This window comes from Bacillus sp. 220_BSPC (assembly GCF_001054655.1).
In the GTDB taxonomy this organism is placed as follows: domain Bacteria; phylum Bacillota; class Bacilli; order Bacillales; family DSM-1321; genus Peribacillus; species Peribacillus frigoritolerans.
Genome location: NZ_JVPL01000086.1, coordinates 1 through 51,488, shown reverse-complemented (window position 1 = coordinate 51,488; position 51,488 = coordinate 1). Strand labels below are relative to the sequence as shown.

The 51,488-nt window shown below is 41.3% G+C and carries 57 protein-coding genes; 47 read left to right on the top strand and 10 right to left on the bottom strand.

Annotated elements, in window-relative coordinates; translation table 11 throughout:
* Window positions 1–531: 531 nt before the first annotated feature.
* From ADA55_RS05425 to ADA55_RS05415, 4 genes are all read left to right on the top strand, one after another.
* The gene (locus ADA55_RS05425; RefSeq protein ID WP_048680215.1) at window positions 532–1,500 is read left to right on the top strand and encodes an MBL fold metallo-hydrolase; all 969 of its coding nucleotides are present in this window, start codon (window positions 532–534) and stop codon (window positions 1,498–1,500) included.
* A gap of 23 nt (window positions 1,501–1,523) precedes the next feature.
* Entirely contained in the window at window positions 1,524–2,315 is a 792-nt protein-coding gene (locus ADA55_RS05420; protein ID WP_095678600.1) for an SDR family NAD(P)-dependent oxidoreductase, read from the top strand.
* 148 nt (window positions 2,316–2,463) lie between these two features.
* Window positions 2,464–2,604, top strand: coding sequence for a hypothetical protein (locus tag ADA55_RS29155; protein ID WP_153246096.1), 141 nt, complete (start codon window positions 2,464–2,466; stop codon window positions 2,602–2,604).
* A 20-nt stretch (window positions 2,605–2,624) separates the two neighbouring features.
* Complete coding sequence (locus ADA55_RS05415) at window positions 2,625–2,987, top strand: DUF3221 domain-containing protein (protein ID WP_142398457.1); 363 nt, start codon at window positions 2,625–2,627, stop codon at window positions 2,985–2,987.
* Between the two features lie 51 nt (window positions 2,988–3,038).
* Here the strand turns inward: ADA55_RS05415 and ADA55_RS05410 are convergent, their stop codons facing one another.
* Window positions 3,039–3,698, bottom strand: coding sequence for a C40 family peptidase (locus ADA55_RS05410; protein ID WP_034308187.1), 660 nt, complete (start codon window positions 3,696–3,698; stop codon window positions 3,039–3,041).
* A gap of 414 nt (window positions 3,699–4,112) precedes the next feature.
* On the opposite strand from ADA55_RS05410, the gene ADA55_RS05405 reads away from it, so the two are divergent.
* From ADA55_RS05405 to ADA55_RS05395, 3 genes are all read left to right on the top strand, one after another.
* Complete coding sequence (locus ADA55_RS05405) at window positions 4,113–5,372, top strand: DNA polymerase thumb domain-containing protein (protein WP_048680204.1); 1,260 nt, start codon at window positions 4,113–4,115, stop codon at window positions 5,370–5,372.
* Window positions 5,373–5,398: 26 nt separating this feature from the next.
* A complete protein-coding gene (locus ADA55_RS05400; protein ID WP_048680200.1) occupies window positions 5,399–5,731 on the top strand; it encodes a YolD-like family protein in 333 nt (110 codons plus the stop codon).
* Window positions 5,732–5,945: 214 nt separating this feature from the next.
* On the top strand, window positions 5,946–6,269 hold the full coding sequence (locus ADA55_RS05395; protein WP_048680197.1) for an iron-sulfur cluster biosynthesis family protein: 324 nt from the start codon (window positions 5,946–5,948) through the stop codon (window positions 6,267–6,269).
* Between the two features lie 44 nt (window positions 6,270–6,313).
* Here ADA55_RS05395 and ADA55_RS05390 read toward each other — a convergent pair whose 3' ends face one another.
* Window positions 6,314–7,213: an alpha/beta hydrolase gene (locus tag ADA55_RS05390; RefSeq protein ID WP_048680194.1), complete on the bottom strand. Its 900-nt coding sequence runs from the start codon at window positions 7,211–7,213 to the stop codon at window positions 6,314–6,316.
* 130 nt (window positions 7,214–7,343) lie between these two features.
* Here ADA55_RS05390 and ADA55_RS05385 point away from each other — a divergent pair, with 130 nt between their 5' ends.
* The gene (locus ADA55_RS05385) at window positions 7,344–7,604 is read left to right on the top strand and encodes a YqkE family protein (RefSeq protein WP_048680192.1); all 261 of its coding nucleotides are present in this window, start codon (window positions 7,344–7,346) and stop codon (window positions 7,602–7,604) included.
* Between the two features lie 163 nt (window positions 7,605–7,767).
* Window positions 7,768–8,205 carry a MarR family winged helix-turn-helix transcriptional regulator gene (locus tag ADA55_RS05380; RefSeq protein WP_034308170.1) on the top strand — a complete coding sequence of 146 codons (438 nt, stop codon included), beginning with the start codon at window positions 7,768–7,770 and terminating at the stop codon, window positions 8,203–8,205.
* A gap of 48 nt (window positions 8,206–8,253) precedes the next feature.
* Here the strand turns inward: ADA55_RS05380 and ADA55_RS05375 are convergent, their stop codons facing one another.
* The 3 genes from ADA55_RS05375 to mciZ all read right to left on the bottom strand — a co-directional run bounded on the left by ADA55_RS05375 (window position 8,254) and on the right by mciZ (window position 10,028).
* A complete protein-coding gene (locus ADA55_RS05375) occupies window positions 8,254–8,679 on the bottom strand; it encodes an Ohr family peroxiredoxin (RefSeq protein WP_048680190.1) in 426 nt (141 codons plus the stop codon).
* Window positions 8,680–8,901: 222 nt separating this feature from the next.
* Window positions 8,902–9,810, bottom strand: coding sequence for an aldo/keto reductase (locus ADA55_RS05370; RefSeq protein WP_048680187.1), 909 nt, complete (start codon window positions 9,808–9,810; stop codon window positions 8,902–8,904).
* Between the two features lie 56 nt (window positions 9,811–9,866).
* Entirely contained in the window at window positions 9,867–10,028 is a 162-nt protein-coding gene (gene mciZ / locus ADA55_RS28265; RefSeq protein ID WP_072273199.1) for a Z-ring formation inhibitor MciZ, read from the bottom strand.
* 75 nt (window positions 10,029–10,103) lie between these two features.
* Between mciZ and ADA55_RS05365 the strand changes: the two genes are divergently transcribed.
* Window positions 10,104–10,655 (top strand): NUDIX hydrolase, encoded by a 552-nt coding sequence (locus ADA55_RS05365; protein ID WP_048680183.1) that lies wholly within the window; start codon window positions 10,104–10,106, stop codon window positions 10,653–10,655.
* Window positions 10,656–11,837, top strand: a complete 1,182-nt coding sequence (locus ADA55_RS05360) for an endonuclease Q family protein (protein WP_048680180.1) — start codon at window positions 10,656–10,658, stop codon at window positions 11,835–11,837. It begins immediately after the preceding gene.
* Window positions 11,838–11,873: 36 nt separating this feature from the next.
* On the opposite strand, the gene ADA55_RS05355 is transcribed toward ADA55_RS05360, so the two are convergent.
* Window positions 11,874–12,437 (bottom strand): GNAT family N-acetyltransferase, encoded by a 564-nt coding sequence (locus ADA55_RS05355; RefSeq protein WP_048680179.1) that lies wholly within the window; start codon window positions 12,435–12,437, stop codon window positions 11,874–11,876.
* Between the two features lie 139 nt (window positions 12,438–12,576).
* Between ADA55_RS05355 and spoIIM the strand changes: the two genes are divergently transcribed.
* From spoIIM to lysA, 17 genes are all read left to right on the top strand, one after another.
* Window positions 12,577–13,224, top strand: a complete 648-nt coding sequence (gene spoIIM / locus ADA55_RS05350; RefSeq protein ID WP_048680177.1) for a stage II sporulation protein M — start codon at window positions 12,577–12,579, stop codon at window positions 13,222–13,224.
* Between the two features lie 119 nt (window positions 13,225–13,343).
* Window positions 13,344–13,793 (top strand): Fur family transcriptional regulator, encoded by a 450-nt coding sequence (locus tag ADA55_RS05345; protein WP_034311309.1) that lies wholly within the window; start codon window positions 13,344–13,346, stop codon window positions 13,791–13,793.
* Window positions 13,794–13,959: 166 nt separating this feature from the next.
* Complete coding sequence (locus ADA55_RS05340; RefSeq protein ID WP_034308153.1) at window positions 13,960–14,187, top strand: YqzK family protein; 228 nt, start codon at window positions 13,960–13,962, stop codon at window positions 14,185–14,187.
* 5 nt (window positions 14,188–14,192) lie between these two features.
* The gene (gene xerD / locus ADA55_RS05335) at window positions 14,193–15,086 is read left to right on the top strand and encodes a site-specific tyrosine recombinase XerD (RefSeq protein ID WP_048680170.1); all 894 of its coding nucleotides are present in this window, start codon (window positions 14,193–14,195) and stop codon (window positions 15,084–15,086) included.
* 298 nt (window positions 15,087–15,384) lie between these two features.
* Complete coding sequence (deoB, locus tag ADA55_RS05330; RefSeq protein ID WP_048680166.1) at window positions 15,385–16,587, top strand: phosphopentomutase; 1,203 nt, start codon at window positions 15,385–15,387, stop codon at window positions 16,585–16,587.
* Window positions 16,588–17,400, top strand: coding sequence for a purine-nucleoside phosphorylase (locus ADA55_RS05325; RefSeq protein ID WP_048680164.1), 813 nt, complete (start codon window positions 16,588–16,590; stop codon window positions 17,398–17,400).
* Between the two features lie 66 nt (window positions 17,401–17,466).
* Window positions 17,467–18,771, top strand: a complete 1,305-nt coding sequence (locus ADA55_RS05320) for a pyrimidine-nucleoside phosphorylase (RefSeq protein ID WP_048680161.1) — start codon at window positions 17,467–17,469, stop codon at window positions 18,769–18,771.
* 207 nt (window positions 18,772–18,978) lie between these two features.
* A complete protein-coding gene (locus ADA55_RS05315; protein WP_048680159.1) occupies window positions 18,979–20,145 on the top strand; it encodes a D-alanyl-D-alanine carboxypeptidase family protein in 1,167 nt (388 codons plus the stop codon).
* A 131-nt stretch (window positions 20,146–20,276) separates the two neighbouring features.
* The gene (spoIIAA, locus tag ADA55_RS05310; RefSeq protein ID WP_034308142.1) at window positions 20,277–20,627 is read left to right on the top strand and encodes an anti-sigma F factor antagonist; all 351 of its coding nucleotides are present in this window, start codon (window positions 20,277–20,279) and stop codon (window positions 20,625–20,627) included.
* A 1-nt stretch (window position 20,628) separates the two neighbouring features.
* Complete coding sequence (spoIIAB, locus tag ADA55_RS05305) at window positions 20,629–21,069, top strand: anti-sigma F factor (RefSeq protein ID WP_034308139.1); 441 nt, start codon at window positions 20,629–20,631, stop codon at window positions 21,067–21,069.
* 13 nt (window positions 21,070–21,082) lie between these two features.
* Window positions 21,083–21,850, top strand: a complete 768-nt coding sequence (gene sigF, locus ADA55_RS05300; RefSeq protein WP_034308137.1) for an RNA polymerase sporulation sigma factor SigF — start codon at window positions 21,083–21,085, stop codon at window positions 21,848–21,850.
* A 280-nt stretch (window positions 21,851–22,130) separates the two neighbouring features.
* Entirely contained in the window at window positions 22,131–23,420 is a 1,290-nt protein-coding gene (locus ADA55_RS05295) for an NCS2 family permease (RefSeq protein ID WP_048680228.1), read from the top strand.
* Between the two features lie 158 nt (window positions 23,421–23,578).
* Window positions 23,579–24,196: a stage V sporulation protein AA gene (locus tag ADA55_RS05290; RefSeq protein ID WP_034308133.1), complete on the top strand. Its 618-nt coding sequence runs from the start codon at window positions 23,579–23,581 to the stop codon at window positions 24,194–24,196.
* Window positions 24,186–24,608, top strand: coding sequence for a stage V sporulation protein AB (locus tag ADA55_RS05285; protein ID WP_034308131.1), 423 nt, complete (start codon window positions 24,186–24,188; stop codon window positions 24,606–24,608). Before ADA55_RS05290 ends, ADA55_RS05285 begins: the two co-directional genes overlap by 11 nt.
* A gap of 43 nt (window positions 24,609–24,651) precedes the next feature.
* Window positions 24,652–25,257, top strand: coding sequence for a stage V sporulation protein AE (locus ADA55_RS05280; RefSeq protein ID WP_048680156.1), 606 nt, complete (start codon window positions 24,652–24,654; stop codon window positions 25,255–25,257).
* On the top strand, window positions 25,238–26,704 hold the full coding sequence (locus tag ADA55_RS05275) for a spore germination protein (RefSeq protein WP_373689802.1): 1,467 nt from the start codon (window positions 25,238–25,240) through the stop codon (window positions 26,702–26,704). Before ADA55_RS05280 ends, ADA55_RS05275 begins: the two co-directional genes overlap by 20 nt.
* A 275-nt stretch (window positions 26,705–26,979) precedes the next feature.
* On the top strand, window positions 26,980–28,308 hold the full coding sequence (lysA, locus tag ADA55_RS05270) for a diaminopimelate decarboxylase (protein ID WP_048680148.1): 1,329 nt from the start codon (window positions 26,980–26,982) through the stop codon (window positions 28,306–28,308).
* 382 nt (window positions 28,309–28,690) lie between these two features.
* Here lysA and ADA55_RS05265 read toward each other — a convergent pair whose 3' ends face one another.
* A complete protein-coding gene (locus ADA55_RS05265) occupies window positions 28,691–29,560 on the bottom strand; it encodes a DUF1002 domain-containing protein (RefSeq protein WP_226990415.1) in 870 nt (289 codons plus the stop codon).
* A 579-nt stretch (window positions 29,561–30,139) separates the two neighbouring features.
* Between ADA55_RS05265 and ADA55_RS05260 the strand changes: the two genes are divergently transcribed.
* Window positions 30,140–30,484, top strand: a complete 345-nt coding sequence (locus ADA55_RS05260) for a GNAT family N-acetyltransferase (protein ID WP_034308124.1) — start codon at window positions 30,140–30,142, stop codon at window positions 30,482–30,484.
* 28 nt (window positions 30,485–30,512) lie between these two features.
* On the opposite strand, the gene ADA55_RS05255 is transcribed toward ADA55_RS05260, so the two are convergent.
* Both ADA55_RS05255 and ADA55_RS28260 read right to left on the bottom strand, forming a co-directional pair.
* The gene (locus tag ADA55_RS05255; RefSeq protein WP_048680145.1) at window positions 30,513–31,049 is read right to left on the bottom strand and encodes a DUF309 domain-containing protein; all 537 of its coding nucleotides are present in this window, start codon (window positions 31,047–31,049) and stop codon (window positions 30,513–30,515) included.
* A gap of 166 nt (window positions 31,050–31,215) precedes the next feature.
* Window positions 31,216–31,308: a YjcZ family sporulation protein gene (locus ADA55_RS28260; RefSeq protein ID WP_072273196.1), complete on the bottom strand. Its 93-nt coding sequence runs from the start codon at window positions 31,306–31,308 to the stop codon at window positions 31,216–31,218.
* 215 nt (window positions 31,309–31,523) lie between these two features.
* Between ADA55_RS28260 and ADA55_RS05250 the strand changes: the two genes are divergently transcribed.
* The 18 genes from ADA55_RS05250 (at window position 31,524) to ADA55_RS05165 (ending at window position 49,504) form a co-directional block, all read left to right on the top strand.
* Window positions 31,524–32,291 carry a segregation/condensation protein A gene (locus ADA55_RS05250; RefSeq protein ID WP_048680142.1) on the top strand — a complete coding sequence of 256 codons (768 nt, stop codon included), beginning with the start codon at window positions 31,524–31,526 and terminating at the stop codon, window positions 32,289–32,291.
* Window positions 32,278–32,859, top strand: a complete 582-nt coding sequence (gene scpB, locus ADA55_RS05245; RefSeq protein ID WP_034308120.1) for an SMC-Scp complex subunit ScpB — start codon at window positions 32,278–32,280, stop codon at window positions 32,857–32,859. Before ADA55_RS05250 ends, scpB begins: the two co-directional genes overlap by 14 nt.
* A gap of 55 nt (window positions 32,860–32,914) precedes the next feature.
* Window positions 32,915–33,325 carry a hypothetical protein gene (locus tag ADA55_RS05240; protein WP_048680137.1) on the top strand — a complete coding sequence of 137 codons (411 nt, stop codon included), beginning with the start codon at window positions 32,915–32,917 and terminating at the stop codon, window positions 33,323–33,325.
* A 28-nt stretch (window positions 33,326–33,353) separates the two neighbouring features.
* The gene (locus ADA55_RS05235; RefSeq protein ID WP_034308117.1) at window positions 33,354–33,842 is read left to right on the top strand and encodes a YpuI family protein; all 489 of its coding nucleotides are present in this window, start codon (window positions 33,354–33,356) and stop codon (window positions 33,840–33,842) included.
* 120 nt (window positions 33,843–33,962) lie between these two features.
* Window positions 33,963–34,838, top strand: coding sequence for a superoxide dismutase (locus ADA55_RS05230; RefSeq protein WP_048680134.1), 876 nt, complete (start codon window positions 33,963–33,965; stop codon window positions 34,836–34,838).
* 442 nt (window positions 34,839–35,280) lie between these two features.
* Window positions 35,281–35,844 carry an alkyl hydroperoxide reductase subunit C gene (gene ahpC / locus ADA55_RS05225; RefSeq protein WP_034308115.1) on the top strand — a complete coding sequence of 188 codons (564 nt, stop codon included), beginning with the start codon at window positions 35,281–35,283 and terminating at the stop codon, window positions 35,842–35,844.
* A gap of 178 nt (window positions 35,845–36,022) precedes the next feature.
* A complete protein-coding gene (locus tag ADA55_RS05220) occupies window positions 36,023–37,669 on the top strand; it encodes an FAD-dependent oxidoreductase (protein WP_048680131.1) in 1,647 nt (548 codons plus the stop codon).
* A 157-nt stretch (window positions 37,670–37,826) separates the two neighbouring features.
* A complete protein-coding gene (locus tag ADA55_RS05215) occupies window positions 37,827–38,987 on the top strand; it encodes a D-alanyl-D-alanine carboxypeptidase family protein (RefSeq protein WP_048680128.1) in 1,161 nt (386 codons plus the stop codon).
* Complete coding sequence (locus tag ADA55_RS05210; protein ID WP_048680124.1) at window positions 38,980–39,573, top strand: nucleoside recognition domain-containing protein; 594 nt, start codon at window positions 38,980–38,982, stop codon at window positions 39,571–39,573. Before ADA55_RS05215 ends, ADA55_RS05210 begins: the two co-directional genes overlap by 8 nt.
* Window position 39,574: 1 nt before the next feature.
* Entirely contained in the window at window positions 39,575–40,114 is a 540-nt protein-coding gene (locus ADA55_RS05205) for a spore maturation protein (protein ID WP_048680121.1), read from the top strand.
* A gap of 302 nt (window positions 40,115–40,416) precedes the next feature.
* Entirely contained in the window at window positions 40,417–41,157 is a 741-nt protein-coding gene (gene rluB, locus ADA55_RS05200) for a 23S rRNA pseudouridine(2605) synthase RluB (protein ID WP_034308106.1), read from the top strand.
* Window positions 41,158–41,367: 210 nt separating this feature from the next.
* On the top strand, window positions 41,368–41,898 hold the full coding sequence (resA, locus tag ADA55_RS05195; protein WP_048680116.1) for a thiol-disulfide oxidoreductase ResA: 531 nt from the start codon (window positions 41,368–41,370) through the stop codon (window positions 41,896–41,898).
* An 18-nt stretch (window positions 41,899–41,916) separates the two neighbouring features.
* Entirely contained in the window at window positions 41,917–43,566 is a 1,650-nt protein-coding gene (resB, locus tag ADA55_RS05190; RefSeq protein WP_048680112.1) for a cytochrome c biogenesis protein ResB, read from the top strand.
* Window positions 43,559–44,737: a c-type cytochrome biogenesis protein CcsB gene (gene ccsB, locus ADA55_RS05185; protein ID WP_048680110.1), complete on the top strand. Its 1,179-nt coding sequence runs from the start codon at window positions 43,559–43,561 to the stop codon at window positions 44,735–44,737. The genes resB and ccsB overlap by 8 nt, the downstream gene beginning before the upstream one ends.
* 295 nt (window positions 44,738–45,032) lie before the next feature.
* Window positions 45,033–45,749 carry a response regulator gene (locus ADA55_RS05180; protein ID WP_034308096.1) on the top strand — a complete coding sequence of 239 codons (717 nt, stop codon included), beginning with the start codon at window positions 45,033–45,035 and terminating at the stop codon, window positions 45,747–45,749.
* Window positions 45,746–47,539 (top strand): ATP-binding protein, encoded by a 1,794-nt coding sequence (locus tag ADA55_RS05175; protein ID WP_048680105.1) that lies wholly within the window; start codon window positions 45,746–45,748, stop codon window positions 47,537–47,539. Before ADA55_RS05180 ends, ADA55_RS05175 begins: the two co-directional genes overlap by 4 nt.
* Window positions 47,540–47,754: 215 nt before the next feature.
* A complete protein-coding gene (gene sigX / locus ADA55_RS05170) occupies window positions 47,755–48,315 on the top strand; it encodes an RNA polymerase sigma factor SigX (RefSeq protein ID WP_048680217.1) in 561 nt (186 codons plus the stop codon).
* The gene (locus ADA55_RS05165) at window positions 48,281–49,504 is read left to right on the top strand and encodes a GerMN domain-containing protein (RefSeq protein ID WP_048680102.1); all 1,224 of its coding nucleotides are present in this window, start codon (window positions 48,281–48,283) and stop codon (window positions 49,502–49,504) included. The genes sigX and ADA55_RS05165 overlap by 35 nt, the downstream gene beginning before the upstream one ends.
* 48 nt (window positions 49,505–49,552) lie before the next feature.
* Here ADA55_RS05165 and serA read toward each other — a convergent pair whose 3' ends face one another.
* Window positions 49,553–51,127 (bottom strand): phosphoglycerate dehydrogenase, encoded by a 1,575-nt coding sequence (serA, locus tag ADA55_RS05160; RefSeq protein WP_048680099.1) that lies wholly within the window; start codon window positions 51,125–51,127, stop codon window positions 49,553–49,555.
* Window positions 51,128–51,488 lie beyond the last annotated feature (361 nt).

The window sequence follows — 51,488 nt, the reverse complement described above, 5'->3', positions numbered from 1 at the left end:
CTCCAATCAACCTTAAATAGTTTCGTTTAAAAACAACAATCTTTACGAAAGAGCCTTTATGAAAAACAAAAAGACCCCTCATCCAATAAAGGACGAAAGGTCTAGCTTCCGTGGTACCACCTTTGTTCAACTTTTCCATAATAAATAAACAGAAAAGCTGCACTTGATTCCTCTAACGCGGGAATTACGTCAGGTTTTCCTGAAGGCTCATAAGGTAGGTTCAATAATGAGGGGGCGATGAAGCCTTTCAGCACATTCCGAGCTTCACTCTCTTTACGCCATCAATAATTTACTTGGCCTTAATCAAAGCCATGCCGTCTTTAATTACTTGTGATTATGAAGGATATATCAGTACTCTGTCAATGATAATATATGCATGGACGATAAAAAATAGACATGAATTATGTGAAAATAATGACAGTAATTAAAAATACATGTAAAATGGTAATTATACATGATAACTATACTTAGAATCCTGGTTAGCGTATAAAAAGATTTATATAAATATAATTTTCTAAGGTGGAAAAGATTATGGCGAATTGGAATGGAGATATTGCGAAAATTGCTTTGCCCACGCCGTTTGCAGTGGGTGATGTGAATGTTTATGTCGTTAAAGGGGATGCTTTAACATTAATCGATACCGGCGTGAAAACAAAACGTTCAAAGGAAGCCTTGACTAACGGTCTTGGGGATTTGGGTCTGAAACTGACTGATATCGAACAAATCATTTTAACCCATCATCATCCCGATCATGCTGGTGCACTCGATTTCTTTGAAAAGGATATCCCGGTTTATGGACACAAAAATAATCAGCGCTGGCTTACTATCAGTGATGAGTTTCTTGAAACCCATAATCGTTTTTTCCTTGATTACGCCAAAAAGTTCGGAGTGGCAGAAGAGCTGAAAAATAAACTGATCCATAACCGCGACGAAATCCGTTTCCTTAGTGAACGGAAGCTGCATGGATATTTGGCTGAGGGGGATGAGCTCCCTGGTCTTCCAGGCTGGAAAGTGATCGAGACTCCAGGGCATGCGCAAAGCCATTTATCTTTTTACCGGGAAAGTGACGGGATCATGATCGCTGGCGATCACTTGCTTGCCAAGATTTCACCTAACCCATTAATGGAACCACCTTTACTCCCTGGAGGCATGAGGCCTCGTCCGTTACTGCAATATAATGCATCACTTCAAAAATTATTGGATTTCCCCATATCCACTGTTTACTCAGGACATGGATCTGAAGTGGCAGGAGATGCAGTTGCAGACTTGATTCAATATAGATTCGAGCGGCAGCATAACCGTGCCATGCAGGTGAAAAGCATGCTTCAAGATAAGCCTTTATCTGTCTTTGAAGTGTGTCAGCAGCTGTTTCCGAAAGTATACCTTCAGGAAGTGGGCCTGACACTTTCGGAAACGGTCGGTCAGCTGGACTATTTAGAAGACTTGGGTGAAGTCCAAACAGAAATCCAATCAGGGGTCATTCTGTATTCAATCGCTTAATGTTCGCAAGGAGGCCGCTTTTTTTGAATAAGTTACAAGGTAAAGTTATTGTTATTACCGGTGCTTCCGGAGGGATTGGCAAGGAAGTTGCCATTCAAAGTGCAAAACAGGGAGGCCGTCTCGTCCTCTTGGCCAGAAGCATGGATAAATTACTGCTGCTGAAGAATGAACTGATCACCCAATATGGGATTGATGCATATGCCTATAAGCTTGACGTTGCAGACACGGATCAGGTGACAAATGTTTTTAATGACATCCATGAGCAAATAGGTGAAGTGGATGTGTTGGTCAACAATGCTGGTTTCGGCACGTTTAAAGAAGCGCAGGATACGGAATTAAATGAAACGAAAGCAATGTTTGCTGTCAACGTCATTGGATTGATGGCCTGCACAAAGCTGGTTCTGCCGTATATGAAGCAGAGGAAATCGGGGCATATCATCAATATCGCTTCACAGGCCGGTAAAATCGCCACTCCTAAATCAACATTGTACTCTTCTACCAAGTTCGCAGTTCTTGGCTATTCAAACGCACTTCGGCTCGAACTGATGGAAGATCATGTTTTTGTGACCACCGTCAATCCTGGCCCTATAGAAACGAATTTCTTTAACATTGCGGATGAATCAGGTACATACTTAAAGAACGTTGAAAAATTCATGCTTAAGCCTGGAGATGTCGCTGCTAAAATCGTAGCGGCGATGCTGACCAACAAGAGGGAAATCAATCTCCCTGGCTGGATGAATTTAGCTGGGAAATGGTATAACATGTTTCCGAAGATCACCGAAACATTAGGAAAAAAAGCATTTTTCAAAAAGTAGGCTAGTCTTTCGATTCCAGATGAAAAATGGTCCAATAATAGGTAAAGGGGAATGTCGATGACATTCCCCTTTTGAATTAACCGAAGTTATCATTTGAATGGGTAACTGTTTCATGGGGAATCCGTCATTTCTATTAGGAGGGATTTTCATGAAGATGATTGTAAACCTTTATATATATTTATTCGTCGCCTTTATTCTGGGCAGCTGTCAATCCCCCGATTGGAACATGGATGAATCCAATCGGGGGAAGAAGGTTTCATTACGGATCTTGACGATAAGAGGATTTTGATTAAAGGGACGTACTATAAGGTGACCAATGATACATATATTCAAGATCAACATGGTAATGACCTCGATTATTCCGAACTGGAAATCGGGATGAAAGTGAAACCGTGGCACCGGGGCGGGGTGAAGAAATCATTTCCTGGGAAAGCGGAAGCGGAATTGATTCTTGTTTTGACGGATGAAAGCAGCTTGGCCGAACAAAGGGCGGTCAGTGCTGCTCTCGATCATGTCAGCAAAGCGGAAAGTCAGCGATTCATGGTTCTCGAAGTCGCCCATTTACCCTCAGAGCATGTTTATAATATCGAAATGATGAATCGTTCCAACTTGGATTCTTCATTCATTGTGACAGTTGAGGATGTAACGGATGAAATATTATATATAAAATAAAACAACCGGACTGAATCACTTTGAATTCCGTCCGGCTGTTTGTCCTGGATTTTATAAAGTTTTCGCACCTAAATATTTTGGTTTCCAATAAGAATTATCCATATCCGTAATGGTTATTCCTTTGGAAGACGTAGCACTAATGAATTGACCATTTCCGATATAGATCCCAACATGGGATACTCCTGTTCTTCCAGAAGAAGTATCAAAGAATACAAGATCACCCTTAGCTGGTGAAGATACTTTTAACCCTGTATTGGAATAGAGCAAGGATGTTGTACGCGGTAAGGTAATTCCTTGAGATTTCTGGAATACGTAATAGACGAAGCCTGAGCAGTCAAATCCAGTTGGTGTTGTTCCGCCCCATTTGTAGGGTTTGCCTATTAAGGTTTTTGCATAGCTGATCAAGCTAGTATTATTGACATTATAAACACCAAGCGCATTAAATGTGTTACGGCCGGCAATTCCGTCAGCAGTCAACCCTTTGGCTTTTTGGAATTTTTTTACTGCAGATACAGAATAGGTGCCGTAATATGTAGTCAGTGAACCTGAATATGTGAAATAACCTTTGGTTTTTAATAGTTGTTGTAGTTGTTTGACATCACTATGTGTCATTCCGGGTCTGAGGGTTTGGTCTCCAATATTGGCAAAGGCTTGCAGTGGGGTTAGCATCATGGCAGATGCAACAGCAGCTGAAGCGATCCATTTCTTCATAATTTTCATTTCCTCTCTATCTATCTCTCTATTATTTCTTAACAATATTATCCTACAATACCATTATGACAAATAGACATAATTTTGGTTACATTTTCATTACAAAAAATGAGCATTAAGACTGGATTCCAAGTAGACGAAAGCCTGTTGAAAAGGGTGGGGGGATTTTAAAAAACTAAGTATATGGACCTACTTAAAATTATTCAAGCTACCAATTAATCTTTTTCAAAAAAACAATCTGGATGCTAAGTTTAAATTTGGTATTTTATCCATTTTTAGTATCTATTATATTTTTCAAGGAAATTACAATAAAAAGTAGAAATTTGTATGAAAACTTCCATTGAATAAGAACGTATATTCGGTTAAAGTTATGAATATAATAAAGCGAACGTATATTCTTGTTAGGGTGAAGAAATGATGGATTATGGGACGATGCCGAAACAATCAATTATGTGTATCGATATGAAAAGTTTTTATGCAAGCTGTTCAGCGGTCATGCTTGGTCTGGACCCGCTTGATTGTTATCTGGCGGTGGTTGGTGATTTGAAGAGGACAGGGAGCATTGTGCTCGCGGCTTCTCCAAAGATGAAGAAGGAATTTGGCATCAAGACAGGTTCGCGGATGTTTGAGATCCCGAATGACCCGAGGATTGTCGTCGTTGAACCTAAAATGGCGACTTATTTAAGGGTTTCGACGGAAATCACCCGCTTGTTCAACCGTTATGTGCCAAAAGAAGCGATTCACGTATATAGTGTGGACGAAAGTTTTGTGAAAGTCGATGGTGCCGCTTCTTTATGGGGAGATGCCCGCATGATAGCTGAAAAGATAAAAGATGAAATTGAACGGGAATTACAGCTCCCCTGTGCCATTGGAATTGGACCGAACATGCTCATGGCAAAACTTTGCCTTGATTTGGAAGCCAAACATCAGGGGATTGCAGAATGGAAGTATGAGGATGTGCCAAGCAAACTTTGGCCGATTTCCCCGCTTCGTGAAATGTGGGGGATCGGCAGGCGCGTAGAAAAAACCCTTCATGGAATGGGTATATTTACGGTTGGGCAGCTTGCCAATTATGATCTTGAATTACTTGAAGCGAAGTTTGGAATTATGGGCAATCAGCTTTACCACCATGCCTGGGGAATAGATTTATCCGATATGGGGGCAGCGATCATCGAAGGGCAGGTCAGCTTCGGCAAAAGTCAAATCCTGCTGCGGGATTATAAGGATGAGCATGAGGTAAAGCAGGTCATGCTGGAAATTTGCGAAGAAGTTGGAAGAAGGGCACGCACCCATCGTAAGGCAGGAAGAACGGTGAGCCTAGGCATTGGTTACAGCAAGGATGAGTTTGGCGGAGGTTTCCATCGTTCGCGTTCGATTAATGAACCGACCAACATCACGATGGAGTTATATAAAGTTTGCCTGGAGCTTTTCCATGAGAACTATAAGCAAAAAACGGTTCGAAGCATAGAGGTCAGACTCTCGAATATTGTGGATGATAATGAAATGCAGCTGACTTTATTTGATGCTTCGCGCTGGAAGAAGCGGGAATTGAGTTACACGGTTGATCGAATCCGCCACAAATATGGAGCCAAATCGTTATTGCGTGCCGTTTCGTATACAGAAGCAGGTACAGCCGTATACCGAAGCAAGCTGCTTGGTGGGCATAAGGCGTAAGGCTGACTTTGAAAGGAGGGAAAAGAATGATTCGTGATCGCGGCCGTATCAAATGGACATCGATGATGTTGCCGGAACATGTGAAGATGCTCCGGGATTGGGTGGTGGAGGATGGCTATGAAACGAAGCGCATCCTGGATGAGCAGCAACTGGAAGAAATGAATGAGGTAATGGGGGAAGCGATGGAGGAAAGAAAGGATGTCACGATTGCCCATTATGAAGGAAACCGGTATCAGCTGTTAATCGGCAGGATTCATTATTATAATGAGCTCACCCAAAAGCTCCATATCGTTGACCGGTTTGAGCAGGCTCACTATATCAGGCTTTCCGATATAGCGGATGTAAGGATAATGGAATGATGAGCGGAAGGGCTGTTCCCCAAGGGACAGCCTTTCATTTTCGAAACGGCATCGTGATGAAAGGCTGACGTGACATAAGAGAATCGGCATTTGTTAGAACGGTCCATGAGGAAAGTGATTTCCGTGAGGGCATAAGGAAGCAGGCAGTTTCGTTAACAGAAACGTTTTTATCGTTTATAATGGGGGAATGCAAAGACATCGGGAGGCAGCAATCATGTATATTGAATGGACGGAAACAGCGGCTGAGAAAATAGCCGGTAAGGTACAGGGACAAGAAGGATATTTACAGTTGAAATATGATACTGATGGCTGCGGCTGCGTGGTAAGTGGTGTGACGGCGCTATGGTGGGTCAACGAACCTGAAGAAGGTACCGAAAAAGTGGAAACAAACGGAATTCCGCTATATGTTGAGAAATCAAAAATGATTTTTCTTGATGAAGTCATGAAAATAGACTTTGTTGCGGAAGCGAACAGCTTTCAATTAAAAAGTCCGAATCAAATCTTAAATCCGAGGATGAGCTTTTTTAATAAAATATAATTAAAAAGCAAAAGAGGGGATCGTGGATACCCTCTCTTTTCTTCTCAGACAAGTTTTAGAAACTGATCGATTTGATCTTCATATTCTTTTGGATTTTCATTATAAGATTGAGCGTGGGCCCCTTTTTTAGCGATGTACAGCTGTTTTGGGCCCTCTTTTGCTGCATATAATTCCGCTGTCATGGAAGCGGGAATGAAACTGTCATTTTCACTATGGATGAAGAGCACGGGTTTTCGGATATTTTTCATATAATCGATTGGGGACACTTCATTGGTCCAATATCCGTCACGGAGTTTGATGAACGTACGCCCGAGCGGAAATACGGTCCAAGAAGGAAATGGGACTTCATGCTTGAGCTGGTGTTTGATCTGATCCTCGAAGTTTGAAAATGGACAGTCGGCAATGTAAAAATCAGCACCATCTTCAAGCATTCCGGCATATAAAAGCAGGGTTACGGCCCCCATGGATTCTCCATGAATGCCAATATGAAGGTCGGGCCCTTTGCGTCTTTTCAATTCATCGATTACGGCCTTCAGGTCGAATTTTTCATAATGTCCATAACTGCTCGTCTTGCCACCGGAATCCCCATGCCGGCGGTGGTCATAAATGATCGCATTGAAGCCCCGCTTAAGAAAAATGTTCATGTACTTAATCGAATTGACTTTGTTCTCCGTCACACCATGAGAAATGACCATCCACTTTTTGGTGTCATGCGGTTCGATAAACAAGCATTTCAAGGAATATCCGGATGGTGACGATACCCAAATTTCCGATTTAGGCAGATTATCAAAATCCTCCGTGATCAGGCGTTTAGCCATGATTTCACGATTCTGGATAAAATCATCTTCCTTCTTTTTCATGTACATGATCCGATTGGAAAAATAAAGGCCGACGCCGATGATATACGCTAGGATTCCAGCCAGTGTAAACCACCATTTCTTCATGAAAGGACCTCCTCGATTGATTTTCTTTATTTTACCATGAGGGAAATGGGAAAACACTGTCTGAAAACCATGATGAGGAAAACGGCAGTCGTGATATAATAATTTCATAAATGGCCAGGAGGTTTTAAGGATGAAAAAGAAACAGCCGCGAAAACAAAATCAAAGCAAAAACCAAGATAAAGATTCATCTTCATTGAAACTCGGTGATATGATCAATCAAGATATCATGTCCCAGCTTCGTCAAAAGCAAAAAGAACTTAATGAGGCTGAACAAGAGAAAAGGGAAGCGGAAGAAGAAAAAAAACGTGAAGAAAGAAAGCGGCGGGAGAAGAATAAATCATTCGAAGAACTATTGGGTGAAAGCAATTTGAACTGGAAGAACTATAAATAAAAACAGGGAGCAGTTAAAATTTTAAAAGGGCTGGCTCCCTTTTTCTGTTCAGGAAGATTTATTCCTTGCTGATATTCCTTTATTTTATAAAGTATAACGATTATATTAAAGATAAGTTCGATATGCTTTCATATCGGATGGACTACTATTAGCTGGTGATAGGATGCAAAATAAAATAGAAAAAGTACTGGAAGACCAATTATGTTTCCTGCTTTATGCAAGTTCGCGGGAAATGACGAAGAAATATAAACCGCTGCTTGATAAACTTGAAGTGACATATCCTCAATATCTTGTTCTGCTTCTATTATGGGAACAGGATACACTTACAGTAAAAAAACTTGGGGAGCTCCTTGCCCTCGACTCAGGAACGCTTACCCCCATGTTGAAACGAATGGAGCAGAATGGCTTGATTGTCCGTGAACGTTCCACTGAAGATGAACGGTCTGTCATGATTAAGTTGACGGAAAAGGGACTTGGTTTACAGGAAGATGCCTGTTTCATTCCCGATCGCATTTCGGCAATGTCGGGTGAGGATAAGAAGGTGGTTGAGGATTTAAAAGCTTCGCTGCTCCAACTATTGAAAACATTACAGGAATTTTAGCGAAGAAAAGACGCTTGGGAACCCCAAGCGTCTTTTTATTGATTGGATTTAGTCTACTTCTATTTCAAAGGCGACATCCACATTGCCATTGATTGCTTTTGAATAAGGACACATTTGATGCGCTTTATGAACAAGGGTTTCGAATGTCTCCTTGTCGACCCCGGATCCCTTCACAGCCAAAGTTACAGCCAAGCTGTACTGATGCATCTCACCCATCAATAGACTGACGCTTGCGGTAACTTTTGAATCGAAAGAAACGCGTTCGATTTTACCAACCGATTGCAAAGCGCTATCAAAACATGCAGCATATCCAGCTGCAAAAAGCTGTTCCGGATTAGATGCTTCAGGCATCTGTTTAGCCCTAGGTGTTCCAGGCATCGCAATATCAACCGTGAAATTGCCGTCAGCAGAAATTGCCGTTCCTTCTCTTCCGCCATCGACTGTTACAGAGGTTGTAAATAATGTTTTTGTCATCATTTTTTCTCCCTTATCTTTTTATTTTTAATTGTGCACAACTGAATTGTACAATATTAGTTTTGGGATGTCCAATGAAAAGTTTAAAACCGTTAAATTAGAATGATTGGAAACTTGAAGTTGGTAAAGAAGGCGAAAAAAAGATGGAACGGAAAAAGGCTGACTATCCCGTTGGTTAAACGGAGATAGGGCAGCCTAAAGGTTTGTCCTGACATTTCTTTTTTAATTCCGGTGACTTTCATATTTGTTCACTTTAGTCAACCGCTTCAGGATATCCAACTCGGTGGTGGACAGTGAAGGGCTGTTGGCAGCTTGGCAGTTATCACGAAGCTGCTGTACTGAGCTTGCGCCTGGAACAACGGTAGCTACGCTTTGATGGGACAATACATATTGAAGTGCCGTTTCATTCAACTTCCTATCGGAAAGTTTGTCCTTTATTTGCGGAAGCAAATCTTTAAGTTCGTGATAGCTATAGTCAAGGTATCCATCCTCATTTGCCTTTTCAAGCATTTTTTCACTGAGCAGCCCTTTGGCAAGGGGGCCACGGGCGATCATGCTGATTTGTTTGTTGGCCAAAAGGGACAGCCACTCTTCTGGGCGGCGGTCGAGCAGATTAAACTGCATCATCACGGAATCAAGCTCAGACTTTTCAGTGAATTCCTTGATGACATTCGGACGAATCGAGGAAATTCCATAATATCGGATATAGCCTTCTTTTTTCAAATCTTCAAATGCTTCTACCGTTTCTTCGATATTGTCTGAAATGGTGCCGCCATGTAACTGATAAAGATCAATATAATCAGTCCCCAATCGCTTTAAGCTATCTTTTACTGCCGTTTTAATATGAGCGCCGGATGGGTCCCAGCTCCAGGAATCTTTATTTTCATTCCAGCGGTTTCCGACCTTGGTGGCTATGTATACCTTATCGCGGACCGATTTTAAATTCTTTCCGACGATTTCTTCATTCATACCGAAATCATATAAATCGGCCGTATCAAAATAATTGATTCCTTCATCTAAAGCGGCCTGTATGATTTCGGATGCCTGATTTTCAACAGTCCCCAATGACATGCATCCAAGCCCGATTTCAGAAACTAGCAAGTCAGAATTTCCTAGTCTGCGTTTTTTCATGTTATCCACTCCCTTTACATTCATTGTAAAGGAGAAATCCATTTCACTCAAAGAATTCACTTGATCCGTTTTAAAGGAGTGGGTGGCACCTGATCGTGAATGTCGGCAATCCAATCATTGACATAGACATATTGATTTTGTAATTGCTTTAGTTTTTGAAGGATTTCCCAGCTCTTTCCGGATAAAGTAACGCTTTTTTCCAATACGTAAACTTTCATTAAATCGCCCTCCATCTCTATTATGGTAAAATGTATGAGGAATCATGCTGCAATTAGAACAGAGGAGTGGTCACGATGAAAAAATTTGAAGAAAAAACGCTGTCTTCGAAAAAAATCTTCACAGGAAAAGTAATCAGCCTGCAAGTGGATGATGTAGAGCTTCCTGATGGGAAAACGGGTAAACGTGAAATAATCAAGCATCCGGGAGCGGTTGCCGTCATAGCTCTCACGTCAGAAAATAAAATCATCATGGTTGAACAGTACCGTAAAGCGCTGGAGAGAAGCTTGGTGGAAATTCCTGCAGGGAAGCTTGAAAAAGGCGAAGAACCGGTTCTGTCGGCTAAACGGGAGCTGGAAGAGGAGACAGGTTATGAATGTGAAAAAATGGAGCACATCATATCCTTCTATACATCCCCAGGTTTCGCCGATGAATTGGTCCACCTGTATGTGGCCCACAATTTGAAAAAGAAAGAAAATGCGGCACCGTTGGATGAAGATGAATTTGTCGAAATGCTTGAACTCACGCTGGAGGAAGCTCAAACTTACATGGATGAAGGGAAGATCCAGGATGCCAAAACGGCATATGCAGTTCAGTATCTGCAGTTGAAAAAGGCGATGACATCATAAATGAAAGAGTTTTACGCTGACCTGCATATCCATATAGGCAGAACGAGAAGCGGAAGGGCCGTGAAAATAACAGGTGCTAAAACGTTAACCTTCAGCAATGTGCTGCAAGTGGCAAGTGAAAGGAAGGGCCTTGATCTAATCGGGATAATCGATTGTCATTCTCCTGAAATTATCGAAGAGATCGAAGCGGGGATTCTTGATGGCGAAATCACGGAAAAGACTGAAGGCGGACTTCAATATAAGAATACAACCATCATTCCGGGCTCGGAGATTGAAATTTATGATCATAATTGTAATGGACCGATCCATGTCCTCGCCTATTTTCCCACTTTAAAAGCGATGAAGGAATTCTCCTCATGGATGAGCGGACATGTTAAAAATATCACCTTAAGCTCCCAAAGGATTTATTGTGATGGAAGAACGCTGCAAAAAACCGTGAAGTCACTGGGCGGCCTTTTTATCCCGGCACATGTTTTCACCCCATTTAAAAGCTTATATGGAAAAGGGGTGCGATCCAGTCTGACTGAAGTATTCGATCCGGAGCTAATTGATGCCATCGAGCTTGGTTTAAGTTCAGATACAGAAATGGTCAAGGATATCGAGGAGTTGGACTCCTATGTATTCGTAACAAATTCCGATGCGCATTCGCTTGGGAAAATCGCTCGTGAATATCAAAAAGTCCTGCTTGAAGAACCAAGTTTCAATGAGCTGGCAAAAGCCCTTAAAGAAACAGGGAATCGTAAGGTGACCGTTAATTATGGATTGAACCCCTTATTGGGAAAGTATCACCAAACCGTATGTTCAGGGTGTTTACATCAGGTATTGAGGGATAGTGAACAATGTCCTGAGTGTGGTAATAAATCCATTATTAAAGGGGTATCGGCCAGGATTGAAGAACTCTCCGTTTCCGGGATGGACAGAAGAGACGGAAAGGAAAGGCCGCCGTATATCCATCAAGTGCCACTCGACTTCATCCCGGGACTCGGACCTAAATCCATGGAAAAACTGCTGGTGGCATTTGGAACAGAGATGAATATCCTTCATGAAGTTACGCTTGAACAGCTAATGGAAATCGTTCCTGAAAAATTGGCGGTCTACATCGATTCTGCCAGAAAAGGGACGCTTTCTTTTGAAGTGGGGGGCGGAGGAAAGTACGGAAAGGTCAAAAAGGAATTATCCTGAAAAAAGTCCTGACAGATGAGATCTGTCAGGACTTTTTTAATTTGTTGTTTTTGCATAAATGGAGGTGTCCCGCACTTCCATGCCGTCTGCACTAAGGCAGTCATTACGTAAAATTCCTTCAAGGGTGAATCCCAGCTTCTCGGGAATCCGTTTGCTGGCAATATTATTGGGATCACAGCGGATTTCGACCCGTTTTGCACCGTAATGGTAAAAGGCGAATTTAGTTAACTTTTCCACTGTCTCCGTTATGTAGCCCAGTTTACTGAATCTCGTATCAATCCAATAGCCAATTTCGAATTTAGGAATATCCCAGTTGATTCGGTGCAGACCAGTGGAACCGATGAATTGATCGTCTTCTTTCCTATAAATATGGAGTCTTATATCCTCTTTTAAAATAAAGTCCGCAAAGGCCTTAAGGACGTTCTGTTCAGAAGTTTCCAATGAAACATCTTGATGGGCAAACGGCAGCCACTGTTTCAATTCAGGTTTAGAATGGACAATGGCTTCGTAAAGGTCCGGGCCATCGCCAGGCTGACAAGGTCTTAGATATAATCGAGGTGTTTCGATTTTTTCGGGAAAATCCATTAATATAGCTTTCATATCCTGCCTCCATCTCATTGATGTGGAAAATTATAACATAAATTGGGTTCAATGTGTTCGGCTGAAGGGGAAAGTTTTCTTAGCATAAATGAAAGAGTGAAAACATAGATTCTAGTAAGCGGAGTTGGGAGGATGAAAGATGAAAAAAAAATCTGTCGTACAAAATGCCGTAATGAAACATATTAACGAACATTCCTCATTATATGTCTTTATCACTGTGCTTTTTTTGATGGGTGTCATTTTTGGGGCAATATTGGTGAATAGTTTGAGCTTTACCCAAAAGGAAGACTTGTTCTATTATTTATCGCAATTTTTCGGACAAGTATCCAAAGGTGAATTTGCATCTTCGCATGATATGTTCAGCCAAAGTATTATGCATAATATAAAATATATCGGGGTCATCTGGATTCTCGGAATATCGGTCATCGGTTTGCCTGTCATCCTGGTTTTGTTATTTATAAAAGGGATGGTCGTTGGATTCACGGTCGGCTTTTTAGTCAATCAAATGGGATGGAGCGGGTTCTTATTATCGTTTGTCGCTATTCTGCCCCAAAATATATTCATCGTCCCGATATTCATCGTAATAACCGTCCTTGCCGTTTCACTATCCATGAAAATGATCAGCCGGATTTTCCTTAAGCAGGTTCGTGAACCGCTGAAGCCGATAATTTCACGGTATATTTTCTCATTGGTTTTGTCGGGGTTATTCTTGATTACGGCTGCTGTATTTGAAGCGTACCTATCCCCTTCTTTAATGAAAAATGTCGTAAGTTTATTGGGTCATTGATGGAAATATACCGTTCCCGCAAATTTTTTTATCATTAACAAGAAATCTATTTTGACAGTTTTCCCTCTTTTGATATAATGGATAAGATAGCGGCGCGGGAGGGAATATTAGGTATGGAAATAGAAAACAGAATTGATAGGATAAAAAAGCAGTTACACTCGTCCAGCTACAAATTAACGCCTCAGCGAGAAGCGACCGTCCGCGTTTTACTTGAGCATGAAGAGGATCATTTAAGCGCAGAAGACGTTTACCTCCTTGTCAAAGAAAAGTCGCCGGAAATTGGATTGGCAACAGTTTACCGTACGCTAGAGTTGCTGACTGAATTGAAAATAGTAGATAAAATTAACTTTGGAGACGGGGTTTCCCGTTATGATTTAAGACAAGAAGGAGCTGCGCATTTCCATCATCATCTTGTTTGTGTGGAATGTGGTGCGGTAGATGAGATCCAGGAAGACCTACTTGAAGACGTAGAAGACATTGTGGAACGCGACTGGAACTTCAAGATAAAAGACCATAGATTAACCTTTCATGGCATTTGTCATCGATGTCATGACAAAGAAGAAAATTAAGGTGAATGAAGTCGGACCTTTTCCATTTAATGGAGAAGGTTTTCTGCATTTTAATAGCTGGTTTTCTCAAGTAAGAGCTGTTTTTGTTTTCTCCTTTCCGAAACACGTATAAAACTTGTCCTGTTGGGCATAGATTGATACAAAGGGTCGAATGGGAGGGGAAAGGATGAAAACATCATTATCGCTTATTTTGCACACGGCTAAAGTGATGATTCTCTTTGTTAGCTTCACTGTTCTTTTTTATATAGGAATGGTATGGTTAAATCAGGAATATCAAAGTTATCATCGTTATGATGAACCGAAAGGCATGGCTGTAAAAGTATCGAAGGCTGTTGATACGGGTGATGATGCATGGCTTGAACGCCTAATGTTGTTTTATTTAAACGGGGAGTAATGAATATGGAGAATCAAATTAGGGATTTCATTCATTTTTTAACCATTGAAAAAGGACTTGCCAAGAATACGCTCGTCTCGTATGAGCGTGACTTAAGATCATATTGGAGCTTTCTGAAAGATGTTGAAACCATTGAAGATTGGAATGATTCACGACGGGTGAACATCCTGCATTTTCTCGTGCGGTTAAAGGATCAAGGGAAATCATCGAAGACGGTGGCGCGTCATATAGCTTCCATTCGTTCTTTTCATCAATTTCTTCTAAGGGAAAGAATAACAAATCAGGATCCGTCCATACATATAGAAACGCCAAAACCGGAACGAAGCCTTCCAAAGGTATTAAGCATGGAAGAGGTTGAAGCACTATTGGAAGCCCCGAAGAAAATGGATGAATTCGGATTACGCGATAAGGCAATGCTCGAACTGATGTATGCGACGGGTATGCGTGTCAGTGAGTTGATATCCATGGATGTGAGTGATGTCCATGCATCGATGGGTTTTGTCCGTTGTGTAGGGAAAGGAAATAAAGAGAGGATCATTCCGATTGGACAAACTGCATTGGGTGCGATTGAACATTATATGGAAAGTTCCCGGGGGAAAATGACCAGCCCGAAGCACAGGACAGATTCACTTTTTTTGAATCATCATGGAAACAGGCTGACAAGGCAGGGATTCTGGAAGATTCTAAAAAAACTTGTAAAATCGGCACAAATTGAAAAAGAAATTACACCGCATACACTGAGACATTCTTTCGCGACACATCTATTGATGAATGGGGCTGATTTACGTGCCGTCCAAGAAATGCTTGGTCATGCGGATATTTCGACAACTCAAATTTATACACATATTACGAACGTACGGATCAAGGATGTCTATTCAAAATTCCATCCGCGAGCTTAAAGGATTAGTAGACTGATAGAAAGGTTGTGAATTTAACTGCGAGGCAGTTGAAGGAGCAGCCTTTTTTCTGTGTCGGCAAGACGGCTATAAGGGATGCTGATGATTCTAACGCACATCTTATGGCACTTTGTTTCATTCCGAAATATATTATTTGTCTCCATCATGGTAATCGTTTACAATGTAGAGAGGTCAGACTTCTGACGTTCTTGCGATTTCATTTAAATGAAGAGTAACTGAGCAGAATAAGGGTATTATAGAGAGTATAAAAAGTGATTTACTATTTTAGGAGGAATGACTCATGAAAGGGAATTCAGCATTTAAACGAATATTTGTAATAGTTATGGATTCAGTTGGGATTGGCGAAGCACCTGATGCAGATTTATTCGGCGATAAAGGTGCGGATACACTCGGCCATATCGCAGAAAAAATGAATGGATTGAACATGCCGACTCTCGCAAAATTGGGTTTAGGCAATATCCGTGAAATCAAGGGAATTGAAAAAGCTCAACAACCTCTCGCATACTATACGAAAATGAAGGAAGCCTCTACAGGGAAAGATACGATGACTGGGCATTGGGAAATCATGGGGTTGAATATATCGACTCCATTCCGTGTATTTCCAGATGGTTTCCCGGAATTATTAGTCAATGAACTCGAGGCGAAAATGGGTCGGGGAATTATTGGGAATGTCCCGGCAAGCGGCACGGAAATCATTGAGAGGCTTGGCGAGGAACATATGAAAACGGGTGCGCTGATTGTATATACATCAGCTGATTCCGTATTACAGATTGCTGCACATGAAGATATCGTCCCGATAGACGAATTATACAAGATTTGTGAAATTGCCCGTGAAGTTACAATGGCTGATGAGTTCAAGGTTGGACGCGTTATTGCCAGACCGTTCACTGGTGAACCAGGCAACTTCAAAAGAACGCCTAACCGTCATGATTATGCATTGAAACCGTTTGACCGGACAGTAATGGATGAATTGAAAGATTCTGGATATGATGTCCTTGCAATCGGGAAGATCTCGGATATCTTTGATGGGGAAGGTGTCACTGAATCATTAAGGACCGTATCCAATATGGATGGAATGGATAAATTAATCCAAACGGTAGAACAGGATTTCAAAGGGTTAAGTTTCCTAAATCTAGTCGACTTCGATGCTTTATACGGTCACCGCCGCGACCCAGAGGGATACGGAAAGGCATTGGAAGAATTCGATGCTCGGATGCCTGAAGTCCTTGATAAACTGAAAGAGGATGATTTATTGATCATCACTGCCGATCACGGGAATGATCCGGTCCATGAAGGAACCGATCATACACGTGAATATGTACCATTGTTAGTCTATTCCAAACGATTTACAGAAGGTGCCGAACTCCCGATAAGAGATACATTTGCTGATATTGGGGCGACGGTCGCTGCTAATTTTGATGTGAAAATGCCTGCCTTCGGAAAAAATATATTGGGCGATCTAAATTTAGGGGAGAATAAATAGATGTTTAATAAAATAGAGACTGCTGCGTCATTCATAAAAAGTAAAATTGAAGGCTCTCCGGAGATAGGACTGATTCTTGGTTCCGGACTTGGAGTATTGGCGGATGAAATTGAAAATCCGATAACGATTCCTTACCACGAAATCCCGGAATTCCCGGTATCGACTGTTGAAGGACACGCTGGACAGCTTGTCATTGGACAATTAAGTGGCAAAAAAGTTGTAGCGATGCAAGGGCGTTTCCACTTTTATGAGGGTTACTCCATGGAGAAGGTCACTTTCCCTGTCCGTGTAATGAAACTTCTTGGTGTTGAACAGTTAATCGTAACGAATGCTGCCGGAAGCGTTAATGAAAGCTATCAACCAGGTGACTTGATGCTCATTACGGATCATATTAATTTAATGGGGGCAAACCCATTGATTGGTCCTAATGAAGAGCGTTTCGGCCCTAGATTCCCTGATATGTCGGAAGCTTATAATAAAGACCTTCGGACGCAAGCGAAAAAAATAGCAGCTTCACTAGGATTGGATATTAAAGAAGGTGTCTATATCGGTAATACAGGACCGACCTATGAGACACCGGCAGAAGTGAAAATGGCAAGGATCCTTGGCGGGGATGCAGTTGGTATGTCGACAGTCCCGGAAGTTATCGTAGCAAGGCATAGCGGAATGAAGGTGCTCGGAATCTCATGCCTTACCAATATGGCCGCGGGCATTCTGGATCAGCCTTTGTCACATGAAGAGGTAATTGAAACGACTGAAAAAGTGAAAAGCAGTTTTCTTGAATTTGTTAAGCAAATCGTTAAAGACATATAAAACGATCCAAAAAAATACAAGTACACCTAAAGAAAATCGGTGTCTTTAAAAAGTGGGGATTCTAATATGAGAATGGTAGATTTAATCGAGAAAAAGCGTGATGGAAAGGCTCTTACTACAGAAGAAATACAGTTCATCATCAATGGGTTTACCGATGGATCGATTCCGGATTACCAAATGAGCGCTTGGTCAATGGCTGTTTATTTTAAGGGCATGAATGAGCAGGAACGTGCTGATCTAACCATGGCAATGGTCGAATCGGGAGATCAAATTGATTTATCGATGATTGAAGGAATTAAAGTCGATAAACATTCAACAGGCGGTGTGGGCGATACCACAACTCTAGTGCTTGGACCATTGGTTGCTGCTGTTGGTGTTCCGGTGGCAAAGATGTCAGGACGCGGTCTTGGCCATACAGGCGGGACGATCGATAAGCTGGAGTCTGTAAAAGGATTTCATGTCGAAATAGAAAATGACGAGTTCATCCGGCTTGTCAATAAAAATAAGATAGCAGTCATTGGGCAAAGCGGTAACCTGACTCCGGCCGACAAAAAGTTATATGCATTGCGCGATGTTACGGGTACCGTTAACAGTATCGGTTTGATCGCTGGCTCGATCATGAGTAAGAAAATCGCCGCTGGTGCTGATGCAATCGTACTTGATGTTAAAACGGGAGCGGGAGCTTTCATGAAAACTCTCGAAGATTCCGAAGAATTGGCGCATGCAATGGTTAGCATCGGAAACAATGTAGGACGAAACACGATGGCTGTCATCTCCGATATGAGCCAACCGTTGGGTTACGCTATCGGAAATGCTTTAGAAGTGAAGGAAGCAATCGACACGCTTAAAGGAGAGGGACCGGAAGATTTAACGGAACTTTCTTTAACACTGGGAAGCCATATGGTATACCTTGCCAAAAAGGCAAGCTCGCTGGAAGAAGCAAGAACCTTGCTGGAAAATGCAATCAAGGATGGTTCTGCACTTAACTCATTCAAGATTTTCCTGGAAGCGCAGGGAGGCGATGGTTCGGTTGTAGATCAGCCGGAAAAACTACCGCAGGCTGCTCATACTTTCGAGCTGGAAGCGAAAGAGGACGGATATGTATCGGAAATCATCGCTGATGAAGTAGGAACGGCAGCTATGCTGTTAGGCGCCGGGCGGGCGACAAAAGAATCAGAGATTGATTTGGCAGTCGGACTGGTACTTCGTAAAAAAATCGGGGAAACCGTAGCAAAAGGTGAATCACTTGTGACGATTTACAGCAATTTCGAAGATGTTTCAAAGGTAAAAGAAAAGTTGTATGAAAGCATTGCGATTTCCAAAGAGAAAATAGAAAAACCTACATTGATCTATAAAGAGATCATGGAATAAACATTTTCCAAAAAAAGGCCGCGCTTTTGAGCGGCCTTTTTACGTTTATCCCATTGAATTCTTAAAAGAGGATGCCCATGCGCATCCTCTTTTAATTTGGTTCACTTTGTTACCCTATATCCAGTATATGTTCAAAATTCATCTTTATTTGTATAAAAATGGGTTTAATGGAAAAAATAAAAAATATAAAGATTGGAGGGTATGGAGATGAAGCGGATTCTTTCTGTATTTTTAACCGTTTTGGTAGCATTGGGTTTTAACATCCCGCATACAAAAGCAGCTGAAGAAAAAGGAGTCGAATTGGCGGCAAATGCTAAATCCGCTATTTTGATTGAACGGGATACAGGTACTGTTCTCTATGATAAAAATGCAGACGATCGCCTTTCACCGGCAAGCATGACGAAAATCATGACGATGCTGCTGATCATGGAAGCGATCGATAAAGGCGAACTCAGCATGAAGGAGAAAATCAGGACTAGTGAGTATGCAGCGTCGATGGGCGGTTCCCAGATCTTCCTCGAGCCAGGTGAAGAAATGACCACGGAACAAATGCTTAAAGGCATCTCGATTGGTTCGGCGAATGATGCATCGGTGGCGATGGCTGAACGTCTAGCTGGATCGGAAGAAGAGTTTGTCAGGGAAATGAACAAAAAGGCGAAAGACCTCGGGTTGAAAAATACAAAGTTCCAAAACGCAACGGGACTTCCTGTTAAAGATCATTACAGTTCGGCACATGATATGTCGATCATGGCGAAGGAATTATTGAAATACGATACGATTACAAGGTTCACGGGTACATATGAAGATTATCTCCGTGAAAATACCGAAAAGAAATTTTGGCTTGTCAACACAAATAGGTTAGTGAAATTTTATCCTGGGGTCGATGGACTGAAAACAGGATTCACAAATGAAGCGAAATATTGTTTGACAGCAACTGCTAAAAAAGGGAATATGCGTGTCATTGCCGTCGTTTTCGGAGCCGTTTCTCCAAAGGAACGAAACGCTCAGGTCACCAAGATGTTAGATTATGCATTTTCACAATACATCACATACCCTATTTATAAACGCGGTGAGGTGTTAGGTGAAGCCAAGGTAAGTAAAGGGCAAAAGAAAACCGTGGTGGGCGTCACAAGTGAACCTATTTCGGTTTTGACAGCCAAAAACGGAACGGCAAAGGACTTTACTAAAAAAATCACGCTTGATAAAGATTTGGATGCCCCGATTAAAAAAGGTGATGAAATTGGTACGCTTGAATTGAAGAATAACGGTAAGGTATATGTCGAATCTCCGATTGTTGCGAAGGAAACTGTTGATAATGCCAGCTGGTGGCAATTGTATAAACGGGCTTTCGGCATGTTTACCCAGGCGAAATAGAATAAATTGTCGCATTGCCTGTTAATCGTACTAATTTAGGCGAAACTCCACTAGTTTTGCTAGTAAGGAGGAATCGGCAGGTGAAAAAGAGAATTTGACTCTTTATAAGACAGTGAAGGAGGCTGTATATAATGAGTCTTACGATTAATATGGAGGCGAAAAATCGCGTATTGTGCATTCGTCTCAAAGGTGATTTAGATCATCATACAGCAGAAAAATTGAAAAATCAGGCAGAGGCAGCCATTCAAAAGCATAATATCAAGCATATCATCCTTAACATGGAAGAACTGGATTTTATGGACAGTTCAGGGCTCGGAGTTATTTTGGGCCGTTATAAGCAGGTAAACAAAAAGCAAGGTGAAATGGTGGTCTGTGCAATTTCTCCAGCAGTAAAGCGGTTATTTGAGATGTCAGGGTTGTTTAAAATTGTTAAAATGGAACTATCCGAAAAAAACGCTTTGCAAAGACTGGGGGTTGCCTAATATGAAAAATAAAATGGAAACGAAATTTTCTGCACTTAGCCAAAATGAATCTTTTGCCAGGGTAACTGTTGCGGCATTCATTGCCCAATTGGACCCGACGATGGATGAATTGACAGAGATCAAGACTGTCGTGTCAGAAGCCGTTACGAATTCGATCATCCATGGGTATGAGAGTGACCCGGAAGGTTGGGTCTACATTTCAGTGGTCATCGAAGGCGATACTGTGGAATTGACCATCCGGGATGAAGGACTGGGCATTGAAGACGTCGAGGAGGCTAAACAGCCGTTATTTACGACAAAACCCGAACTTGAACGTTCCGGTATGGGATTCACCATCATGGAAAACTTCATGGATGAAATCAATATAATTTCCCATAAGGGCGAAGGCACGATCATTCGATTAAAAAAGCACTTAACTACAAGCAGAGCTTTGTGCAATTAAGGGAGACTTGCATATGGATGTGGAGGTTAAAAACGAGAAGAGCAAGAAAGGCCAGCCCCATTTAAAAGATGAGGAATTGCGGAATTTAATCCAACGCAGCCAGAGCGGTGACCAAGATGCAAGGAATCTGATTGTCAATAGCAATCTGAGGCTTGTATGGTCAGTAGTGCAAAGATTCCTCAATCGAGGTTACGAACCGGATGACCTTTATCAAATAGGCTGTATAGGTCTGTTGAAGTCCGTGGATAAATTTGACTTATCGTTTGAAGTGAAATTCTCAACGTATGCTGTGCCTATGATCATTGGTGAAATCCAACGTTTTATCCGTGATGATGGAACGGTTAAAGTAAGCCGGTCATTAAAGGAAATGGCGAATAAAATTCGCAGGGCCAAAGAGGAACTTTCAAAGACGTATGGCCGCGTTCCGACTGTCAATGAATTGGCGGAACATCTAGAGCTGTCGCCAGAGGAAATCATCATGGCCCAAGAAGCTAGCAGGAGCCCTTCATCGATCCATGAAACGGTTTACGAAAATGATGGAGATCCGATTACTCTTCTTGACCAGATTGCCGACCATAATGAAACATCCTGGTTCGATCAAATCGCTTTGAAAGAAGCCATACATGAATTGAATGAACGTGAAAGGCTGATTGTTTTCCTGAGGTATTATAAAGATCAGACGCAATCGGAAGTGGCGGCAAGGCTTGGTATTTCCCAAGTTCAGGTATCAAGGCTGGAAAAGAAGATTCTTCAGCAAATGAAAAACCACATGAATCAGTGATTCATGTGGTTTTTTTTATTGAGCTGAAAATAAATACTGATTTTAGGAAAAAGTAAAAGTGATTTAAGATGAAACTAGGGATGGGGTCGAATTTTTAGTTGAATTTAGGAATAAAAACGAATATTATAGTAAAGGTCGCGTTTCTCATTCGTTTTTTTATCTTTCTTTCAATGAATAATGATCAGGAAAAACGTCGATGCAGTACAATATTAGGACACCTTGTCTTTTCGTGCAAACGGTTGTCGGTGATTCCTTTAGATCTGGAGGTCTAAATATGTTTATGGAAAAGTTTTTCTCCCTGAAAGAAAATGGGACGGATGTCCGTACAGAAGTCATGGCGGGTGTTACGACATTTTTAACTATGGTTTATATCCTCATTGTGAATCCTGCTTTATTGTCTTCAATCGGAATTCCATTTGAACAAGTTTTCATGGCAACGGTCATATCAGCGGTGATTGGTACCCTAATCATGGGGCTTGTTGCAAAATACCCGATTGCGATAGCACCAGGGATGGGCTTGAATGCTTATTTCGCAAGCGTGGTGGGAGCACAGGGCCTTTCATACCAGACCGTATTCGGTACGGTTTTCATTGCTGGTTTGCTATTTCTATTAATTAGCGTGACTAGCTTGCGTAAAATGATAATTGATGCGATTCCCAACTCATTAAAATACGGCATCACATCCGGAATTGGTTTATTCATTGCGTTTATCGGATTGAAAAATGCTGGAATCGTAGTGCCAAATGAATCAACGATGGTGACGCTTGGCGATTTGCATCAGCCTGGAACCGTTTTAGCATTAGCAGGCTTATTCATTACCTTGATTTTTATGGCCCGTAATATAAAAGGGGCCATTTTCATTGGCATGATCGTTACGGCAATCATTGGCTACTTTATCGGTTTGCTCAACTTCGATGGGGTCTTATCTGTACCTCCAACACCGGTATTTTTCGATATCGATATTGCTGGGGTCTTCACGAATTCTTTATATTCAATTGTTTTCGCCTTTTTACTTGTGACGATCTTCGATACGACAGGTACCTTGATTGGCGTGACAGAACAGGCAGGACTAACGAAAGATGGGAAAATCCCTCGTGCCAAGAAAGCCTTTTTAGGTGATGCGATTGCGACTACAGTCGGCTCGATGTTTGGTACAAGCCCATCGACTGCCTATGTGGAATCGAGCACGGGAGTGGCCGCAGGCGGACGTACGGGATTAACAGCTACTGTCGTGGCAATCTTGTTTGCTGCATCGATTTTCTTTTCTCCATTGATATCGGCAATTTCTTCCGTTCAAGCAATCACAGCTCCCGTTCTGATCATCGTGGGATGTTTCATGATGGAAGGGCTGGCTAAAGTCAATTGGAAAATTTTTGATGAGGCATTTCCGGCATTTGCGATCATTTTAACGATGCCGCTTACTTCAAGTATATCTACAGGGATTGCAATTGGGTTCATCACATATCCTCTAATGAAGGTATTCAGCGGAAAAGGAAAATCGGTACATCCGCTCATTTATATTTTTGGATTGATATTTTTGGTCCAGCTGATTTTCTTCCCCACTCATTAATAGATGAATGTAAACCAAAAAGACATGCTGTCATTGCAGCGTGTCTTTTTTTGGTTTCAAATTAGTAATATTTGGACATGGTTCACTTCCTGCATTTTCAAACTGCTTCCAATCCATACTACTAGCATAAGGAAATAAAAGGTCGGGATGTGATGATAATGGCAGTTGTATATATCAGGATGAGGAACCGTGTACAAGCAAAGGGAAATCAAACGGTGAGGATAAAAGATATTGCAAGGATAATCGGGCCTGAAGAAGTGATTACCAAAATTGAAGAAATCATATTATTAACGGTCAAGAAGGAAGATAAGAATATTATTGTCATTGATTTAGCTCAAGTTATCATGGCCATCCGCAAGGTGGATCCGACTATTGAAGTGGAAACATTCGGCCCTTCCCAAACGATCATCGAAATCATCCTCTCGAAAAAGAAAATGTCATACCTGACATTCGCCTTAGTTTGGTTTTTGTTATTTGTCGGCGGCGGGATGACAATCATGAATTTTCATGTGGATGTCAGCATGGGGGAAGTGCATCAAAAAATCTTTACTATAATAACGGGAAAAGTGGAAGATAAGCCGTTATTGATCCAAATCCCATATAGCTTCGGCCTTGGTATGGGCATGATTCTATTTTTTAATCATTTCTTTAAAAAACGCTTCAATGAGGAACCTAGTCCGCTCGAGGTTGAAATGTTCAACTATCAGCAGGATTTGGACCGTTATGTAATCATGAATGAAAATAAGGAAAACGTGCGCCACCTTGATGACCGGTAAAATCATCTTCGGAATCTTTGTCGGTTTAGCCGGGGGTTTTGCGACAGGTGCCGGTTTTGTAGCGTTTTTAACTGTACTTGGGGTGATTCCAAGACTGACTCAGCTGACAAAAACAATGAAAATGATACATTACTACGAAGGAGCCATCATTGCCGGAGTTGTCGCAGGAACATGGTTAGGATTACAGGAAACGGAACTTTCCCTTCCGCATTTTCTTTTAATTCCGATCGGTTTGGCTGACGGGATATTTAATGGGATGCTTGCGGCTGCCTTAACTGAAGTCCTGAATGTATTTCCAGTTCTTTCAAAACGAATCGGAATTCAAGAGAAGATCATTTATCTGTTAATGGCACTCGTATTGGGGAAAATAGCCGGATCATTATTCCAATGGATTTATTTTGTCGACTTATAAGTGTAAGACGTAACTATTCCTGATGATGAAAGGTAGGCCCAAGATGGTGACCAAACGAAAAGTGATATTGATTACGGATGGAGATGAGTATGCGAAACGGGCTGTCGAGCATGTAGCCAAGGAAATAGGGGGAAGATGTATCTCCATGTCCCAAGGTAATCCATCACGATATACGGGCTTGGAGTTAGTTGAATTAATAAAAAAGGCAAAGTATGATCCTGTATTGGTCATGTTTGATGATAGCGGTTATATAGGAGAAGGATCAGGCGAACAGGCAATGAAGGTAGTTGCCGGACATCCTGATATTGATGTCCTTGGCGTGATAGCGGTCGCTTCAAAGACTAGAAGGGAAGAATGGACCAAGGTGGATATCTGTATTGACCGTGACGGTAACTTGACACCGAACGGGGTTGATAAATACGGCGCCGAGGAATTTGAACTGGGCAAGATAACAGGAGATACGGTGTATTGCATCGATCAATTACATGTTCCCATAGTAGTTGGGATAGGGGATATCGGAAAAATGTCCCATCAGGACGATTTTAAAAGAGGAGCACCGATAACGAAGCTAGCGGTGGAAATCATATTGGAAAGGAGTGGTCATGATGACTTCAGAAAAACCTCAAAACATGACGCCGATTCCGAGTAGGGTAGCGGAAGTTGACGCATACATGGAAGAGAAAGTAGGTCTAGGCGTCAGCTTTGACTTAGGAGTAAGAAAGATAAAGGTCTTTAGAAAAGATGTGCATATTTACTATATAAACGGGCTGACGGATACAGAGTACATCATTGATATCCTCGATTCTCTCATTCATAACAAAAATGCCGATATCGTGTCTACTAAAGTTTTTGATGTAGTCAAAGACTTGCTCGTACACCAATCCGTTCAGGAAATAAAGACGATGGATGAGCTTGTTGATCAGGTATTATCCGGTTTAATCGTCGTTGTTGTTGATGGTAAGCCAATAGGGCTGGTCGTGGATGTCAGGAGTTATCCAGGTAGACAGCCAGTTGAACCCGATACGGAAAAAGTCGTCCGTGGATCAAGGGATGGTTTTGTCGAGAATATCATCATTAACACAGCGATAACCAGACGAAGAATCCGGGATGAAAGATTACGTTTCGAAATGCTGCATGTAGGGGAACGATCGAAATCGGATATATCCATCGGCTACATAAAAGATATTGCCGATCCGGATTTAATAGAAATCGTTCGTAAGGAATTGAACAGTATCGAGGTTGATGGCATAACGATGTCTGATAAAACGATCGAAGAATTCATCGTAAACCAAAGGTATAACCCATATCCGCTTGTCAGATATACGGAACGGGCTGATGTGGCTGCAACGCATTTGCTTGAGGGCCATGTCCTTATTTATGTGGATACTTCACCGAGTGTCATCATTACCCCGTCCACCCTTTTTCATCACATGCAACACGCTGAGGAGTATCGGCAGGCACCTGCCGTTGGGACCTTGGTGCGCTGGGTCCGGTTTCTCGGGATTTTCGTTTCGTTATTCTTGCTGCCGATTTGGTTATTGTTTTGTTTAGATCCTTCCCTCCTGCCGGAAAAGTTCGAGTATATCGGGCCGAATGAAAAAACGCATATACCCATTGTGTTCCAAATCTTCATTTCCGATATAGGGATAGAATTTTTAAGGATGGCAGCCGTTCATACCCCGACCCCGCTTTCCACGGCAATGGGCTTGGTTGCGGCGGTTTTGATAGGGCAAATAGCGATAGATGTCGGCCTATTTGTTCCTGAAGTGGTTCTCTACGCTTCCGTAGCGACAATCGGTACATTTGTCACTCCGAGTTTAGAATTGGGGGTTGCAAATAAAATTACCCGTTTAGTACTGATAGTGTTGGTCGCTTTATTTAAAGTGCCTGGCTTAGTCATAGGCATCACACTCTATTTGATCATGCTCACTAGTATAAAAACATTAAATACACCTTATTTATGGCCGCTTCTCCCGTTTCAGCCGAAGGCCTTGTCACATATAATATTTAGAAGACCTTATCCAGGATCTATAGAACGTCCGAGCATTGTACATCCCCAGGATCTATATAGGCAGCCGAGAAAATCTAAAGGTTGATGTTGTCGAAAAGTTGTGGTAATTTATTTTTATTCGGATAAAGCGATAAAGTTAGGCTTCACAAAGAGATAAAGCTACTATGACTCTTTGGAGTTTAAACCAATCTGTCTTTCCCTTCGAACTACTAAGCAGTCATAGAGAACAATATTTACATCGGATAATTGATTCGGATGAGGCTTATTCATATAGAGGACCTTTTAGAGCAGGTTTTCTTTATTTGAGGCTGCCTCATTTCATATTAATCTTTAGTTTTAAGTCAGGAAGGTGAGGCTATCATGCATTTGTACGGAACCGGCGGTGTCAATGAACGTGGACATCTGGAGATTGGCGGAGTGGACACGATTGAATTGATCGAACAATTTGGTACACCATTATATGTTTATGATGTAGAGCTAATTCGCGAACGGGCGAGAGGGTTCAAGAGAACTTTTGAGGAATTGGGGATTTCGGCTCAAGTTGCTTACGCAAGTAAGGCCTTTTCTTCGATTGCCATGATCCAGTTGGCTGAGCAAGAGGGACTTTCTCTCGATGTTGTCTCAGCGGGGGAATTATATACGGCAATTAAGGCAAATTTCCCAACAGAACGGATTCACTTCCATGGAAATAACAAAAGTGAAGAAGAGCTACATATGGCTTTGGATCATGACATTGGCTGTATAGTAGTCGATAATTTTTCAGAGTTGACACTGTTGGAAGAAATTTGTACAAACCGTGAACAAAAGGTGAAAATCCTTCTTCGTGTAACACCGGGTATTGAAGCCCATACGCATGATTATATTTTGACAGGGCAAGAAGATTCGAAATTTGGTTTTGATCTTATTAACGGCCAGGCAGAAGCTGCCCTTCGACAAGCGCTTCAAAGTGAGTTTCTGGAAGTTCTTGGATTACACTGCCATATCGGTTCCCAAATCTTTCAAACGACCGGTTTCCTTCTGGCAGCCCAAAAAATTATCGGCAAGCTGAGTGATTGGCACGGTTCGGTAGGGTTTCAACCACAGGTATTGAATCTCGGAGGGGGATTCGGGATTCGGTATACACAAGAAGACGACCCGCTACCGGCGTCTCAATATGTTGAGGAGATCGTTAGGGAAGTGCAGAACCTGATTGCTGATTCTGATTTAGTGATGCCTGAAATCTGGATCGAACCTGGCCGTTCATTGGTCGGAGACGCAGGTGTGACACTGTACAAGGTGGGTTCTGAAAAGGAAGTTCCTAATGTCCGTAAATATATTGCCGTAGATGGGGGCATGAGTGATAATATACGTCCCGCTCTTTACGAAGCTAAATATGATGCCATTCTTGCAAACCGGCCGCTTGACCCTGTGGAAGAGACAGTGTCCATTGCCGGTAAATGCTGTGAAAGCGGAGATATGTTGATTTGGGATTTACCATTGCCAAAAGCCGGCCGCGGTGATGTCTTGGCGGTATTTTGTACAGGGGCATATGGATATTCCATGTCGAATAATTACAATCGCATTCCGAGACCGGCTGTCGTCTTTGCCGAAAATGGAGAAGCTCGGTTGGTCATCAAACGCGAAACTTATGAAGATCTTATTCATTTGGACTTGGCCCTTCATGAAGCGGCAGTCGTCAATAAAGATTAGAAAAAAAGGATGGCATTAGCCATCCTTTCAGTTTGTAAATAAAAGGGCTTTGTAAAACGTAACTTTGCTCAAATGATGTTCCCGAACCAAATAACCAATAGAAATACCTTCAAGACATCAGGAATTGATTCTATCTGAATTTTATATCAAATTTGATTAGAACGGAAGGGACGAGACTCCTGCGGGAAAAGCGCGTTCAAAGGGAGACCCCGCAGGCGCAATAGCGCCAAGGAGGCTCCCGGACCGCCCGCGGAAAGCGAGTGCCTGTAGTGGAACTCAACGGTCAAATTGTACTGTTAAAAAAACTGTAGGTAAACTCGATTTTCATCGAGTTTACCTACAGTCTGAAAGGGATGGCATTGGCCATCCTTTTTTTATTGAATCAGCTGAAAAGTGATTTGATCGCGTCTATTAAACTACTGAACACTTCTTTCAATTTATCCAGAAATGATTGACCCTCTTCGGATTCAAGAAAATTGGAAAGTTTATCTTTAGCTGCAGTCAGCTGATCACCGACAGCGTTCCAATCAATATTCAATTCTTTTAGCTTATTGAATAAATCAATTAAACTTTGTACTTGATCTTCATTTAAGGCGATTCCAAGGTCTTTTGCTGAAGACTCGACAACCTCGCGGACCTCTTCAGTATTGGCTGGTGGATTTGCAGCCATTTCCTCTTTGATTTTCGTAACAAGTGCAGAGGCTTCTTCCGTACCGATTTCATCACCCAATTTTGCTGTTTTCACCATTTCTTCATTCGCTGCCTGTTTCACATCTTCAGGAATCTTCTTGTCGGCAGAGATTTCATAGGCTTTAATGACTCCTGTCAAAGCCGCTGTACCGGAAACGGGTATAGGTGCGGTGACATAAACGGTAGCATCTTTTACTCCTGCAGTAGCCAGTGCATTGATATACATTTCATCGGAAACCCAGTTAATGTTTTTCGACTCCAGTTTAAGACCGGTACCTTTTTCCTCCAAAGTGATCGCAGAGGATGAAATCGCTTTTGTACCGATTAGACGGCTAGCGATATAGTCTCCTAAGTATTCATGTTCCTCCGCATTTGTAACGGTTAAAACCTCAACATCATTTGGTGCTTTCATTTCTGATAAAATCATATTTTTTTGTTCATTTGTCAAATTTTCACCAAGTGTGACGATCATTTCACCAACAGCTGCATCTGCAAAAGCCTTATATGGCAATAATAGACATAATAAAATGGTTATAATGACCCATTTATTCATTTTTTTCATGATAATCCTCCTTAACTTTCCTGCTGAATTGGGAATCTTTCAATAAAAGGGCGGCACTTTAAATCAGATTCATAGTATTTGACGAAACAAAGGCTAAAAAAGATACATATATTCCTGAAAAAAATTTATTAGCCAAAATAACTACGTTCATTTTAACGAAGAAGTTGGGTCTATCTTTGTCTTTTATACCTAAGATGGCACTCTATGAACCTAGATCACTTTACCAATGTAGTAAAATCGAAGCAAGATTGCAAGGATATTTGTCAGATTGTGTTAAGTTATAGTAGAATGAATTCGTTATTTAAATATTTGGACCATTCATAAAGGGAGTATGGGATGAGGAAAAGTAATAAGACTCTTTTACTTATGATGCTTATTATCGCTTTGATGTGGGGAATCGTATACTGGCTGTTTATCGCTTAGCACATAGCCCATTGATAAATCAAGTGCTGAAAGTGATGTTGAAACGAACGGGATTTTTATGTATGATGTAAATGTTATATGTGAGGATTATTATTCAAAGCAAATTAATTGGAAACAGGAAGATAATAAAAACGTTATTTAGTAACGAGGGATATTATGTTGATTAAGTATAAGAAAAGTTATGAGAAGTTTGCCATGGGATTATTATCTTTCATGCCAAATGAAAAAGAGATAAAAACGCTTCGGAATACGATGAAGAATTATGAAACGGATGAAAACCTACAGCTGTTCTTATGGAAAGATGAAGAGATTACGGGCCTGATCGGTATAGAAGTCTCTCCAACCCACATTGAGATACAACATATATCTGTAAATCCATCCTTCCGGAAGCAAGGTATCGGTAAAACGATGGTCAGGGCCATCAAGGAGCAATATCCTGACAAAGAATTAAAAGCAAATGAGTTTACGGAAAGCTTTCTTGACAGGTGTGAAGATTTTTGAATATGAAAGCTTGAATGGAGGACCGCCTTTAAGGGCGGTCCTCCATTCTTGTTTTTCGAAGGGATAGCTGTCGAGCCCTTTCTGAAATGACATCCGAACGGTCACGCATTAGGTGCTTATCAACTATCGATGTATTGGTCATGTCGCTATCCGCACCCCATATGGATCCTTCTTGCGAACACATGGACTGGCATTTTTCGATCAGTCTTTGATCCGATATGGGCAGATTGATGCTTTTATATGGCTTTTGTGATAACATTCGCTCATGGGTATCCTCGAGCAATTTGAACAGTCGTTCTGGATCGAGTCCCAACTTCAGGAGCTCGGCCTTTTTTAGGTGGAGATTTGCCAAGGCTTTAGACAGGGTCCTTGCAGCCCCTTTTTTGTTTCCCCTGCGATCATGATACAGGGCAACCGCAATCTGAATGAGCCCCACCCAATGAGAGTCACGCTCTTTTGGTGCGGTTTCCTTCCAATATTCTTCAAGGATTTCATGACATTCGAAGTAATCCCTCGTTCCATGGAAATGGACAAGGAAAGAAAGGTAGTCTTCCGCGTAAGTCAATAGGAGCACCCCTTTTGTTTGATGGAATCAACTAAAGTATGGCAAAAAGCCATTTTCTTATAGCTTAACATCCGCTATGTATACTCACTAAGTTTAGCATAGAATTTTTTCCTGGAAAATAAAGAAAGCTGATTGCAAGGCAATCAGCTGATTCATCAGTCTTCCATTAACACCAAGAAGCACCGACGATAACTAATAAAATGAACAAAACTACAATAAACGCGAATCCGCCGCCGTTTCCAAAACCACCTGCACCCATAATGAGTACCTCCTTTGTTCTGCTATTCTTACATTTCTAGGTTATGTTGGATTTCAGAATGTGATTGGGCATCGACCCATTTGACGGTAATCCCAAATAAAAACTTTTCTATGGACAGTAAATTATTATTTGGATAAAGGGCGGCAATCCACTATACTTGATTAGTAAAATAAATAGGTCTATATCGGCCAATTAGATTTAAATGAGGTAATTTAATGGGTTATAACATAAAAATTGACGCTTTCGAAGGTCCGATGGATTTACTCCTGCATTTGATCAATCGCCTGGAAATAGACATCTACGATATTCCGATGGCTGATATTACAGATCAATACCTAGGTTACATCCATACGATGCAGCATCTGGAATTGGATGTGGCCAGCGAATATCTGGTGATGGCTGCAACACTGCTTGCCATCAAGAGTAAAATGCTGCTTCCAAAGCATGAAGATGAGCAAATGATTGATGAAGATGGGGAAATATTTGAGGAAGATCCACGGGATGAGCTTGTGGAAAAACTATTAGAATATAAAAAGTATAAAAATGCAGCCGAAGAATTTAAAGGGATGGAAGAAGAAAGAAGCTTGATGTTCAGCAAACCCCCAAGTGATCTATCTGTTTATGTTAAAGAAGCGGAAAGTGATAAACAAGAGTTGAATATAAGTCTATATGATATGTTGGGGGCTCTGCAAAAATTGCTGAGAAGGCAAAAAATTCAAAAGCCGCTTTACACGAAAGTAACGAAACAAGAGATATCGATAGAGAAACGAATGGATGAAATCAAGATTGAGTTACAGTCCATTAAAGGGAAGAAAAGTTTTTTTGAACTGTTTTCGCTCCCGGTCAAGGAGCATATCGTCATCACTTTCATGGCGGTGCTGGAACTGATGAAACTTAATGAAATCATCGTTGAACAAGAAAATAATTTTTCGGAAATCATGATTGCTGCTAAGGAAGGTGTAGAACCAGTTGGAAGTTATTAATTGGAAAGGGATTCTTGAGGCATTATTGTTTGCTGCCGGAGATGAAGGGCTCTCTGTCAAACAAATTGCCTCTGTCCTGGAAATTACGGAATATCAAGCAACGGACATCGTTGAAAGTTTAAAGGAAGAATATGTATCGGATGTACGCGGGATTCAAGTGATCGAAATAGCGGGCGTTTATCAAATGACGACAAAAAAAGAGCACTCGGATTACTTGAAAAGACTAGTCGAAACATCAAGCACTCAAGGCTTATCCCAGGCGGCATTGGAAACACTCGCAATCATTGCTTATAAGCAGCCGATTACTAGAGCTGAAATTGATGAAATACGCGGAGTGAAAACGGAACGCCCCATTCATACACTTGTCACCAAAGTCTTAATTAAAGAGGTTGGACGTGCTGAAGGCTCGGGCCGGGCTTATTTATATGGGACAACAAAAGAGTTTTTGGATTACTTCGGCCTGAATTCCATAGATGAATTACCGCCTCTCGCCGATAATTCGGATGATAGCTTTGAAAGTGGTGAAGCCGATTTGTTTTTTGAAAAATTTCAGCAAACAATCGAATAACATTTTTCTTTGAATTGTGATAATATAGAAAAAAATGAATGCGGGGGGATTGCGGGTGCGAATTGTAGCATGCAATGGATTTGGGCTTGAAAAGGAAAAGTCAAATTCACCTGAGGACTTCTTTAATCGATCCGTTATACAATACATAAAGGATGGAGAAGAAAAGACGCTGAATGTACTGTATCTTCGCTATTTTGATGAGATGGTCACTCTTTGGACCCCATATCCCGCCAATCCCCTATTCAAAAGCCCTAACAGAGATATTTATATGGCTGACATCATCGCCATGGTCTGTCTACTCAAAGACCCGAGCCTGGTTAACCGAAAACGAATATATATAAATGCAGAAAAAGACCTGGCTGGTTATTTCGAAAATATAGATTTTGAAAAATTGGAGAAAGTGTTTATATCTATTGACCAAGCTAAACCATATGATATAGAATCACATGTTGACTATTATATTTAATCTTAATCAATTTGAGGAGGGTTCACGGTTGGGGAATACATTGGTAAAATCTCAGCTTGAGGATGTAAAGGGCTTTTTGGAAACGACAGTGGCTCAACTGGAAGAATTTATAAATGAGACGACCTATTCTAAGCTGCAAGAAGAAAAAAGCGGGGATGAAACCTATTATAAAGGAATCCTTTCAAGTTTAAGAAGAATGCTTGTAAGTTGTGAAGAGGGCCTGGAGGCTTGCCAAATCGTTCTGAAAAATGATGTTTTCAATAAAGCTGCAGCTGAAAAGACGCTTTATAGAGTTTATCATCAATGTATCGAAGAATACTTTTCCCCAAAATCAGATCGGTGGTTTGAGGACAGCAGATCTGCCTATACAGGAAAAAACTCGATTAAATTTCACCAAAGTGTACCTGACAGCATAATATCCATTCTGAAGGCCGTGGAAAGTGGATTCCAGACCATGCGTGAAGAATTGGAGTTTTATGAAACGGATTACCGGACGAAAATGTTGCAGTCAAGATAATGAAACAGCAAGGCTTAATAAGCCTTGCTGTTTTTTTTAGCTATAAATGGAATCTCCGCTTAATCGAAACATAAAATACTTTGATGATTTATGTGCATGGGAATAGGGGGAGGTTGCAAGATGTCTGAGGTAAGAGATTATGCTAAAGAGGTAAGTGATTGGGTTGATGGAGTGATGGAATATCTTGAGAAGATCGATATCACCGATTCGCCGTTGCTGTCAAATATTGAACGGCTTTCCGGGTTGGCTAAGAATATGGATGAGGAAGAAATGGATTATGAGGATATGGTCCTGATTGAAGAAGAGATGGCTCGGGTCTACGAGGAAATTGAAGAACTCGCTAGAGAATTCAATATACAGGAAAGGCAATCAGTGCCGATTGGGAAGCATACGCTACCGCCGTTACCTTATGCCTATGAAGCGTTGGAACCGACGATCTCAAGGGAAATCATGTATCTGCACCATGATAAGCATCATCAAGCATATGTCGATGGTCTGAATAAAGCGGAATTGATGATGAAAAAAGCGAGAGAAACGAATGATTTTTCCTTGTTGAAACATTGGGAAAAGGAAGCAGCTTTTCATGGATCAGGCCATTATCTCCATACGCTGTTCTGGGAAGTGATGATTCCGGGAGGGGGCGGACAGCCAAGGGGGGATTTACTTAAACAGATTGAGAAGGATTTTGGAAGCTTTGCAGCTTTTAAAAGTCATTTTAGTGAGGCTGCCAAACAAGTAGAAGGTGTTGGCTGGGCGATATTAGTCTGGTCTCCGCGTGCGCGGCGGCTAGAAATACTTCAATCGGAATTGCACATGGTTTTGACCCAGTGGGATACGATCCCAATCCTTGTTCTTGATGTATGGGAACATGCTTATTACCTGCAATATAAAAATAATCGGGCAGGCTATGTGGACAAATGGTGGGACGTTGTAAACTGGCCGAAAATAGCCGTAAGGTTCACCGAAGCGAAAAAGCTTATTTGGAAAAAGCAATAACTGATAAAATATAGAAATGTCTTTGGAGAACCAATTACAACTAAACGGGCCGTCAAGGTTCGTTTTTTTTTATTGAAATTTCGAAACAAGAATTTTTTAGGGGGAATATGGGAAAGATATGAAGGGAGACCTGAAAATTTTATTTGAAAGCAACTTATGATTCTCATTTGGATATTATAATTAGATTGAAAAGGAGAGGAAATCATCTCACGAAATAATGAGCATTTGTCTTATTTGTATCCTAGAAATAATATTGGAAATGTGTTGAAAATGCTAATTTGAAGTACTATGGGATTTTAAAAATAATTAATTTATATTAATATAAAAACTGTGACCAATTTGTGAACTTAAAAATTATTAAGGTATATTTATTGACTAGTTTCTATTTAATAATTATTATAAACAGGAGCAGATAAAAAAATAGCTATTGGAGGAATTTATTATGTCATTGATCAATAAACAAGTTGAAGATTTTAAAGTACAAGCTTACCATGCAGGAGAATTCAAAGAAGTTACACTTGAAGATGTTAAAGGGAAATGGGCAGTATTCTTTTTCTACCCAGCTGACTTCTCTTTCGTATGTCCAACTGAATTAGCCGATCTTCAAGATAACTATGAAACATTCAAGGAAATTGGTTGTGAAGTTTACTCAGTTTCAACAGATACTCATTTCAGCCACAAAGGATGGGCTGATGCTACTGATACAATCGGAAAAATCCAATATCCAATGTTAGCTGACCCAGCAAACGTTTTATCCCGTCAATTCGGTGTATTGATTGAAGAAGATGGTTTGGCTCTACGTGGAACTTTCATCGTAAATCCAGAAGGACAAATTAAAGCATACGAAGTCAATGATTTAGGAATTGGCCGTAATGCAGAAGAACTTGTAAGAAAAGTTCAAGCTGCACAATTCGTAGCGGAACATGGAGATAAAGTTTGCCCTGCAAAATGGACTCCAGGTGAAGATACTCTTGAACCAAGCCTAGACCTTGTAGGTAAACTTTAATTTTTAATGGGAGGGTCCATTTCTACTGGTAATGGACATACCCAGCATTGTTTACGATTACTGGACAAATCGTCCGACATGATCTAATGACAAAAGGCACTTACCTAAAATAAGTGCCTTTTGTTTTTCAAAATAATCAGTTTAGCACGTTATAATCATTCAGCAAGGAGCACAAAAGATGAAAAAAATATATGATTTATTAATTATTGGTGGCGGTCCTGCAGGCCTCTCAGCAGGTGTTTATGCAGGAAGAGCTAAGTTAAAAACAATAATCCTAGAAAAAGGAACTGGCGGCGGACAAGCTGCAACTACGTCGGAAATAGCCAATTATCCTGGTATCCGTCATATATCGGGCCCTAGGTTAGTTGAAGAAATGAAGCTTCAAAACGAAGATTTTGGCGTTGAGTTCGCCAAAGCCGATGTAACGGGCGTGGATTTCTCCGGTGAGGTGAAAGTCGTTAAAACCCTTGGCGGGGACTACCATGCACGCGCCGTCATCATTGCAACGGGTGCTTCTCCAAGAACGCTAGGATTTCCAGGTGAAGAGGAATTCACTGGCCGCGGTGTAGCGTATTGTTCAACATGTGATGGTGAATTCTTTGAAGGGTTGGAAGTTTTCGTTATCGGCGCAGGATATGCAGCCGCTGAAGAAGCGATATTCCTGACACGTTTTGCTACAAAAGTGACAATCATCGCCCGTGAATCAAGCTTCTCGTGTGCCCCGTCCATTGTTGATAAAGTAATGGCAAATGATAAGATTGAAGTGAAATTCAATACGGAAATCTTAGGGGTTCATGGAGACGGGATGATTCAAAGTGCACGTTTCATCAATAACGTTACCAAAGAAGAATTTGAATATAAGGCGAAGGAAGAAGACAATACATTTGGCGTATTCGTTTTCATAGGTTACGAGCCGAAAACAGAGATATTCAAGGGCCATATCGAAATGGATGATGCTGGTTACATTTTAACCGATGATGATATGAAGACTAATGTGAATGGTGTCTATGCGGCGGGCGACCTAAGGCCAAAATCCTTGCGCCAGATTATCACAGCAGTATCCGATGGAGCGATTGCAGCAACGGATGCCGGCAAATATATTGAGGAAGAAAAAGATCGCCTGGGAATCAAGGATGAACCTGAAGTTGAAAAACCGGCGAAAAAAGAACAGGCAGCTGTCCCAGCAGGCAAGAGCGCTTTATTAAGTGATGCGTTACGTGGCCAATTAAAGGGAATCTTCGGTAAGATGGAGAGCGGCGTTACTATGGTGTCCATTGTCGATGAAAGTTTGCCAAAATCAGTAGAATTGCGAGACTTCCTGTTGGATGTTGCGGAATTAGGAGATAAGCTTCATCTTGAGTTATACAACAAAGGGGAAAATGCGGAAATCGAAGAAAAAATCAATGCGGATAAGTTCCCTGTCGTTGCCCTCTTAAATTCAAATGGTGAATACAGTGGCGTCAAATTCCACGGTGTACCAGGCGGCCATGAGTTGAATTCCTTCATTTTGGCCATCTATAACCTGGCTGGACCTGGTCAAGCATTGGATTCAGCCGTATTGAATTCAATTAAGGGAATCAGTAAAAAAGCGAACATTAAGGTCATGGTTTCATTGTCATGTCACTACTGTCCAGACGTTGTTGTGGGTGCACAGCGCATAGCGATTGAAAACCCTAACGTTGAAGCTGAAATGGTCGATATAAGCAATTTCCAGGAAATCAAGAAGAAATATAAAGTCATGAGCGTGCCGGCCATGATCATCAATGATGAAGAAGTCGTATTCGGAGCTAAGAAAATTGATGAAATCGCTGCATTATTAGTATAATAGAACACTAAATCGATAGGGGCCCCTATCGATTTTTTTTATGGGAATTCTCCCTTGAAATCAGTGGATATCAGGAATGTTTAGATTCTTTTATTCATAACCCTTGTCCCTTTGCATAAACTTGTACAAAAACAAGTAAAGAGACGAGGGGGCACTCATGCGTTTTCTATATAAAGGGTTATCGAGTTTATGTATCGTCATTCTCCTGTTGTCTTTTATGGCACCTGTACAAAGCGTCAATGCAAATGTATCCGTAAGTGCCCATAGCGCGATTTTAATGGATGAGGATAGCGGAAGGGTCATTTATGAAGTGAATGCTCATGAAAAGAATCGCATAGCAAGCATTACGAAAATAATGACGGCTATCTTGGCTATTGAATCGGGACAAATGGATGAGACAGTGAAAGTGAGCAGCAATGCTGTCGGGACGGAGGGATCTTCCCTTTACTTAAAAGAAGGAGAAAAAATTAAGCTCGAAGATTTGGTATATGGCTTGATGCTTCGTTCAGGTAATGATGCAGCAGTGGCAATCAGCGAAAAGGTTGGCGGAAGCCTGGATGGATTCGTCTGGATGATGAATCAAAAGGCGGAAGAAATAGGGATGAAAAATACCCATTTTTCAAATCCACATGGTTTGGATAATACGAAGAACCATTATTCAACCGCCTATGATATGGCCATTCTCACTCGTTATGCCATGCAAAATGAAACGTATGTGAAGATTGCCGGCACAAAGGAACACAGGGCACCTAATTCCACAGAACAATGGGATTATGTTTGGAAGAACAAAAATCGCCTTCTTACACAATTATATGAGTATTGCACAGGGGGGAAAACAGGGTATACGAAACTAGCAAAACGTACCTTGGTCACGACGGCAACAAAAAACGAGCATGACCTGATTGCTGTGACATTGAATGGTCCGGATGATTGGAATGATCATATTCACATGTACGAATCCGCCTTTAAGGATTATAAGCCAACAGAAATTTTACCCGCAGGCATGGTGGAAAACATGGAAAATAAAATATATAAAGGACATGTCTACATTAAAAATGATTTTTCGTACCCACTGACAAACGAAGAGAGAGAATTGGTCAAAGTGAAAATGAAATTGCTGAAGCCCCAGAAGGCTTGGGATGATAAAAGGAAAATCCCGGAAGTGGTCGGCAGAGCATCCATCTATCTTGATGGGAAGAAAATAGGCACTCGCTCAATTTTTTATGGAGAAGCAAAAGAAAGCTTCAAGCAACAATCATTCCAATCTTCATGGGCTGAAGTATTTGAAGCGGTATTGGGAATCGGACGCAATGGTTAATTACATTTGGGTCGGGATGTTCGTGATCGGTATCGTCTTTGGCATGATTAATGGAACGATGGATCAGGTGAATGAAGCTCTATTTGTCAGCGCAAAGGAAGCGGTCACCCTTTGCCTGGGACTGATGAGCATACTTGTCTTTTGGCTGGGTTTGATGAAAATAGCGGAGGAATCGGGGCTGTTAGATAAACTATCCAACTTGTTCAAGCCGTTCATGAGATGGCTATTCCCTGAAGTGCCTCCTAATCATCCAGCAATGGGGTATATACTTTCCAATATGATGGCAAACACATTCGGATTGGGGAATGCGGCTACGCCTCTTGGTATAAAAGCCATGGAACAGCTTAAGAAACTAAATGGAGGAAAAGCAACGGTCAGCCGCTCGATGGTCACTTTTTTAGCAATCAATACCTCAAGCGTAACGTTGATTCCAACCACTGTCATTGCGATCCGCATGAACTACGATGCCCACTCCCCGACGGACATCGTATTTCCGACCATAATAGCAACGGCCATTTCTGCCGTTGGGGGAATCGCGATAGATCGATATTTTTATTACAGGAGAAAAAGGAGCGGGAGGGAATAGGATGTTGCACTGGATGACTACCATTTCAATTTGGATGATACCGGTTTTGATCCTCGGTATATTACTGTATGGCACATTGAAAAGAGTTCCCACCTATGAGACCTTCGTTGAGGGGGGGAAAGAAGGAATCAGCATGTCCTTTTCCCTCATCCCTTTCCTGGTGGGGATGCTTGTGGCAATTTCAGTATTTAGGGCATCAGGGGCCTTGGATTTCATTGTACAATCACTGCATCCCTTGCTTTCCCTTCTTCATTTTCCGTCTGAGGTTTTACCCCTTGCGATTATTAGACCAATATCCGGAACAGCAGCTTTAGGAATCACCAGCGACCTGATATCGGTTTATGGACCGGATTCCTTTGTTGGCCGCTTGGCTGCCACGATTCAGGGAAGTACAGATACCACCTTCTATGTATTGACCGTTTATTTTGGAGCCGTCGGAATCAAAAAAATGGGTGATGCCCTTAAGGTCGGCCTTTTGGCAGACTTGATTGGAATCATAGCTGCCGTTATTGTCGTCACACTGGTTTTCGGTATGAATTAAAAGGTAGGGAAATGGACGATTCCATTTCTTTTTTTTGTCTTTTTTCTTAAAAGCAGCCCTCCATTATTAAGGTGTATTCAAACTTTCATCAAAAGAAACATTTTTTTGTATGGAAAAATAAGCTATGTTACACTCATTATGGAAACCAACCCATTTAACCGTCCCATTATTGGTGTAATAATAAAAGAAAAGCTCTTAATCGCGAAAAACCTTTTGTTTTTGCCTCTCAATATGTAATAATTGTATGATTGTGTATGTATAGACAATAACAAACGAATGATTATACTATGGGGTGAAGATAGATGGAACGATTACAAAAGGTGATAGCACATGCTGGACTGGCTTCCCGCCGTAAAGCAGAAGAGTTGATTTTAGAAGGTAAGGTAAAAGTGAACGGCAAAGTAGTGAAGGAATTAGGTGTGAAAGTGGGGCCTAATGATAAGGTTGAGGTTAATGAAGTCCCGCTTGAAAAAGAAGCTCCGGTTTATTTCCTATTCTATAAACCGCGCGGCGTCATTTCGGCCGTTTCCGATGATAAGAACAGAAAAGTCGTAACGGACTTTTTCCCTTACATCAATGAACGGATTTATCCAGTTGGCCGCTTGGATTACGATACTTCGGGCTTGTTGATTTTAACCAATGACGGGGAATTTGCAAACACGTTAATGCATCCGAAGCATGAAGTGGATAAAGTGTATGTGGCGAAAGTTAAAGGGATGCCTTTGCGTGAAAGCTTGAAAAAGCTGGATAAGGGTATCAAGTTGGAGGATGGCAAGACTGCTCCGGCCAAGACAAGGGTATTGTCTACCGACAAGAAAAAGGAAACGGCCATAGTTGAAATCACAATACATGAAGGCAGGAATAGGCAAGTCCGCCGGATGTTCGAAGCAATTGGCCATCCCGTCATTAAATTGAAGAGGGAACAATATGGTTTCTTGACCTTAGACGGTTTAACTGCAGGGGATTCCCGGGAGCTGACTCCACATGAAGTTAAATTAATGCGGACTTTAGCAACGACCGAGCCTAAACAGCGGAGAATGTAAGCTAGTATTTTTCCTGTATTGATAGGTTGAAACCACTACCCCTACTCTTCCCCTGGAAGAAATGGGTGGTGGAAAACAACCTGTAAATACCTTTTCCTTCATGAATCGGGAAAGAATGTCACAAAACCTTCAGAAATGTAAATATAAAGGACATGGCGTTAAATGGTATAATGGTATGGTTAAATTTAGTGTGGCCTTAGGAGGATCTCTATGGATAAAAAGAAGCGACGCCTCATTAGCAGAACCATCATTCTCCTGCTTTTAGGTGCAGCTTTAGTGTTTGCCCTTTATACGAACTTCACTAAAGATAAGAATGAAAGCCTGAGAAAAGGATCCGATGCACCCAATTTCGTCTTGACTGATATGGAAGGTAAAGAGCATAAACTTTCAGATTACAAGGGAAAAGGCGTCTTCCTGAACTTTTGGGGTACATATTGCAAGCCGTGTGAATATGAAATGCCTTATATGGAAAATCAATATAAAAAATTTAAAGACCAGGGCGTTGAGATATTGGCCGTTAACGTCGGGGAATCTGACTATGCTGTCAATAATTTCATTACAAAGCATGATCTTACCTTTCCTGTCATGATCGATAAAGGTAGGGAAGTGGAAAATGCTTACCGCGTGGATATATTGCCTGTCTCCTTTTTGGTTGATAAAGAGGGGAAAGTGATAGATATCATCACCGGAGCTTTGACAGAAGAGAGCATCCAAAAGCATATGGAGAGAATTAAACCATAATATTGGGGAGTTTTTGACATGAAAGAAGTAAAATGCGATTGTGGTCATGTAAATCCGTTTGGCACAAAGATATGCGGGAAATGCGGAATGGTGCTTGGTAACGAAAAAGAGAACAAGCTTATTGATATGAGATATGAAGGAAGTGCCAGGCGTTCACAAACATATAAAAAAACGATCATCGATAAAATATGGAATTTCTTTTCTTCCGTTAAGGTCGGGGTGACGCTCATTGTCATTGCTTTGATCGCTTCAGCTATCGGGACGATTTTACCCCAGGAAATGTACATCCCTTCAACCGCGACGCCTGCAGAGCATTATGAACTGGAATATGGCTGGTTCGGAAGGGTGTATTATGAACTCGGGTTTCATAACTTGTATAGTTCATGGTGGTATTTGATTATCATAGGCATGCTGGGCATATCGCTATTGATTGCCAGTATCGACCGGTTCTTTCCGTTATATCGATCGTTAAAAAAGCAAGGGGTTACACGTCATGACGGTTTCATGAAACGTCAGCGGATTTATGGGGTGACAAAGCTTGAAGAACAAGATATAAACCTTGAAGAAGTAAAGGATAGACTAAAAAGGCAGCGTTATCATATACGAGAGGAAAACGGTCATATACTTGCCGAAAAAGGTCGTTTTTCACGCTGGGGACCCTATGTCAATCATATTGGACTTATCATTTTCTTAATTGGAGCATTATTGCGTTCCGTCCCTGGGATGTATATCGACAAAGTACTTTGGCTGCGTGAAGGCGAGAGGAAAGAAATCCCCGGTACAAATGGTGAATACTATCTTCAGAATAATGAATTTACCTTAGAGGTGTATGACAAAGAGAGTGAAGAAGATAAGCAGTACAGTGCTGCAATTGATAAAACCGGTACGATCGCAAAAACATATCAATCCGATGTTACGCTCTATGAGCGCAAGGGAGAAACCTTACCAGGGGAAAAAGTGGACCTTGATAAGCTTAAAGATTATAAAATCAAAGTCAATGAACCTCTGAAACATGATCATTATGCCCTCTACCAAGTAGACTATAAATTGGATGAGCTCAGTACGATGGCTTTTAATTTGATAAATAAAAAAACCGAAGAGAAATATGGAAGCTTAAAGGTTGATTTGAACAACCCTCAAAAGAAATACGAGTTGAAAGAAGGATATTCCGTTGACTTGATCAGTTACTTCCCTGATTTCGAGTTCGATGAAAAAGGCGAACCTAGAACGATATCGAAGATTCCGAATAATCCAGCATTTATCTTTAAGATGCATACTCCGGATAAGCCAGAGGGTGAAGTCAGTTTCGTAGCGATTAAGGAGACTGTGGAGCCTTTAGGGGAAAACACTTATAAAATGGCTTTTAATGGTGTGGAAACCCAAGATGTCACGGCTTTGACCGTCAGGAAGGATTTAACGCTTTGGATTCTATTCACGGGTGGAATCATCTTCATGATCGGCGTTGTCCAAGGGTCTTATTGGAATCACCGGCGTATATGGATTAAAAGGAAAGATGATGAGATACTTTTGGCCGGCCATACAAACAAAAACTGGCACGGCATTAAAAGAGATATAAAACAAGCAATAGAATCAACATCACTTTCCGAACCAATGGATCAACTTGAAGAGGAGAAATCTTCTAGTAAGGGGGAAGTTTTAAATGGCTGAATTAAGCAGTAACCTTTTATATGCAGCTTTCATTTTATATCTGATCGCTACCTTTTTATTCGGGGGATCGATCAAGGATAAACGCGGTGCGGAGGAAAAAGAACAAAACAAATGGGCAAAACTGGGCATTTTCGTCACCATTCTCGGGTTTGCAGCGCAAATTGGGTATTTCATCACCAGATGGATTGCTGCCGGACATGCCCCGGTAAGTAACTTGTTTGAATTTACGACCTTTTTCGGAATGATGCTGGTCGGTGCTTTCATATTAATTTATTTTCTTTATAAAACACCTGCCCTTGGGCTATTCGCTTTACCGATTGCATTATTGATAATCGCTTATGCAAGTATGTTCCCTACAGAGATTTCGCCACTCATTCCTGCTTTGCAGAGCGATTGGCTCCATATTCATGTAACGACCGCAGCGGCAGGACAGTCGATCCTTGCCATAAGTTTCGTTACTGCCATCATTTATTTAATCAAATTCGTTGATCAGACACAAGCAAGCAAAAGAACGTTCTGGCTTGAAGTCATCATGTTCACATTAGTCTGCACCATCGGTTTCGTCATCATCACTTCTTCTTTTGCTGCCATGGATTATAAGGCGAATTTTGATTGGGTCGATAAAAAAGGTGCCGAAGTCAAACAGGAATTCAACCTGCCGGCATTGGTAGGTCCCAATGAAGGGAAACTCATTGAGACGGATCGATTTGAACCGCTGGTGGACATGCCTGCACTGATCAATGCCAAGAAACTGAATACCGTTCTTTGGTCATTCGGTATGGGACTCGTCCTGTATGGTTTAATAAGGTTGATTGCTCGCAAAAGAGTGGCAGCACTGATTAAACCGATCGTTAAAAATGTGAATTTGAATTTATTGGACGAGATTAGTTATCGTTCGGTCCTTATTGGTTTTCCAATCTTTACACTCGGTGCCCTCATTTTTGCAATGATCTGGGCTCAAGTGGCCTGGACACGATTCTGGGGCTGGGATCCGAAAGAGGTCTGGGCACTGGTTACTTGGTTGTTTTATGCAGCTTTCTTGCATTTGCGGATGTCTAAAGGGTGGCAAGGGGAAAAATCGGCTTGGCTTGCCGTCATCGGTTTTGCCATCATCATGTTTAACCTGATATTCGTCAATCTTGTTATTGCTGGTTTGCATTCATATGCTTGATTCTGTATTGTAATAATTAGATGAAGGGGGTCTTTTGATAGAAACGTCGAGGAGTTGGCTTATCGATTTTTCTAGAGAATGATCCCTTTTTCCTTTCATCCCTTTTAATAAGAGTATTTTGGTGAAAAAGCAATTATCCATTCTTAATGAGCGGTCGGAGTCTTTTTTGTGACAAAATGGTGAAAGGTTCATGGAAGCCACTCGAAAATGGCTCTTTATCGTACTTTATAAGGAAAAAGTATTAGTCATGGAAGTATTCATTTTGTAGAATATATGATAGGAGGCTGATTACATAATGTATAACGCTATTAAAATTCTCGTGGTGGATGATGAGGAAAGAATCCGCCGGCTGCTAAAGATGTATTTGGAAAGAGAAGAATACATAATCGATGAAGCTGAAAATGGAGATATGGCTTTAACAAAAGCCCTTGAAAATGATTATGATTTGATTTTATTGGATATTATGATGCCTGGGAAAGATGGAATCGAAGTTTGCCGTGAATTAAGGGAAAAGAAAACGACTCCAATTATCATGCTGACGGCTAAAGGGGAAGAAGTGAACCGCGTTCAAGGATTTGAAGTGGGGACCGATGATTATATCGTAAAGCCGTTCAGTCCCCGTGAAGTCGTGTTAAGGGTTAAAGCTTTATTGCGTCGCTCATCAAGCACAGGTTACATGCAGACGGAAACGACGGCAAAAGATGTGATCGTCTTCTCACATCTAACAATAGACAATGATGCCCACCGTGTACTTGCTGATAACAAAGAGGTTTCATTAACACCGAAAGAATATGAATTGTTATATTTCTTGGCGAAATCCCCAGATAAGGTTTTTGACCGGGAGCAATTGTTAAAAGAAGTATGGCACTATGAATTCTTTGGAGATCTTCGAACTGTAGACACGCATGTTAAACGCTTGCGTGAAAAATTAAACCGTATATCCGAAAACGCAGCCAAGATGATTGTGACCGTTTGGGGTGTAGGTTACAAGTTCGAAGTCATTAATGACTGATGCTATGGGGCAGTGTTGTAGGGAAGCTATGGGCAACGATCCTATTGCTCGTGTCGTTTGTATTAATTGTTTTAACCGTTCTGCTGGTCGAATTCTTTGAGAATTTCCAAATTGAAAATATTGAAAATGATTTAACCAAAACGGCTGAACAAATCATTAAGGTGACCAATGAACATCAGGGATCCAGCAATGAGGTATTACAAATAGCTTCGGAATTAATAGGCAATGAAACGAAAATGATCATTCTTAATGATGACAAAATGGTATTCTCATCCATCGGTGGAGATAATGAGTTTGAAATTACGCCGGAACTCATTAAAAATGACCCCGAATTGCTCAAGGTTTTTACGGAAAGAAAGACTGTAAAAAAGGAAATGGCGCTATCCGAAGATGCGGGAAACGAGGGCTTATCCGCAATCGTGGTAGGCATTCCGCTTGAATTGAATGGGGAACAGGATGAAGTGTTCCTATTTCAATCGTTGGAGTCCATGGAAGAAACCACAAAATCCACTACACAGTTCATTTTATTGGCAGCAGGCATCGCCATTATTTTGACAACGATTTTTGCTTTCTTTTTATCTACAAGAATCAATGCTCCATTGGTGAAGATGAGGGAAGCCGCCCTAGCGATTGCCCGGGGGAAATTTGATACAAAGGTTCCAATACTGACTCAAGATGAAATCGGTGAGCTGGCCATAGCGTTTAATCAGATGAGGAAGCAACTGAAATTCAATATGAATGCACTTAGTCAGGAAAAGGAACATCTCTCAAGCATTCTTAGCAGTATGGCAGATGGGGTCATCACCTTCAATAAAGACGGCACAATTCTTGAAACGAATCCGCCAGCGGAAAGGTTTCTGCAATCCTGGTATTTTGAAAAGGGCTATAACCGGGAAGATAATGTGAATGTTCCTTTGGTTTTGATGAATCTTTTTGATGAATCAGAGTCCTTCGATAAGGAACAAGTCGGTGAAATTACCTTGCAGGGCCGTAATTGGGGATTGATTGTCAGTCCGCTATATACAAATGGCGACAATATTCGGGGAGCGGTGGCCATCATAAGGGATATGAGTGATGAAAGACGGATGGACAAACTCAGGACTGATTTCATAGCGAATGTTTCCCATGAGTTAAGGACCCCGATTTCAATGTTGCAAGGATATAGTGAAGCGATTGTAGATGACATTGCGGGCAGTGAAGAAGAAAAGGTGGAAATGGCCCGCATCATCTATGATGAATCTTTGAGAATGGGACGTTTAGTCAATGATCTTCTCGATCTAGCTAAATTGGAATCGGGTAAAATGAATCTTAGCTATGAATGTGTACCTATTTCTCCATATTTAAAGAGGATTACAAGTAAGTTTTCTGGGCTGGCTAAAGAAAAAGGGATTACCATATCAGCCAGCCTGCAAGACGATCAGATTCAATGGCACTTCGATCCGGACCGTATTGAACAGGTTTTGACCAATTTAATTGATAATGCGATTCGTCATACTCCCCCAGGAGGTAACATTGATGTCATTCAGAGGACAAGTGATCGAAGGGGACTGATCATTGATGTGAGGGACTCTGGATCTGGAATTCCCGAAGAAGATCTGCCATTTGTATTCGAGAGGTTTTATAAAGCGGATAAAGCAAGGACCCGCGGCCGTTCGGGTACCGGATTGGGTTTGGCAATCGTAAAAAATATAATCAATGCCCATGATGGCTACATTTCGGTAAACAGTTTACCTAATAAAGGGACGACGTTCAGTATCATTTTGCCTCGAATTATGGAAAACGCTGAATGAATGACAGGTGGATCGCCAGATAATCTTGTTTCATAAAGAACTGCGAAGACAAAGGCAAGTGGATTTCTTTCCAACTTGTCTTTGTTTTTTTAGGAAACAAATAAGAAGTCCCTGATATGTGGAAATTAACGGAATTTTATAATAAGATTAAAGCCGAAGTATGTAACTTTTGTTTAAGATTTACGACTATATTTATGAACGGATGTGGGGAAATGATGGATTCCGTTTTCCACGATCTTTATGAAAAATATCATCAGGAAATATATCAATTCATTTTTTATATGACTAAAAATCGAGAAACCGCCGAAGACCTTGTTCAGGAGGTCTATATCCGGGTGATGAAGGCCTATGAACGCTTCGAAGGAAAAAGCAGTGAAAAAACGTGGATGTATTCGATTGCAAGAAATGTGACGATTGATCACTTTCGGAAACAAAAAGGGTGGAAAGACAAAATCTTTCCTAATTTTGATTGGGATAGGCAATTGCTAAAAGATGAAGAGCCCATTCCCGAGGAAGTGGCTATCAAGAACGATGAAATCCAAGATATTTACCAATGCTTAAACCGGTGTACCACGAATCAAAGATCCGTGATCATTTTACGATATATTCAGGGATTGTCCATTACGGAAACTGCTGAAGTATTGAATTGGAGTGAAAGTAAGGTAAAAACGACCCAGCACCGAGCTTTGAAGGCCATTAAAAAGTTGATGGAAGATTTATCAGGAAAGGAGGGCCACCGCATTGAGGAGATCCCGTTGGAAAGAAAGCGAAATTGAAGACATGCTGCGCGAGCTTCCGAAATTAAAAGATGAACGAACCAAGGCAGAGGTGTATGCGAGAATACATGATAAAAAGAAAAAGAAACACTGGATACCTCTATTCGCGGGTGTTGCCTCCTTATTCTTGATGGTTGTTTTGGCATCATCGTTCATTATTGAAATAAAAGGAACGACAAGTCGAGAAGACAGCGGCAGCAGTGGGAAATTATCTCTATCTGAAAGTAAGGAAATGGCAGATCTTGAACGGAAGGATACAAGTAACCAAGAAAAGCCCTCAGAAGATAAACAGGAAGCTCAAGAGTTTTCGAGTAACCAAGCGAAAATCGAATCCAAAGACAAGTTTTCAGAAATGGAACCGCGAAAAGGGGAAAAGGAAAAAACATTTGAACAAGCGATCTATCAGGATGACCTTAAAAATGCCTCGATCATTACGATGGGTGTCCCAGATGATCAAATGAATTTCATCGTTCCCATTTCAATTAAACTTAAACATCATGATGAAAGTGATACACTGAATCAGTTAGTTAAACAAATGTCCGATATCGATGAAGCGCAATATGGGCTATCTGACTATTTTCCGCTTGATATAAAGATTAGCCAAGGAAACGATATAAACACTGCCCATATTGATTTTCCAGAAAAAAGCCAACTGTTGGCTGAAGATACACTTTTTCTCCATTCGATGGAAGAAACGCTTTCCTATAACAATATAGAGAAAATGACATTTTCCACAGAAGGTAAGCAAGGTGCCAGGTTTGCACATGCGGGATATTTAAAGGAGATGGATATACCTCATCAAAAAAAACGCACATACCTTCTTTATCAAAGGGAAGAGTCTTCTCCAAGTTTCCTTGTTCCAAGCAATATGGGTTATCGGGACTTTGAGGAGGCGCTGCAAGCCGGAAAAGGGGAGGCGGACATCGAGGGAATTTCACCTGCAATCCCCCATGACCTGAAATGGGAAAGGATAAGCTCTAATGGAGATCTTGTGATCATTCATCTATCAGATCAAGCTGTTATTGAAAATAGTGAGGAAACCCTTCAAGCTTTAGAAGCCATACTCTTCATAGCTAAGGATTTTGGTTTTGTAAAAGTGAAGTTTGAAAATGCTCCTATTGAAGAGGTGGGCCAGTTGAATTTAACTGAAGACATATTGGTGCCAGAAGCACCGAACCAAGTGAATTGAATGCATTAACAGAAAAAAGTGCCCGCGCTGCGGGGCACTTTTTTCTTCTTATAATGAAATACGGGCCATGAACGTAATTTCCTCTGTTTCCATTAAAAACTGTTTCATGTTGTCTTCTAATGGTAAATCGAAGCTCAAAACCATGATGGCTTCACCGCCAGCTTCTTTTCGGCCAACCTGCATGGTGGCGATATTCACTCCGTGATCACCCAGGATCTTACCTACGTTACCGATTACACCGGGTTTATCGGTATGCTGGATATAAAGTAAATTCGATTCGGGATGAAAGTCGATTTTGAAACCATTCAAACTTACAATTCGAGAACCATAGTTTTCGATATAGGTCCCACTTATTGTTAATTCTCGGTTGTCACCTTTTACTTTAAGGCTGATCAAATTCGAATAGCCTAAAGAGTCCGTAGAGATTTTTTCGCCAATGGTTATGCCACGCTCTTTTGCGATCAACAAGGCATTCACTTCATTGACTGATGCATCCACTCTTGATCTTAAAAAGCCGGAGATTAGACTTTTTGTAAGAATCGCGGTATCGAAATCCAAAGATTCTCCTGCATATGTAACGGAGATTTCCTGAATTCCTTCATTCATGCACTGGGAAGCAATAGATCCCATTTGCTGAACGAGTTGATGGAATGGCTGTACCTTTTCAAACACTTCTTTAGATATGGCTGGAAGATTGATTGAACTTGAGACTGGATTTCCTTCGAAATAGGTCAATACTTCTTGGGCAACCTGTACGGCGACATTTAATTGGGCTTCTTTCGTGGAAGCGCCTAGATGCGGTGTAGCAATGACGCTGTCCAGTTCCAGCAGTTTATGGCCAAGTGGGGGTTCTTCGACGAAAACGTCCAGTGCCGCCCCTGCAACATGCCCTTCAACTAACATTTCATATAAATCATCTTCGTCTAGAATTCCACCACGGGCGCAGTTCAGTACATAAACCCCTTTTTTACAGGTAAGCAGTTTTTCTTTATTAATTAATCCTCTAGTTTCATTCGTTAGTGGTGTATGGACAGTAATGATGTCTGCTTTAGGAAGCAATTCATCCAATGGCAGGGCCGTTACGGACATTTTCTTTGCACGATCTACAGTCAGGAACGGGTCATAGACAATGACATCCATTCCAAACACTTTAGCACGTTTGGCAATTTCCCCTCCAATGCGTCCAAAGCCAACTATGCCTAATGTTTTACCACGAAGTTCAGTTCCCGTATATGAAGAACGTTTCCACTCCCCATTTTTCAATGAAGCATAAGCTTGCGGAATGTGGCGCAATAATGAAGCCATCATCGCGAATGTATGTTCAGCTGTTGAAATGGTGTTGCCGTCAGGTGCATTAACCACGACAATCCCGCGTTTTGTCGCTGCGGGGATGTCTATGTTATCAACACCGACACCAGCGCGTGCTATAATTTTTAACTGCGGCATACGGTTCATTAAATCTTCCGAAACCTTTGTTGCACTTCTCACAAGAATTGCATCGATCTGATCAAGTTCGTTTGCAGCTTCCTCTACGGTCTTCTGAATGAGATGAATATTGGATGCCTCTGAAAGCGGTCCGAGTCCTTCTGGTTTAATGGCGTCTGCTACTAAAATCCGATACACGTCTAAACACCTTCCTAAGGAAAAAATTATCTTAAATTTCAGTTAATTTTACAATTGAAATGCTGATAATGTCAATTTGGCTTATCTGAATGAAAGCGCTTAAACAAATGATTTTCATCTGATCATCCGTTTAATGCGGCGATATAAATAGCTTCGTCTCCTTTTGCGAAAAATTTTCGAATTGTCATATTGTAAATCCGCCATTTGTTTTAAGCCGTTCACTGCGACGATCGATATTCATCCTACATGCATCAAATGAGAAAAAATGCTATCAAAAAAAAGGTATTTCAGATATAATGGGAAGTATAAAAAATTTTATAGGTCTATCTTCGGGGCGGGGCGCAATTCCCCACCGGCGGTG

Coding starts and splice junctions, on each gene's coding strand:
- ADA55_RS05425 (WP_048680215.1), top strand. CDS start 532: ATGGCGAATTGGAATGGAGATATTGCGAAAATTGCTTTGCCCACGCCG.
- ADA55_RS29155 (WP_153246096.1), top strand. CDS start 2,464: ATGAAGATGATTGTAAACCTTTATATATATTTATTCGTCGCCTTTATT.
- ADA55_RS05410 (WP_034308187.1), bottom strand. CDS start 3,698: ATGAAGAAATGGATCGCTTCAGCTGCTGTTGCATCTGCCATGATGCTA.
- ADA55_RS05405 (WP_048680204.1), top strand. CDS start 4,113: ATGATGGATTATGGGACGATGCCGAAACAATCAATTATGTGTATCGAT.
- ADA55_RS05400 (WP_048680200.1), top strand. CDS start 5,399: ATGATTCGTGATCGCGGCCGTATCAAATGGACATCGATGATGTTGCCG.
- ADA55_RS05395 (WP_048680197.1), top strand. CDS start 5,946: ATGTATATTGAATGGACGGAAACAGCGGCTGAGAAAATAGCCGGTAAG.
- ADA55_RS05390 (WP_048680194.1), bottom strand. CDS start 7,213: ATGAAGAAATGGTGGTTTACACTGGCTGGAATCCTAGCGTATATCATC.
- ADA55_RS05385 (WP_048680192.1), top strand. CDS start 7,344: ATGAAAAAGAAACAGCCGCGAAAACAAAATCAAAGCAAAAACCAAGAT.
- ADA55_RS05380 (WP_034308170.1), top strand. CDS start 7,768: ATGCAAAATAAAATAGAAAAAGTACTGGAAGACCAATTATGTTTCCTG.
- ADA55_RS05375 (WP_048680190.1), bottom strand. CDS start 8,679: ATGACAAAAACATTATTTACAACCTCTGTAACAGTCGATGGCGGAAGA.
- ADA55_RS05370 (WP_048680187.1), bottom strand. CDS start 9,810: ATGAAAAAACGCAGACTAGGAAATTCTGACTTGCTAGTTTCTGAAATC.
- mciZ (WP_072273199.1), bottom strand. CDS start 10,028: ATGAAAGTTTACGTATTGGAAAAAAGCGTTACTTTATCCGGAAAGAGC.
- ADA55_RS05365 (WP_048680183.1), top strand. CDS start 10,104: ATGAAAAAATTTGAAGAAAAAACGCTGTCTTCGAAAAAAATCTTCACA.
- ADA55_RS05360 (WP_048680180.1), top strand. CDS start 10,656: ATGAAAGAGTTTTACGCTGACCTGCATATCCATATAGGCAGAACGAGA.
- ADA55_RS05355 (WP_048680179.1), bottom strand. CDS start 12,437: ATGAAAGCTATATTAATGGATTTTCCCGAAAAAATCGAAACACCTCGA.
- spoIIM (WP_048680177.1), top strand. CDS start 12,577: ATGAAAAAAAAATCTGTCGTACAAAATGCCGTAATGAAACATATTAAC.
- ADA55_RS05340 (WP_034308153.1), top strand. CDS start 13,960: ATGAAAACATCATTATCGCTTATTTTGCACACGGCTAAAGTGATGATT.
- xerD (WP_048680170.1), top strand. CDS start 14,193: ATGGAGAATCAAATTAGGGATTTCATTCATTTTTTAACCATTGAAAAA.
- deoB (WP_048680166.1), top strand. CDS start 15,385: ATGAAAGGGAATTCAGCATTTAAACGAATATTTGTAATAGTTATGGAT.
- ADA55_RS05325 (WP_048680164.1), top strand. CDS start 16,588: ATGTTTAATAAAATAGAGACTGCTGCGTCATTCATAAAAAGTAAAATT.
- ADA55_RS05320 (WP_048680161.1), top strand. CDS start 17,467: ATGAGAATGGTAGATTTAATCGAGAAAAAGCGTGATGGAAAGGCTCTT.
- ADA55_RS05315 (WP_048680159.1), top strand. CDS start 18,979: ATGAAGCGGATTCTTTCTGTATTTTTAACCGTTTTGGTAGCATTGGGT.
- spoIIAA (WP_034308142.1), top strand. CDS start 20,277: ATGAGTCTTACGATTAATATGGAGGCGAAAAATCGCGTATTGTGCATT.
- spoIIAB (WP_034308139.1), top strand. CDS start 20,629: ATGAAAAATAAAATGGAAACGAAATTTTCTGCACTTAGCCAAAATGAA.
- sigF (WP_034308137.1), top strand. CDS start 21,083: ATGGATGTGGAGGTTAAAAACGAGAAGAGCAAGAAAGGCCAGCCCCAT.
- ADA55_RS05295 (WP_048680228.1), top strand. CDS start 22,131: ATGGAAAAGTTTTTCTCCCTGAAAGAAAATGGGACGGATGTCCGTACA.
- ADA55_RS05290 (WP_034308133.1), top strand. CDS start 23,579: ATGGCAGTTGTATATATCAGGATGAGGAACCGTGTACAAGCAAAGGGA.
- ADA55_RS05285 (WP_034308131.1), top strand. CDS start 24,186: ATGACCGGTAAAATCATCTTCGGAATCTTTGTCGGTTTAGCCGGGGGT.
- ADA55_RS05280 (WP_048680156.1), top strand. CDS start 24,652: ATGGTGACCAAACGAAAAGTGATATTGATTACGGATGGAGATGAGTAT.
- ADA55_RS05275 (WP_373689802.1), top strand. CDS start 25,238: ATGACGCCGATTCCGAGTAGGGTAGCGGAAGTTGACGCATACATGGAA.
- lysA (WP_048680148.1), top strand. CDS start 26,980: ATGCATTTGTACGGAACCGGCGGTGTCAATGAACGTGGACATCTGGAG.
- ADA55_RS05265 (WP_226990415.1), bottom strand. CDS start 29,560: ATGAAAAAAATGAATAAATGGGTCATTATAACCATTTTATTATGTCTA.
- ADA55_RS05260 (WP_034308124.1), top strand. CDS start 30,140: ATGTTGATTAAGTATAAGAAAAGTTATGAGAAGTTTGCCATGGGATTA.
- ADA55_RS28260 (WP_072273196.1), bottom strand. CDS start 31,308: ATGGGTGCAGGTGGTTTTGGAAACGGCGGCGGATTCGCGTTTATTGTA.
- ADA55_RS05250 (WP_048680142.1), top strand. CDS start 31,524: ATGGGTTATAACATAAAAATTGACGCTTTCGAAGGTCCGATGGATTTA.
- ADA55_RS05230 (WP_048680134.1), top strand. CDS start 33,963: ATGTCTGAGGTAAGAGATTATGCTAAAGAGGTAAGTGATTGGGTTGAT.
- ahpC (WP_034308115.1), top strand. CDS start 35,281: ATGTCATTGATCAATAAACAAGTTGAAGATTTTAAAGTACAAGCTTAC.
- ADA55_RS05220 (WP_048680131.1), top strand. CDS start 36,023: ATGAAAAAAATATATGATTTATTAATTATTGGTGGCGGTCCTGCAGGC.
- ADA55_RS05215 (WP_048680128.1), top strand. CDS start 37,827: ATGCGTTTTCTATATAAAGGGTTATCGAGTTTATGTATCGTCATTCTC.
- ADA55_RS05210 (WP_048680124.1), top strand. CDS start 38,980: ATGGTTAATTACATTTGGGTCGGGATGTTCGTGATCGGTATCGTCTTT.
- ADA55_RS05205 (WP_048680121.1), top strand. CDS start 39,575: ATGTTGCACTGGATGACTACCATTTCAATTTGGATGATACCGGTTTTG.
- rluB (WP_034308106.1), top strand. CDS start 40,417: ATGGAACGATTACAAAAGGTGATAGCACATGCTGGACTGGCTTCCCGC.
- resA (WP_048680116.1), top strand. CDS start 41,368: ATGGATAAAAAGAAGCGACGCCTCATTAGCAGAACCATCATTCTCCTG.
- resB (WP_048680112.1), top strand. CDS start 41,917: ATGAAAGAAGTAAAATGCGATTGTGGTCATGTAAATCCGTTTGGCACA.
- ccsB (WP_048680110.1), top strand. CDS start 43,559: ATGGCTGAATTAAGCAGTAACCTTTTATATGCAGCTTTCATTTTATAT.
- ADA55_RS05180 (WP_034308096.1), top strand. CDS start 45,033: ATGTATAACGCTATTAAAATTCTCGTGGTGGATGATGAGGAAAGAATC.
- sigX (WP_048680217.1), top strand. CDS start 47,755: ATGGATTCCGTTTTCCACGATCTTTATGAAAAATATCATCAGGAAATA.